At 70.7% G+C, this 56,074-nt stretch carries 52 protein-coding genes, 3 tRNA genes and 1 pseudogene (1 of these 56 running past the window's edge); 33 read left to right on the top strand and 23 right to left on the bottom strand.

Translation table 11 applies throughout. The annotated features are described in order from the left end of the window. The 7 genes from gyrB to OG607_RS22435 form a co-directional block, all read left to right on the top strand. Nucleotides 1-7, top strand: the 3' end of a protein-coding gene (gyrB, locus tag OG607_RS22465; RefSeq protein WP_405726229.1) for a DNA topoisomerase (ATP-hydrolyzing) subunit B. It extends 2,030 nt beyond the left edge of the window; 7 of the gene's 2,037 nt are visible here — the last part of the coding sequence; its start codon lies off the left edge, out of view; the stop codon is at nucleotides 5-7. Between the two features lie 56 nt (nucleotides 8-63). Next, nucleotides 64-2,688, top strand: coding sequence for a DNA gyrase subunit A (gyrA, locus tag OG607_RS22460; RefSeq protein ID WP_405726226.1), 2,625 nt, complete (start codon nucleotides 64-66; stop codon nucleotides 2,686-2,688). Between the two features lie 3 nt (nucleotides 2,689-2,691). After that, nucleotides 2,692-3,411, top strand: a complete 720-nt coding sequence (locus tag OG607_RS22455) for a DUF3566 domain-containing protein (protein WP_405726224.1) — start codon at nucleotides 2,692-2,694, stop codon at nucleotides 3,409-3,411. A gap of 48 nt (nucleotides 3,412-3,459) precedes the next feature. Next, nucleotides 3,460-3,533, top strand: a tRNA-Ile gene (locus OG607_RS22450). Between the two features lie 163 nt (nucleotides 3,534-3,696). Then, nucleotides 3,697-3,837: a DLW-39 family protein gene (locus OG607_RS22445; protein WP_329315454.1), complete on the top strand. Its 141-nt coding sequence runs from the start codon at nucleotides 3,697-3,699 to the stop codon at nucleotides 3,835-3,837. Between the two features lie 155 nt (nucleotides 3,838-3,992). Continuing rightward, nucleotides 3,993-5,870 carry a vWA domain-containing protein gene (locus OG607_RS22440; protein WP_405726222.1) on the top strand — a complete coding sequence of 626 codons (1,878 nt, stop codon included), beginning with the start codon at nucleotides 3,993-3,995 and terminating at the stop codon, nucleotides 5,868-5,870. Nucleotides 5,871-5,931: 61 nt separating this feature from the next. After that, nucleotides 5,932-7,158 carry a hypothetical protein gene (locus OG607_RS22435; RefSeq protein WP_405726219.1) on the top strand — a complete coding sequence of 409 codons (1,227 nt, stop codon included), beginning with the start codon at nucleotides 5,932-5,934 and terminating at the stop codon, nucleotides 7,156-7,158. Here OG607_RS22435 and OG607_RS22430 read toward each other — a convergent pair. Beyond that, complete coding sequence (locus OG607_RS22430; RefSeq protein WP_405726216.1) at nucleotides 7,151-8,356, bottom strand: serine/threonine-protein kinase; 1,206 nt, start codon at nucleotides 8,354-8,356, stop codon at nucleotides 7,151-7,153. The genes OG607_RS22435 and OG607_RS22430 overlap by 8 nt on opposite strands. 46 nt (nucleotides 8,357-8,402) lie before the next feature. Then, nucleotides 8,403-8,951, bottom strand: coding sequence for a helix-turn-helix domain-containing protein (locus OG607_RS22425; protein WP_405726213.1), 549 nt, complete (start codon nucleotides 8,949-8,951; stop codon nucleotides 8,403-8,405). A 110-nt stretch (nucleotides 8,952-9,061) separates the two neighbouring features. Here OG607_RS22425 and OG607_RS22420 point away from each other — a divergent pair. The 3 genes from OG607_RS22420 (at nucleotide 9,062) to OG607_RS22410 (ending at nucleotide 14,071) form a co-directional block, all read left to right on the top strand. Then, nucleotides 9,062-9,134, top strand: a tRNA-Ala gene (locus OG607_RS22420). Between the two features lie 82 nt (nucleotides 9,135-9,216). Then, nucleotides 9,217-12,435 carry a BTAD domain-containing putative transcriptional regulator gene (locus tag OG607_RS22415; RefSeq protein WP_405726210.1) on the top strand — a complete coding sequence of 1,073 codons (3,219 nt, stop codon included), beginning with the start codon at nucleotides 9,217-9,219 and terminating at the stop codon, nucleotides 12,433-12,435. 76 nt (nucleotides 12,436-12,511) lie between these two features. Then, entirely contained in the window at nucleotides 12,512-14,071 is a 1,560-nt protein-coding gene (locus OG607_RS22410) for an MFS transporter (RefSeq protein WP_405726207.1), read from the top strand. A gap of 89 nt (nucleotides 14,072-14,160) precedes the next feature. On the opposite strand, the gene OG607_RS22405 is transcribed toward OG607_RS22410, so the two are convergent. Continuing rightward, the gene (locus OG607_RS22405; protein ID WP_405726204.1) at nucleotides 14,161-14,931 is read right to left on the bottom strand and encodes a DUF5324 family protein; all 771 of its coding nucleotides are present in this window, start codon (nucleotides 14,929-14,931) and stop codon (nucleotides 14,161-14,163) included. Between the two features lie 251 nt (nucleotides 14,932-15,182). On the opposite strand from OG607_RS22405, the gene OG607_RS22400 reads away from it, so the two are divergent. Then, nucleotides 15,183-15,710, top strand: a complete 528-nt coding sequence (locus tag OG607_RS22400; RefSeq protein ID WP_405726201.1) for a peptidylprolyl isomerase — start codon at nucleotides 15,183-15,185, stop codon at nucleotides 15,708-15,710. Between the two features lie 84 nt (nucleotides 15,711-15,794). Further along, nucleotides 15,795-16,661, top strand: a complete 867-nt coding sequence (locus tag OG607_RS22395) for a rhomboid family intramembrane serine protease (RefSeq protein WP_405726198.1) — start codon at nucleotides 15,795-15,797, stop codon at nucleotides 16,659-16,661. 253 nt (nucleotides 16,662-16,914) lie between these two features. On the opposite strand, the gene crgA is transcribed toward OG607_RS22395, so the two are convergent. Next, nucleotides 16,915-17,169: a cell division protein CrgA gene (gene crgA, locus OG607_RS22390; protein WP_405726195.1), complete on the bottom strand. Its 255-nt coding sequence runs from the start codon at nucleotides 17,167-17,169 to the stop codon at nucleotides 16,915-16,917. 143 nt (nucleotides 17,170-17,312) lie between these two features. Between crgA and OG607_RS22385 the strand changes: the two genes are divergently transcribed. From OG607_RS22385 to OG607_RS22360, 6 genes are read left to right on the top strand one after another with little or no spacing between them, the layout of a single operon-like run. After that, on the top strand, nucleotides 17,313-18,080 hold the full coding sequence (locus tag OG607_RS22385; protein ID WP_405726192.1) for a DUF881 domain-containing protein: 768 nt from the start codon (nucleotides 17,313-17,315) through the stop codon (nucleotides 18,078-18,080). A gap of 28 nt (nucleotides 18,081-18,108) precedes the next feature. Then, nucleotides 18,109-18,801: a class E sortase gene (locus OG607_RS22380; RefSeq protein WP_405726189.1), complete on the top strand. Its 693-nt coding sequence runs from the start codon at nucleotides 18,109-18,111 to the stop codon at nucleotides 18,799-18,801. 60 nt (nucleotides 18,802-18,861) lie between these two features. Continuing rightward, the gene (locus OG607_RS22375; protein WP_405726186.1) at nucleotides 18,862-19,038 is read left to right on the top strand and encodes a hypothetical protein; all 177 of its coding nucleotides are present in this window, start codon (nucleotides 18,862-18,864) and stop codon (nucleotides 19,036-19,038) included. Further along, a complete protein-coding gene (locus tag OG607_RS22370) occupies nucleotides 19,035-19,682 on the top strand; it encodes an aminodeoxychorismate/anthranilate synthase component II (RefSeq protein ID WP_405726183.1) in 648 nt (215 codons plus the stop codon). Before OG607_RS22375 ends, OG607_RS22370 begins: the two co-directional genes overlap by 4 nt. A gap of 1 nt (nucleotide 19,683) precedes the next feature. Beyond that, nucleotides 19,684-21,024 (top strand): class E sortase, encoded by a 1,341-nt coding sequence (locus OG607_RS22365; protein WP_405726180.1) that lies wholly within the window; start codon nucleotides 19,684-19,686, stop codon nucleotides 21,022-21,024. Between the two features lie 41 nt (nucleotides 21,025-21,065). After that, a complete protein-coding gene (locus OG607_RS22360) occupies nucleotides 21,066-21,806 on the top strand; it encodes a class E sortase (protein ID WP_405726177.1) in 741 nt (246 codons plus the stop codon). Between the two features lie 95 nt (nucleotides 21,807-21,901). Here OG607_RS22360 and pknB read toward each other — a convergent pair whose 3' ends face one another. The 6 genes from pknB to OG607_RS22330 all read right to left on the bottom strand — a co-directional run bounded on the left by pknB (nucleotide 21,902) and on the right by OG607_RS22330 (nucleotide 29,982). Further along, nucleotides 21,902-23,902, bottom strand: a complete 2,001-nt coding sequence (gene pknB, locus OG607_RS22355) for a Stk1 family PASTA domain-containing Ser/Thr kinase (protein WP_405726174.1) — start codon at nucleotides 23,900-23,902, stop codon at nucleotides 21,902-21,904. A gap of 176 nt (nucleotides 23,903-24,078) precedes the next feature. Further along, nucleotides 24,079-25,533: a peptidoglycan D,D-transpeptidase FtsI family protein gene (locus tag OG607_RS22350; protein ID WP_405726171.1), complete on the bottom strand. Its 1,455-nt coding sequence runs from the start codon at nucleotides 25,531-25,533 to the stop codon at nucleotides 24,079-24,081. Then, nucleotides 25,530-26,915: an FtsW/RodA/SpoVE family cell cycle protein gene (locus OG607_RS22345; RefSeq protein ID WP_405726168.1), complete on the bottom strand. Its 1,386-nt coding sequence runs from the start codon at nucleotides 26,913-26,915 to the stop codon at nucleotides 25,530-25,532. Before OG607_RS22345 ends, OG607_RS22350 begins: the two co-directional genes overlap by 4 nt. A gap of 28 nt (nucleotides 26,916-26,943) precedes the next feature. Further along, on the bottom strand, nucleotides 26,944-28,515 hold the full coding sequence (locus OG607_RS22340; RefSeq protein WP_405736973.1) for a PP2C family protein-serine/threonine phosphatase: 1,572 nt from the start codon (nucleotides 28,513-28,515) through the stop codon (nucleotides 26,944-26,946). Nucleotides 28,516-28,565: 50 nt separating this feature from the next. After that, nucleotides 28,566-29,093 (bottom strand): FHA domain-containing protein, encoded by a 528-nt coding sequence (locus OG607_RS22335; RefSeq protein WP_405726165.1) that lies wholly within the window; start codon nucleotides 29,091-29,093, stop codon nucleotides 28,566-28,568. 10 nt (nucleotides 29,094-29,103) lie between these two features. After that, nucleotides 29,104-29,982 (bottom strand): FhaA domain-containing protein, encoded by an 879-nt coding sequence (locus OG607_RS22330; protein ID WP_405726160.1) that lies wholly within the window; start codon nucleotides 29,980-29,982, stop codon nucleotides 29,104-29,106. Between the two features lie 357 nt (nucleotides 29,983-30,339). Between OG607_RS22330 and OG607_RS22325 the strand changes: the two genes are divergently transcribed. From OG607_RS22325 to OG607_RS22300, 6 genes are all read left to right on the top strand, one after another. Beyond that, nucleotides 30,340-30,423 (top strand) — tRNA-Leu (locus OG607_RS22325). Between the two features lie 293 nt (nucleotides 30,424-30,716). Next, nucleotides 30,717-30,839, top strand: a complete 123-nt coding sequence (locus OG607_RS22320; protein ID WP_405726157.1) for a hypothetical protein — start codon at nucleotides 30,717-30,719, stop codon at nucleotides 30,837-30,839. Nucleotides 30,840-31,125: 286 nt separating this feature from the next. Further along, a complete protein-coding gene (locus OG607_RS22315) occupies nucleotides 31,126-31,683 on the top strand; it encodes a dCTP deaminase domain-containing protein (protein ID WP_405726154.1) in 558 nt (185 codons plus the stop codon). Then, nucleotides 31,611-32,339, top strand: a complete 729-nt coding sequence (locus tag OG607_RS22310; protein ID WP_405726151.1) for a hypothetical protein — start codon at nucleotides 31,611-31,613, stop codon at nucleotides 32,337-32,339. Before OG607_RS22315 ends, OG607_RS22310 begins: the two co-directional genes overlap by 73 nt. A gap of 60 nt (nucleotides 32,340-32,399) precedes the next feature. Beyond that, on the top strand, nucleotides 32,400-33,032 hold the full coding sequence (locus OG607_RS22305) for a hypothetical protein (protein ID WP_405726148.1): 633 nt from the start codon (nucleotides 32,400-32,402) through the stop codon (nucleotides 33,030-33,032). A 131-nt stretch (nucleotides 33,033-33,163) separates the two neighbouring features. Continuing rightward, nucleotides 33,164-33,739, top strand: coding sequence for a TerD family protein (locus tag OG607_RS22300; protein ID WP_329315365.1), 576 nt, complete (start codon nucleotides 33,164-33,166; stop codon nucleotides 33,737-33,739). On the opposite strand, the gene OG607_RS22295 is transcribed toward OG607_RS22300, so the two are convergent. Together OG607_RS22295 and OG607_RS22290 are read right to left on the bottom strand one after the other, a co-directional pair. Then, nucleotides 33,695-35,191, bottom strand: coding sequence for an MFS transporter (locus OG607_RS22295; RefSeq protein ID WP_405726143.1), 1,497 nt, complete (start codon nucleotides 35,189-35,191; stop codon nucleotides 33,695-33,697). The two genes, OG607_RS22300 and OG607_RS22295, sit on opposite strands and share 45 nt — an antisense overlap. Before the next feature lie 155 nt (nucleotides 35,192-35,346). Then, complete coding sequence (locus tag OG607_RS22290; protein WP_405726140.1) at nucleotides 35,347-35,958, bottom strand: FMN-dependent NADH-azoreductase; 612 nt, start codon at nucleotides 35,956-35,958, stop codon at nucleotides 35,347-35,349. A gap of 102 nt (nucleotides 35,959-36,060) precedes the next feature. Here OG607_RS22290 and OG607_RS22285 point away from each other — a divergent pair, with 102 nt between their 5' ends. After that, a complete protein-coding gene (locus OG607_RS22285; RefSeq protein ID WP_405726137.1) occupies nucleotides 36,061-36,468 on the top strand; it encodes a winged helix-turn-helix transcriptional regulator in 408 nt (135 codons plus the stop codon). A gap of 12 nt (nucleotides 36,469-36,480) precedes the next feature. Here OG607_RS22285 and OG607_RS22280 read toward each other — a convergent pair whose 3' ends face one another. Beyond that, nucleotides 36,481-38,997: a SpoIIE family protein phosphatase gene (locus OG607_RS22280; protein ID WP_405736971.1), complete on the bottom strand. Its 2,517-nt coding sequence runs from the start codon at nucleotides 38,995-38,997 to the stop codon at nucleotides 36,481-36,483. A 189-nt stretch (nucleotides 38,998-39,186) separates the two neighbouring features. Between OG607_RS22280 and OG607_RS22275 the strand changes: the two genes are divergently transcribed. Next, nucleotides 39,187-40,566 carry a DUF2252 domain-containing protein gene (locus OG607_RS22275; protein ID WP_405726134.1) on the top strand — a complete coding sequence of 460 codons (1,380 nt, stop codon included), beginning with the start codon at nucleotides 39,187-39,189 and terminating at the stop codon, nucleotides 40,564-40,566. 38 nt (nucleotides 40,567-40,604) lie between these two features. Here the strand turns inward: OG607_RS22275 and OG607_RS22270 are convergent, their stop codons facing one another. Both OG607_RS22270 and OG607_RS22265 read right to left on the bottom strand, forming a co-directional pair. After that, nucleotides 40,605-40,913, bottom strand: a complete 309-nt coding sequence (locus OG607_RS22270) for a hypothetical protein (protein ID WP_329321541.1) — start codon at nucleotides 40,911-40,913, stop codon at nucleotides 40,605-40,607. A gap of 50 nt (nucleotides 40,914-40,963) precedes the next feature. Next, nucleotides 40,964-42,201 (bottom strand): annotated as a pseudogene (locus OG607_RS22265) (IS110 family transposase). 481 nt (nucleotides 42,202-42,682) lie between these two features. Here OG607_RS22265 and OG607_RS22260 point away from each other — a divergent pair. Then, nucleotides 42,683-43,543 (top strand): hypothetical protein, encoded by an 861-nt coding sequence (locus tag OG607_RS22260; RefSeq protein ID WP_405726130.1) that lies wholly within the window; start codon nucleotides 42,683-42,685, stop codon nucleotides 43,541-43,543. A gap of 56 nt (nucleotides 43,544-43,599) precedes the next feature. After that, on the top strand, nucleotides 43,600-43,935 hold the full coding sequence (locus OG607_RS22255) for a rhodanese-like domain-containing protein (RefSeq protein WP_405726127.1): 336 nt from the start codon (nucleotides 43,600-43,602) through the stop codon (nucleotides 43,933-43,935). Between the two features lie 33 nt (nucleotides 43,936-43,968). Here the strand turns inward: OG607_RS22255 and OG607_RS22250 are convergent, their stop codons facing one another. Genes OG607_RS22250 through paaA form a run of 6 tightly spaced genes read right to left on the bottom strand, consistent with a single transcriptional unit; the run spans nucleotide 43,969 to nucleotide 48,652 of the window. Continuing rightward, on the bottom strand, nucleotides 43,969-45,069 hold the full coding sequence (locus OG607_RS22250; protein WP_405726124.1) for an acyl-CoA dehydrogenase family protein: 1,101 nt from the start codon (nucleotides 45,067-45,069) through the stop codon (nucleotides 43,969-43,971). A gap of 46 nt (nucleotides 45,070-45,115) precedes the next feature. After that, entirely contained in the window at nucleotides 45,116-46,165 is a 1,050-nt protein-coding gene (locus OG607_RS22245) for a 2Fe-2S iron-sulfur cluster-binding protein (RefSeq protein WP_405726121.1), read from the bottom strand. After that, complete coding sequence (gene paaD / locus OG607_RS22240; RefSeq protein WP_405726118.1) at nucleotides 46,166-46,660, bottom strand: 1,2-phenylacetyl-CoA epoxidase subunit PaaD; 495 nt, start codon at nucleotides 46,658-46,660, stop codon at nucleotides 46,166-46,168. Further along, nucleotides 46,654-47,355 carry a 1,2-phenylacetyl-CoA epoxidase subunit PaaC gene (paaC, locus tag OG607_RS22235; RefSeq protein WP_405736969.1) on the bottom strand — a complete coding sequence of 234 codons (702 nt, stop codon included), beginning with the start codon at nucleotides 47,353-47,355 and terminating at the stop codon, nucleotides 46,654-46,656. Before paaC ends, paaD begins: the two co-directional genes overlap by 7 nt. 38 nt (nucleotides 47,356-47,393) lie before the next feature. Then, a complete protein-coding gene (gene paaB, locus OG607_RS22230) occupies nucleotides 47,394-47,681 on the bottom strand; it encodes a 1,2-phenylacetyl-CoA epoxidase subunit PaaB (RefSeq protein WP_405726115.1) in 288 nt (95 codons plus the stop codon). Then, nucleotides 47,678-48,652: a 1,2-phenylacetyl-CoA epoxidase subunit PaaA gene (gene paaA / locus OG607_RS22225; RefSeq protein ID WP_405726112.1), complete on the bottom strand. Its 975-nt coding sequence runs from the start codon at nucleotides 48,650-48,652 to the stop codon at nucleotides 47,678-47,680. Before paaA ends, paaB begins: the two co-directional genes overlap by 4 nt. Before the next feature lie 211 nt (nucleotides 48,653-48,863). Here paaA and OG607_RS22220 point away from each other — a divergent pair, with 211 nt between their 5' ends. Genes OG607_RS22220 through OG607_RS22210 form a run of 3 tightly spaced genes read left to right on the top strand, consistent with a single transcriptional unit; the run spans nucleotide 48,864 to nucleotide 51,588 of the window. Next, nucleotides 48,864-49,583 (top strand): DUF5819 family protein, encoded by a 720-nt coding sequence (locus OG607_RS22220; protein WP_405726109.1) that lies wholly within the window; start codon nucleotides 48,864-48,866, stop codon nucleotides 49,581-49,583. After that, nucleotides 49,580-50,824, top strand: coding sequence for an HTTM domain-containing protein (locus OG607_RS22215; RefSeq protein WP_405726106.1), 1,245 nt, complete (start codon nucleotides 49,580-49,582; stop codon nucleotides 50,822-50,824). Before OG607_RS22220 ends, OG607_RS22215 begins: the two co-directional genes overlap by 4 nt. Beyond that, on the top strand, nucleotides 50,821-51,588 hold the full coding sequence (locus tag OG607_RS22210; protein ID WP_405726103.1) for a TrmH family RNA methyltransferase: 768 nt from the start codon (nucleotides 50,821-50,823) through the stop codon (nucleotides 51,586-51,588). The genes OG607_RS22215 and OG607_RS22210 overlap by 4 nt, the downstream gene beginning before the upstream one ends. Here the strand turns inward: OG607_RS22210 and paaN are convergent. Beyond that, entirely contained in the window at nucleotides 51,545-53,224 is a 1,680-nt protein-coding gene (gene paaN / locus OG607_RS22205; RefSeq protein ID WP_405726100.1) for a phenylacetic acid degradation protein PaaN, read from the bottom strand. The genes OG607_RS22210 and paaN overlap by 44 nt on opposite strands. A 150-nt stretch (nucleotides 53,225-53,374) precedes the next feature. Between paaN and OG607_RS22200 the strand changes: the two genes are divergently transcribed. Further along, nucleotides 53,375-54,895 carry a 3-hydroxyacyl-CoA dehydrogenase gene (locus OG607_RS22200; RefSeq protein ID WP_405726097.1) on the top strand — a complete coding sequence of 507 codons (1,521 nt, stop codon included), beginning with the start codon at nucleotides 53,375-53,377 and terminating at the stop codon, nucleotides 54,893-54,895. Nucleotides 54,896-54,897: 2 nt separating this feature from the next. Next, nucleotides 54,898-55,488 carry a TetR/AcrR family transcriptional regulator gene (locus OG607_RS22195; RefSeq protein ID WP_405726094.1) on the top strand — a complete coding sequence of 197 codons (591 nt, stop codon included), beginning with the start codon at nucleotides 54,898-54,900 and terminating at the stop codon, nucleotides 55,486-55,488. Nucleotides 55,489-55,513: 25 nt separating this feature from the next. Here OG607_RS22195 and OG607_RS22190 read toward each other — a convergent pair whose 3' ends face one another. Further along, on the bottom strand, nucleotides 55,514-55,981 hold the full coding sequence (locus tag OG607_RS22190) for an Lrp/AsnC family transcriptional regulator (protein ID WP_405736967.1): 468 nt from the start codon (nucleotides 55,979-55,981) through the stop codon (nucleotides 55,514-55,516). Between the last annotated feature and the right edge of the window lie 93 nt (nucleotides 55,982-56,074).

The following is a 56,074-nucleotide window of genomic DNA, read 5'->3' as shown; positions in this document are numbered from 1 at the left end:
CATCTAGTCGGCCCACGCCTCATCAGCAGCCGAAGCTGCAGCTCGAAAGGACTTTGACCAGTAATGGCCGACGAGACCACGCCTGGCACCCCAGCAATTCCCGAAGGTTCCGCCGCCGAGGGCGAGACCGTCCTGCGCATCGAGCCGGTCGGCCTCGAGACCGAGATGCAGCGCAGCTATCTCGACTACGCGATGTCCGTCATCGTGTCGCGCGCGCTGCCCGATGTCCGTGACGGCCTCAAGCCCGTGCACCGCCGCGTCCTGTACGCGATGTACGACGGCGGCTACCGGCCCGAGAAGGGCTTCTACAAGTGCGCCCGCGTCGTCGGCGACGTCATGGGCACGTACCACCCGCACGGCGACTCCTCGATCTACGACGCTCTCGTACGCCTCGCCCAGCCGTGGTCCATGCGCATGCCGCTCGTGGACTCCAACGGCAACTTCGGCTCCCCGGGCAACGACCCGGCCGCCGCGATGCGCTACACCGAGTGCAAGATGATGCCGCTGTCCATGGAGATGGTCCGCGACATCGACGAGGAGACCGTCGACTTCACGGACAACTACGACGGCCGCAACCAGGAGCCGACGGTCCTGCCGGCGCGCTTCCCCAACCTGCTGATCAACGGCTCCGCCGGTATCGCGGTCGGTATGGCGACCAACATCCCGCCGCACAACCTGCGCGAGGTCGCCGACGGCGCCCAGTGGTGCCTGGCGAACCCCGAGGCCACCCCCGAGGAGCTGCTCGACGCGCTCCTGGAGCGCATCAAGGGCCCGGACTTCCCCTCCGGCGCCCTGGTGGTGGGCCGTAAGGGCATCGAGGAGGCGTACCGCACCGGGCGCGGCTCGATCACCATGCGGGCGGTCGTCGCGGTCGAGGAGATCCAGGGCCGGCAGTGCCTGGTGGTCACCGAGCTGCCGTACCAGACCAACCCCGACAACCTCGCGCAGAAGATCGCCGACCTGGTGAAGGACGGCCGTGTCGGCGGTATCGCCGACGTGCGCGACGAGACCTCGTCGCGGACCGGCCAGCGCCTGGTGATCGTCCTCAAGCGCGACGCGGTCGCCAAGGTCGTGCTGAACAACCTCTACAAGCACACCGACCTGCAGTCCAACTTCGGCGCCAACATGCTGGCCCTGGTCGACGGCGTGCCGCGCACGCTGTCCCTCGACCAGTTCATCCGCCACTGGGTGACCCACCAGGTCGAGGTAATCGTCCGGCGGACCCGCTTCCGCCTGCGCAAGGCCGAGGAGCGCGCGCACATCCTGCGCGGCCTGCTCAAGGCGCTGGACGCGATCGACGAGGTCATCGCCCTCATCCGGCGCAGCGACACCGTCGACATCGCGCGCACCGGCCTGATGGGCCTGCTCACGATCGACGAGATCCAGGCGAACGCGATCCTGGAGATGCAGCTGCGCCGGCTGGCCGCCCTGGAGCGCCAGAAGATCGTCGCCGAGCACGACGAGCTGCAGCAGAAGATCAACGAGTACAACGCGATCCTGGCCTCGCCGGAGCGGCAGCGCTCCATCATCAGCGAGGAGCTGGCCGCGATCGTCGAGAAGTTCGGCGACGACCGGCGCAGCAAGCTGGTGCCCTTCGACGGTGACATGTCCATCGAGGACCTGATCGCCGAGGAGGACATCGTCGTCACGATCTCCCGCGGCGGCTATGTCAAGCGTACGAAGACCGAGGACTACCGCTCGCAGAAGCGCGGCGGCAAGGGCGTACGCGGCACGAAGCTGAAGCAGGACGACATCGTCGACCACTTCTTCGTCTCCACCACGCACCACTGGCTGCTGTTCTTCACCAACAAGGGCCGGGTCTACCGCGCCAAGGCGTACGAGCTCCCCGACGCGGGCCGTGAGGCGCGCGGGCAGCATGTCGCGAACCTGCTGGCCTTCCAGCCGGACGAGTCCATCGCGCAGATCCTGGCGATCCGCGACTACGACGCGGCGCCCTACCTGGTGCTGGCCACCAAGTCCGGCCTGGTGAAGAAGACCTCGCTGAAGGACTACGACTCCCCTCGCTCGGGCGGTGTCATCGCGATCAACCTGCGCGAGACGGATTCCGGCGCGGACGGCTCCTCCGACGAGCTGATCGGCGCGGAGCTGGTCTCGGCGGACGACGATCTGCTGCTGGTGTCGCGCAAGGCGCAGTGCATCCGGTTCACAGCTACGGATGAGAGCCTTCGGCCCATGGGACGTGCGACATCGGGGGTGAAGGGGATGTCCTTCCGAGAAGGTGACGAACTTCTCTCGATGAATGTCGTCCGGCCAGGTACTTTCGTCTTCACTGCCACAGATGGCGGGTATGCGAAGCGAACCAATGTGGACGAGTATCGCGTCCAGGGTCGTGGAGGCCTCGGTATCAAGGCGGCGAAGATCGTTGAGGACCGTGGCTCGCTGGTCGGGGCGCTGGTGGTGGAGGAGACCGATGAGATCCTCGCCATCACCCTCAGCGGCGGCGTGATCCGTACGCGGGTCAACGAGGTCAGGGAGACGGGCCGTGACACCATGGGCGTCCAACTGATCAACCTCGGCAAGCGGGATGCCGTTGTGGGCATCGCGCGCAACGCCGAAGCGGGGGCGGAGGCCGATGAGGTCGACGCAGCCGATGAAGAAGTTGAAGCGGTCGAAGGGGCCGAGGGCGTCGCGCAGGCGCAGCCCACGGCCGCCGAAACAGAGGAGTAAGCCGTGAGTGCAGCCACGGGCGCCGCGGGCGGGACGGGCGCGGACGGAGGGAAGCCGTTTCCGGCTGCCCCTCCGGTCGCACCCGGCGGTGCCCCTGGCGCACCCACGGGCAACGGCCCGCATCAGGGGGGAAACATAGTGACCGACACCCGTCACCCGCAGTCGCCGCAGCACCAGCACGCGGTGCGGCAGCAGCAGACCTACGGGGGCGGGATCCCGGTCGCGCCGGACCAGCCCCCGCAGCCGCCGGTACCTCCGGTGCAGCCCCCGCAGGCCTACGTGCCGCCCGTGGGCTCCCCGGACGCGGCCGGCGTGCGCAAGCCGCGCCCCGCCGCCGCCCGCACCGCCCCGCGCACGCGCAAGGCGCGTCTGCGGGTCGCCAAGGCCGACCCCTGGTCGGTGATGAAGGTCAGCTTCCTGCTCTCCATCGCCCTGGGCGTCTGCACCGTCGTCGCCGTCGCCGCCCTGTGGATGGTCCTGGACACCCTCGGCGTCTTCTCCACCGTCGGCGGCACCATAAGCGAGGCGACGGACTCCGGCACTGGCGGCGGCTTCGACCTGGAGTCGTTCCTGTCGCTGTCGCGGGTGCTGACCTTCACCTCGGTCATCGCGGTCATCGATGTGGTGCTCGCCACGGCCCTGGCCACGCTGGGTTCGTTCATCTACAACCTGTCCGCAGGCATGGTGGGCGGCATCGAGCTGACCCTGGCGGAGGACGAGTAACCGATTTTGGGACATGGCCCCGGGTGCGCTAATCTTTCAACGCAGCGCGGGGCTATAGCTCAGACGGTTAGAGCGCTTCCCTGATAAGGAAGAGGCCACAGGTTCAAGTCCTGTTAGCCCCACCGCGTGGAAGGAACGGCCCGTACGGATCAAGATCCGTGCGGGCCGTTTCCTTATGGCCGCTGCGGAAGTTGGGGCGGTAGCAGGTCACCGTTCGATATCGGCCGGTGTGTATAGTCGGGCCCGTCGGAGGACCCCCAAACGCAAGAAGGACGAGGTCGCGCGGTGAAGAAGATTCTCCTGGTCGCACTGGCCGCCATCGGCGGTCTCCTCGTGTACCGCCAGATCCAGGCGGACCGCGCCGAGCAGGACCTGTGGACGGAGGCGACGGACTCCGTTCCGGCGGGTTCCGGCGCGAGCGTCTGAGACGCCAGGTTTCCTGGAAGCCCCGACCGCACGGCGGTCGGGGCTTCGCTGTTCTGTGCGGGCTGTTGCGGGACCGTGACGGACAGCCGCTTGAATTTGCTGTCGCAAATCAATACCTTCGCGACAGCGAACGCGACGCGAGGGGGAAGCGGCACATGCGACGACGTTGGGCCCTGGTCGGAGGGCTGCTGCTGGCGGTGATCGCCGGTGCGGCCCCTCCTGCGCATGCGGCCGGAACTTCGCAGGACAGCCTCATCATGGTGCTGGATTCCTCCGGGTCGATGGCCGGCGCGCGCATGACGGCCGCCAGGAAGGCCGTCAACGACGTGGTGGACACGCTGCCGGACGGCTATCCGACGGGGCTGCGGGTGTACGGAGCCGGGAAGACGCACGGCTGTGACGACACCTCGCTGGTGGAACCCGTACACGCGCTGGACCGGGCCGCGATGAAGGCGGCGGTGGCGGCGGTCGAGCCCAAGGGGGACACCCCCATCGGGCTCTCGCTGCGCAAGGCGGCCGCAGATCTGCCGGAGGGCGGCCGGGGGACGGTGCTGCTGGTGTCGGACGGCGAGGACAACTGCGGCGACCCCGAGCCGTGCGAGGTCGCGAAGGAGCTCGCGGGCGACGGGATCGACCTGCGCATCGACACGGTCGGCTTCCAGGTGCGCGGCAAGGCCCGTACGCAGCTGGAGTGCATCGCGGGAGCCGGCCACGGCGCCTACTACGACGCACCTGACGCGGCTGCCCTGGCGCGGCAGTTGGAGCGGGCCTCGCGGCTGAGCGCGGACGCGTACCGGGTCGAGGGCGAAGCTGTGCGGGGCGGCGCCAGCGCGAAGCAGGCGGCCGGGCTGGGCGCGGGACAGTACGTGGACAGCATCGGACCCGGGGAGACCCGGTGGTACGCGCCGGGGCTGGACAGTGGGTCGGCGGCCGATCTGGCGGTGACGGCGGTGCCGTCGGCGGGGGCCGGGGTGGCCTACCGGGACGGGATCGAGCTGAAGCTGCAGACGGCGGCCGGCTCGGGCGGCTATGCGTACACCTGCGACAGCTCGTACGACCACTTCGGGCAGGACGAGGGCGCGATGGTGCTCAGCACGGCCGTGAGCCGGGTGCCCAGCGCCAAGGGCAGCGGGACGTGCGACAAGGCGGGGCGCTATCTGCTGTCCGTCCACCGCACGAGTGACGCAGGCTCGGACCGGGGCCGCTGGACGCTGGAGCTGCGGTACGGAGCCGAGCCGGTGCTGGCGGCCGGGGCGACCCCGGCGCCGGCCGAGACGGTCTACGGGCAGGCCCCGGCGGCTGTTGTGGGCGAGCCGGCGGATGTGGAGGGCGGCACGGGCTTCAACGACGCCCGCAGGGTCGCCAAGGGCGTGTGGCGGGACAGGCTGCTGCCCGCGCAGACCCTCTTCTACAAAGTGCGGGTGGGCTGGGGGCAGCGGCTGAGCTACACCGCCGAGTTCGCCAACGAGCCGGTGGTGGCGGGGACTTCGACGGCTGACTGGTCGTTCGTACGGACCCGGGCCTACGCGCCGCAGCGGCTGCCGGTGCGCGACGCCTCGGGCTCCTCCGAGCAGCGGAGCTACTTCGGGAAGCCGTTGTCAGTGGGGCTCGGTACGGTTGCTGTGACGTGGACAAACCGCTGGGTCGTCGCGGGCGCGGCCCCGGCGGTGCACAGCGCGGGCGACTACTACATCGCCGTGTCGCTGGGCCCGGGGGCGGCGCGGCTCGCGGAGAACGCGGCGGTGGGGGTGGTGCTGCGGGTGAATGTGACGGGGACGGAGCTGGCCGGGCCGCAGTACAGGGCGGCGCCGGCGGCGAGCGGGAGTGCCGGCAGCGGCAGCAGCGCCTCCGCGGTGGGCGATTCGGTGAAGACGGGGGACACGGCGGTGGGCGACGGGGGAGGATTCGTGACCGGAAGCGACATGATCGCGGCAGGTGCGGGCGGGGCGGTGGCCCTCGTGGGCGTGGCCGTGACGGCGGCGGTGCGGCGCAGGACGGCCGGAGGACGAGGGGCGGCGGGGCGTGATGCGTGAGGAACCGGGTGCTGCCCGGACAGGATTCGGCGCCCGGGCCCTACGGCCTGCCTTGGTGGTGATGGCGGCCGCTCTGGCAGCGTTCGCCGGGCCGGCGGGCGCCGCGCTCGCGGACACCTCGGGCATCCCGTCGTACAAGACCGCCGGCACGGCGGTGACGGGCACGGCGGGCAGCACCGACGCCCCGACCGTCAAACCGGGCATCTACACCGACACCATCGGCGTGGGCGACCGGAAGTACTACGGCGTGGACCTGGACGACAGCTCCAGCGCCTTCATCTCGGCGGTGGCCGCGCCCAGAGCAGACACCACGGTCGGATACTCCGACGGCATCTCGGTGTCGCTGCAGGACACCGACGGCAACTCCTGCAGCCTGGGCGGCGACGCCTCCTTCGGGTCCGCCGAGGCCGCCCGGCCGATCGCGGCCTACGCCTCCCGCCGGATCGTCAATGACAGGTCCTGCCAGAAGGCCGGGCACTATCTCTTTCTGGTGGAACGGGACAGCGCCGCGACCTCCGACCCGGGCGACTGGCCGATAGAGATCCGCTTCGTCCTGGAGCCGGGGGTCGAGCACGGGGCCACCACAGCGCCCTCGCCCAGCAGTTGGAGCTCGGGCACCCCTGTGCCGCCCAGCGGCTCGGCCAAGACCGTCACCGGCGGCACGGGCTTCAACGACGCCACCGAGCTGGGGGCCGGTGTCTACACGGACCGGATCCTCCCCGGGCAGACGCTGTTCTACGAGGTGCCGGTCGACTGGGGGCAGCAGCTCTTCACCACGGCCGAGTTCGGCAACACCGAGCCGAAGGAAGGCGCGACCGGCACCTTCGCCTCCAGCGGCATACAGCTGGACCTCTACAACCCCGCGCGCGGGGCCGTCACCGACGACTCGGCCTCCTACGACGGCGACCCGGCCGAGGTCGCGCTGGGCACCGCCCCGGCGCTGTACGCCAACCGCTTCAACACCACCGACTCGATCAGCGCGATGCGCTTCTCCGGCAGGTACTACCTGGAGATAACGCTCAGCCCCGCCGTGGCCGGCTTCATCGACGGCAAGGTGAGCTTCACGCTGCGGATCGGCGTCAAGGGCAGCGCGGTGGCGGGTCCGGCGTACATAGGCGGCGCGGACAGCCCCCTGAGCGCGGGCGATGGCGACGGCGGTGTCGCGGGGGGCGGATCCGCGCTGCGGCTGGCGGGCTTCGCGGCGCTGGGGGCCGGCACGGTGCTGGTGCTGTCGCTGGCCGTGTGGACGGTGTCCGCCCGGCGGCGGTCGGTGGACGCGGTCAGGTAGCTCCGCCGGTCAGCGCCCAGATGCCGAAGGCGAAGCACAGCGCGGCGATGGTCAGGATCGGCACGACCAGCTTGACGGGAGGGCCGGGGCGTCGTGCGGGCAGGGCTGCCGCACGCGCATGCGCATGCGCGGGCACCGGCTGCGGCTGCGGCACCGGCACCTGCGTCGGCAGCGGTTGCGGGGTGTAGGGGCGGGTGCCCGGCGGGGTGGCGGGCGCCTGGGTCGGCGGAGTGGTCGGCCGCTCGGGGACGGGCAGCGGCGGGGCGAGGCGGAAACCGCTGGTCTCCCCGGCGGAGGGCACAGGAGCCGGGTCGGCCGGCCCCGCTGGCCCCGTCGGCCCGAAGCCCTCGGGCAGCGGGCCGATCTGGTCGAAGACCTCGACCGGCTCCTCGTCGATGCCCGGCTCGGGCAGCAGCTCCAGGGCCGCGGCGAGGGCCTTGCGTGCGCCTGTCGCCGTACGGAAGCGGGCGTCCGGGTCCGGCTGCAGCAGCGTGCCGATCACCTGCCACAAAGGCTCGGGCACGCCCACCGGGGCGCGGGGGGTGCCGTGCTCGTACATCGCGAAGATGCCCTGCTGGTCGGGCTTCTTGCCGCTGAGCAGATACAGGGCGACCAGCCCGCCGGCGTACAGGTCGGCGGGGAAGTCCGGCTCCGCGCCGAGCATCTGCTCCGGGGCGAAGTAACCGGGCGTGCCGACCACGTAGTTGGTGTCGGTGAGCCGCGGCTCGCCCTTGCGCATGGCGATGCCGAAGTCCGACAGGCGCAGGTGCGGCTGTCCGGCGCCGGTGGCCTCCAGGAGGATGTTGGCGGGCTTGATGTCCCGGTGCACCACCCCCTCGGCGTGCACGGCGGTCAGCCCGGACAGCAACTGGTCCAGGAGCACGCACACATAGCGCGGCGGAAGCGGGCCGTAGTCCCCGATGACGTGCGACAGCGAGCCGCCGCGCACCAGTTCCATGGTGAAGAGCACCTTGTCGTCGTCGGCCGCCCAGCTGGCGGGCGCCAGGACATGGGGGTGGTCGATGCGCAGCGCCTGCTCGCGCACGAAGCGCAGCAGGGAGTGGGCGTCGCTCTGCAGCAGCACCTTGGCCGCGACATAGCGTCCGCGACGCCGGTCCCAGGCGCGCCACACCGCGCCCGCGCCGCCCCGCCCGATCGGGTCCACCAGCTCGTACCGGCCCGCGAAGACCTCGCCCATGGTCTGCGTCCCGCCCCCTGTTCCGTGCCTCGGCCGTACTGAAGTCTCAGTCCTGGTGCGCTTCGAAGTGGGTCACCGCGTCATCGGTGCGCCCGGCGCCGTACACACGGAGGAACTCTGCCAGTTGGGGGTGGCCCGGGGCGAGGGTGGCGGCGGCTTCGGTGATCTCCTCGGCGGAGGCGACCGAGCGCAGCAGCGACTGGATCTCCCGTACGACCCGCCGCGCGGGCGGCAGCCGCTCGCCCGAGGAGGTGCTCTGCGTGGTGTTGAGCAGCGAGGATCCCTCCGAGTGCCGGATCTCCTCCATACGGGCCGCCGCCTGCGCATGCGTGGTGACCCCCTCGGCGACGTGCGCGGCCAGTTCCTGCAGCGCCTGCACCCGCTGCGCCACCGCCGGGTTGCCGATCTTTGCCCGCTGCCCGCTCATCAGCTGCGACAGCATCGGCGCCGACAGCCCCAGTACGCCGGCCAGCCGCGACTGATTGAGCCCCAGATCGCCGATCAGCCGCCGGAACAGATCCCCCAGCGGCTCCCCGTACCAGCCGCGCTGCAGTTCCTGCGCACGGGCGGTGGCGTCCTGCGGCGATGTGTCCATACGCGCTCCCGGCGGCTCTGCTTTGCGGCTGCGAATGTTGCAAACCATCCTACGGACCCGGATACTCGGTCGGTGTCCACCTCCGCAACCGGTACCCTGGTCTGCGGCACGGGGCCTTAGCTCAGTTGGTAGAGCGCTGTCTTTGCATGGCAGATGTCAGGGGTTCGACTCCCCTAGGCTCCACAACCCCGATCAGCGCGGGCCGCACCAGCGGCCCGCGCTGATCTGCGTACGGGGCCGGCGGGGGTGGGACACAATCAACGACGTGCGGTTCGGCATCCTGGGGGAGACGCGGGCGCGGCTGGCTGACGGGAGCCCGGCTGCCGTGGGCGGGCCGGCGCGGCGTGCGCTGCTGGCCATGCTGCTGCTGGAGGCCGGGCGGATCATCACCGTCGAGCGGCTGATCGACGGGCTGTACGGCGAGGACCCGCCGGCCGGGGTCGCCAACGCGCTGCAGTCGCAGGTGTCGCGGCTGCGATCGGCGCTGCGGGTGCCCATCGAGAACCACCCCGCCGGTTACCGGCTCGCGATCGATGCCGGCGATGTCGACGTGCACCGCTTCGAGCGGCTTGCCGCGCAGGGCCGGGACGCGCTTGCGGGCGGCGAACCGGCGCGTGCGGCCGGGATGTTGAGGGAAGCCCTCGCGCTGTGGCGGGGCTCGGCGCTGGCCGATGTGGGCTATGCGCCGTTCGCGGAGCCGCAGGTGACCCGGCTGGAGGAGCTGCGGATCGCGGCGGTGGAGGACCGGATCGCGGCGGAGCTGGCTCTGGACGCGCACCGGCACCTGGAACTGGTCGCGGAGCTGCGCGAGCTGGTGGTGGCCTATCCGCTGCGGGAGCGGCTGCGGGCGCAGCTGATGCGGGCGCTGTACAGCTGCGGGCGGCAGTCCGAGGCGCTGCAGGTGTACGAGGAGGCGCGGCGGGAGCTGGCCGAGGCGCTCGGTGCGGATCCGGGGCGGGAGCTGGCCGAGGCGCATCTGGCGGTGCTGCGCGGGGATCCGGGGCCGGTGGTTTCACGTGAAACGGCTGCTTCAACGGATGTTTCACGTGAAACATCACCTGGCTGGCATCCGCTGCCCGCCCAGCTGACCAGCTTCGTCGGCCGCGACGGGGAACTGGCACGGATCGGATCGCTGCTCGGCCGGGTCCGGCTGGTCACGCTGCTCGGCCCCGGTGGCGCCGGGAAGACCCGCACCGCCGTCGAGGCGGGCGCCCGGCACCCGGGGGAGGTGTGCTTCGTCGATCTGTCCGCGCTGACCGACGGCGGGGACGTGCCACAGGCGGTGGCCTGGGCGCTGGGGCTGCGCGAGTCGGGACTGCGCCCGGCACCTGGGGCGAGCGGCCATGACGCTGCCGCGCCCGATCCCCTGGCCCGGCTGCTGGCCGCGCTCGCCGACCGTGAACTGCTGCTGGTGCTGGACAACTGCGAGCATCTGGTCTCCGACGCCGCCCGGCTCGCGGCCGGGCTGCTCGCGGGGTGTGCGCGGGTCCGGATCCTCGCCACCAGCCGCGAGGCGCTGGGCATCACCGGCGAGACCCTCTGCCCGCTGGAGCCGCTGCCCGGGGTCACCGCCGCCCAGCTCTTCGCCGAGCGCGCGGCGGCCGTGAGCCCGGACTTCGACCCGGCGGCGGAGAGCGAGGCGGTACGGGTCATCTGCGCGGCCCTCGACGGGATGCCACTGGCGATCGAGCTGGCCGCCGCCCGGCTGCGCTCGCTGACCGCGACCGAGATCGCCGCCCGGATCAGCGCCGACGACCGCTTCCGGCTGCTGTCACGCGGAAGCCGCACCGCCCAGCCCCGGCAGCAGACACTGCGCGGAGTCGTGGACTGGAGCTGGGACCTCCTGGCGGACAGCGAGCGGACCGTGCTGCGCCGGGCCTCGGTCTTCGCGGGCGGCTGGACGCTCGCGGCCGCGGAGGCGGTCTGCGCCGACGGTGACGCGGTCGAGGCCGACGAGGTACTCGACCTCATCGACTCCCTCGTGGAGAAGTCCCTGGTCGTTGCCTACCGCCCGGACGGCCCGGCCGGCGGCGGCCCGCTTCGCTACCGGCTGCTGGAGACCATCCGGGCCTACGGCGGCGAACGGCTCGGCGAGGCCGCTGAGACCGAGGCGCTGCGCCGCGCGCACGCCGAGTACTTCATCGGGCTGGCCCGGTCGGCGGAGCGGTACATGTGGCGGGCCGAACAGGTGCACTGGCTGCGGGTGCTCGCGGCCGACCACGACAACCTGCACGCGGTGCTGCGCCGCGCCGCGGCCGCAGGCGACACCGGCACAGCCCTACAGGTGATCGCGGCCCTGTCCTCGTACTGGCTGCTGCGCGGCCTGCGCTACGAAGGCGCGGCCTCGGCCCGGCAGGTGCTGGCCGCGCTCGGTGCGAAGGCGCCGGAGGGGCTGGAGGAGGAGTACGTCCTCGGCGTACTGGCGGGGGTGTCCGACCTGCCGGACTCGGCGATGCTGGCCGAGCATGTCGCGGCGGCCGAGGTGATCGTCAACGGGATAGGCCGGATCTCGCGCAGGTACCCGGCCCTGACGGTCATCTGGGCGCCCTTCGCGGGCGTCCCGGAGGACACGGAGGGGGCGTACGCGCTGCTGGACGCCTTCCTGGCCGAGGAGGACGATCCGTGGCTTCGGGCCCTGGCCCGGATCGGCGCCTGCTTCCAGATGTGGATGGTGGAGCTCGACGTCGACGCCGCCGAGCGCGAGTGCGGGGAGGCGCTCACGGCGTTCCGGCGGCTCGGTGACCGCTGGGGGATGATCACGTCCCTGAGCGTGCTGTCCGAGGCCGCCGACCACCGCGGCGACGCCGAGCGGGCCATCGCCATCACCGACGAGGCGCTGGCCCTCGCCGATGAGATGGACGCCGTCCAGGACACCGCCGAACTGCTCAGCCAGCGAGCCGCGTTCCTCATACGGGCCGGCCGGCACGAGGAGGCCCGCGCCGACTGCCTTCGGGCCGCAGAACTCGCCCGCCGGGCCGGGGCCCCGGAGTTCGCGGCCCGCGCCCACATGGTGCTCGCGGAGTCCGCCCGGCTGCGCGGCGACCTGCCCGAGGCGTGGCGGCTGGGCGAACGGGCGCTCGCCGACTGCCCGGCCGGCTACTTCTCCAGCAACGGCACCCGCGTGGCCGTGTTCGGGGCCCTCATCCGCACGGCCGTCGCCCGGGGCGACGCGGTGGCGGCCCGCGCGTACTACCGCGAGGCGGTCGTCCTCGACCACGCCCGCCATCTGCCGCTGCCCGGTGCCGTCGCCGCCGAGACCTTCGCCGGGCTGGCCCTGCTCGAAGGCGGCCCCGAACGGGCCGCCGAGCTGCTGGGCATGTGCCGGACGCTGCGTGGCAGCGACCGGCTCTCCGACTCCGGCGCGGAGCGTACGGCGGCCGGGGCGCTCGCCGCCCTCGGCACGGCGGCGTACGAGGCGGCCTTCGAGCGCGGCTCGCAGCTGAGCCGGGAACAGGCGCTGAGGGCGCTGACCGACCCGCTGTAGACGCCGGTGAGCGCCGGTGGACGCCGGTCAGTGGGCGGTACGCGGCCGGTCAGCGCCCGCGCGCACCGTGAGCGGCATGACGAAGACGACCGATGAGACCGCGAATGAAACCGCGAATGAAACTGCGAACCTGACCCCCCGCCGCTGGGCGGCGCTGGTGGTGTGCTGCCTGGCCGGAATGCTGCTCGGCATCGACAACAGCGTCCTGAACTACGCCATCCCCTCGCTGGTGAAGGACCTGCAGCCGTCCAGCACCGAGATCCTGTGGATCTCCGATGTCTACGGCTTCGTGATGGGCGCCCTGCTCGTGGTCATGGGCAACCTGGGCGACCGCTTCGGCGGCAAGCGGATGGCGATGATCGGGGCCGCGGCCTTCGGGACGGCCTCGCTGCTCACCTCGTACGCCGGCAGCCCGGAGACGCTGATCGCCGGGCGGGCGCTGCTCGGCCTGGCCGGGGCGATGATCATGCCGTCCACGATGTCGATCGTGCGGCACGCCTTCACCGACCCCAGGGAGCGCACCACCGCCATGGGCCTCAGCGGAGGCCTCGGAGCCGCCAGCTTCGCGCTGGGCCCGGTGGTCGGCGGGCTGCTGCTGGACCACTTCTGGTGGGGCTCGGTCTTCCTGATCAACGTCCCGGTGATGGTGGTCGTGCTGGTCGCGGGCGCTGTGGTGCTGCCCGAGTGGCGCAACCCGAAGCCGGGACGGCTGGACTGGGCGAGCGTGCCGCTGTCGGTCGTGGGCCTGCTCGGTGTGATCTACGCGATCAAGACCGGCGCCCGGGACGGCTTCGACGAGGGCCAGGTGTGGGCCGCCGCGGCCGTCGGCGTGGCCGCGCTGCTGCTCTTCGGCCGCCGCCAGACCCGGGTGGCACAGCCGCTGCTCGACCTGCGACTGTTCCGCAACCCGGCCTTCAGCGGGGCGGTGGGCTCCAACCTGGTGATGATCTTCGCCTCCTCCACCCTGTCGCTGGCCTTCTCGCTCTACTTCCAGGTCGTACGCGGCTGGTCGCCGTTGATGGCGGGCCTGGCCCTGCTCCCCGGCCCGCTGGCGGCGGCCTTCGCGGCCCCGCTGGCCTCGGTGCTGATTCCCCGGATCGGCCGCGCGAAGGTGGTCGCCCTCGGGCTGGCGCTGCTGTCGGTCAGCACGGCCGTTCTGGGCCAGGTGAGCACGCCGGACTCCGGCTACTGGACGGAGATCCTCGCGCCGCTGGTCGTCAACGGCATGGGCATCATCCTGATCATGGCGGTCACCTCGGACACGATCCTGGCCAGCGCGCCCAAGGAGCGCACGGGCGCCGCCGCGGCGATCTCCGAGACCGCGATGGAGCTCGGCGGGGCGCTCGGTATCGCGGTGCTCGGATCCGTGCTCACGGCGGTCTACCGGGGCGCGCTGCACCTGCCTGCGGGGACTGCGGCCGGGGCGGCCCACGGGGCCCGGGAGTCGGTGAGCGGGGCGGCTGCCGGCGGGCTGGGGGTGGCGGATGCGGCGTACGCGGCCTTCTGCCACGCCGTTGAGGTGACGACGATGGTGGGCGCGGGCCTGATCGCGGTCGGTGCGGTGGTAGCGCTCTTCACGCTGCGGTCGGTTCCGGCGGTCATCGAGGTGCCGGAGCCGGAGCCGGTGGCGGCCTGACCGCACGGAGGTACGAGAGCTGCCCCGCGCTGTGAGGCGCGGGGCAGCTCTCTGCACTCTCGCTATGGACTCCATGGACTCCACGGACTCTATGGATACGTCTCGCCGCCGTTGCGGCCGCTCCCGTTGCGGCGTTCCGCCGCCGCGTCGGCCTCGGCCTGTTTGGCCTGGACCTCGGGGTCGAGGGCGTCGACGGGGGAGCCGTCGACCTGGGTGAGGGAGCGGTCGGCGTCGGAGACCTCGGTGGCGGGGGCGGGCTCGACCAGCCAGTCGGGGTTGGTCTGCCTGCTCCACCAGCGCCAGGCGGCGAAGCCGGCGCCGCCGATGATGCCGAGCACGGCGATCCGCTTGGCGATGCGGCCGTTGCGGGCCCGGCGGGCGAGCCGGCGGTCGAGTTTCTCGATGTCGCCGGCCGTGACATGGCTGCGCAGCGCAGCAACCGCGGCCGCGCTCCTGGTGACCGCCTCGTCCTTGGCCGGGCCCGCGGCGGCGCGGACCTGGGCCACGGCCTGTTCGACCCGCGGAGCGGCGTAGTCGGCGGCCTGCCGGGCGGTCTCACGGGTGCGCTGGGCCGCTGTGCCCACGGCATCCTGAACCCCGGGCGGGACCGCGGCGACGGCCTGGGCCCGGGCCTGGTCGACGCGCGCTGCCAGGTGCGCGTCGTACTGTGTGCGGGCGGTCGCCCTGGCCTGCTGGGCGGCGGAGGACACCTTGGGTGCCAGCCGCTGCCGGGCCTCGTCCGCGTAGTGCACGGCGCTGTCCTTGGCCGTGCTCGCGTATGGCGCCACCACGTCCGCGGCGTGCCGCACGCTGTCCTTCGTCCTGTCGGCTGCGTGGCGCACGCTTTCGATGCGGGTCACGAGAACCTCCTCCTCGGTGGCGTACGGTTAATCGCCTTTCCACCCGGTTTGAAATCATGCCTGCAGGCGGCACATCCGGCATTCGCGCGCGGGCATACGGGTCAAGGCGGGGCAAGTACGTGGCAATGCGGGGCAAGGGGGCCTTCTGTCGACGATGCCACGTAAGTGGCCTTCCGCGCGATGGTTACTCCTGGGAAGGCGGGCCGTGCGAGGATTTGCCCCTGTCAGTGCGGGCTTAAGGAAGGTAGATAGTGGCCGAGCAGCTCTACGCCACCCTGAGGACCAGCCATGGGGACATCGTGATCCGGCTCTTCAAGGATCACGCCCCCAGGACGGTCAAGAACTTCGTCGAGCTCGCCGAGGGCACCCGCGAGTGGACCGATCCCAGGACCGGGAAGCCCTCCCACGAGAAGCTGTACGACGGCACGGTCTTCCACCGGGTGCTCTCCGGCTTCATGATCCAGGGCGGCGACCCGCTGGGAAACGGCACCGGAGACCCGGGGTACAAGTTCGCCGACGAGTTCCACCCGGACCTCAGCTTCAACAAGCCGTACCTGCTGGCCATGGCCAACGCCGGCCCGGGCACCAACGGCTCGCAGTTCTTCATCACGGTCTCCCCCACCACCTGGCTGACCCGCAAGCACACCATCTTCGGCGAGGTCGCCGACCCGGCCAGCCAGAAGGTCGTGGACGCCATCATCAGCACCCCGATCAACCCCCGGACCGAGCGTCCGCTGGAGGACGTGGTCATCGAGTCCGTGGTGGTCGAGCGCCGCTAGAACCTCTCCCGCCGCTCGACGGGAACCGAACAGCCCCGCCCGCGCGTATGACGGGCGGGGCGAGTCTTTGTGAAAGGCCAGGACATGATGGATCAGACGGTCTGCTGCTACCGCCACCCGGACCGGGAGACCGGCATCCGGTGCACGCGCTGCGAGCGGCCGATCTGCCCTGACTGCATGGTCAGCGCCTCGGTGGGCTTCCAGTGCCCGGAGTGCGTGCGGGAGGCCGGCCGTACGGCTCCTCAGCCGCGTACGGTCGCGGGCGGCACCATCGCGGGTGACCAGCGGCTGGTCACCAAGATCCTCATCGGGCTGAATCTCGCGATCTTCCTGGCCGTGCTCGCGAACAAGGACCTCGTGAACGACCTGGGGCTGTTCGGGCCCTGCTTCCGCTTCGACAACGGGACCGCCCAGGGGGTCGTGCACTGCGGTGTCGGGGCCAACCACCCCGGCCAGTGGTACCGGATGATCACCTCGGTCTTCCTGCACGAGGAGTTCGCGCACATCGGCTTCAACATGCTCGCCCTGTGGTGGATCGGGGCGCCGCTGGAGGCCGTGCTCGGGCGGGCCCGCTATCTCGCGCTCTATCTGCTCTCCGGCCTCGGCGGCAGTGCGCTGGTGCTGCTGCTGGCGCCCAACGCGCTGACGCTGGGTGCCTCCGGTGCGATCTTCGGCCTCTTCGGGGCGACCGCGGTGTTCGTGAAGCGGCTGCGGCAGGACATGCGGCCCGTGCTGATGCTGCTCGGGCTGAACCTGCTCTTCACCTTCACCTGGTCCAACATCAGCTGGCAGGGCCACATCGGCGGCCTGGTGACCGGCGTCCTGGTGGCCATAGGGATGGCGTACGCACCCCGTGAGCGGCGGCGTCAGGTGCAGTGGGGGACCTGCGTGGCGGTGCTGGTGGCGGTGATCGCGGTGTCGGCGGTCGCGGTGTCCCGGATCAGCGGCTGAGACCCGTAACCGGTGGCGTTGATCTGACGTTATCCACAGAGAACAAGCTGCCCTGTGCATGATGTGCACAGGGCGTCCGGACCTTGGTGTCCACGGGTGTCTACCTGCAAGATCAACCGATAACCGGTGGCCCGTACAACGGACCACCGGTCACACCGGCGTCAACCCGGTACTGGTTATCCACAGATCTTCCGACCTTTTCAACAGTGTGGATGAGCCTGTGGATAACCCGGCCGCATCCCACCGCTTCCGGCTACTTCCACTGCGTCGAGACGACGAACCCGCCCGCGATGAAGCCGAAGCCGACGACGATGTTCCAGTTGCCCAGCGTCTCGATCGGCAGCTTGGTGGCCGACACGTAGAAGACGACGATCCAGGCCAGGCCGACGAGGAAGAGCGCCAGCATCAGCGGCGCGACATAGCCGCGGCCGGACTTCAGCTTTATGGCGGTCGTCTTCGACGGTGGCGGGGTGAAGTCGGCCTTCTTGCGGATCCGTGACTTCGGCACGAGGGACTCTCCTGTCGATGCGCTGCGTAACCGCGCGGGTGATGTTGATCTTGGGGCCGGGCGGGGGGAAGAAACGATAGCCACTACCGCTGCCGGTGTCCGTTAGCGTAGTGCTTCCTCGGGTTGGAAGGAGATAAGGCTAGGTGAGCGAATCAGGCGACGTCTCCCCCGCCCGACTTTCTGTCCGTTCTGTGACACTTCGCACGCTCAGCGCGGGCATCTTCGCGCTCGCCGGACTGATCTTCTGGATGAGCTTCGACACCGCGAAGGGCGTGGACATCCGCACCGACGCCCCGCTGCTGCGGCTCTCGGACCGGATCCAGGAGAAGAGCGAGCAGAACGCGCAGCTGGAGAGCGAGCTGTCGGGTGTACGCGGCGACGTGGACCAGCTCGCCCACGCCGACAGCGGCGTCAGCGACGCGACCCGCAAGCGGCTGGACGCGCTCGGTGAGGCGGCCGGCACCAAGAAGCTCACCGGTCCCTCGGTCAGCGTCACCCTCAACGACGCCCCGGCCGATGCCACCCCGCTGGTCCCCGGGGTGCCCGACCCGCAGCCCAATGACCTGGTCATCCACCAGCAGGACCTGCAGGCCGTGGTCAACGCGCTGTGGGCGGGCGGCGCGACCGGCATCCAGGTCATGGACCAGCGGCTTATCTCCACCAGCGCGGTGCGCTGTGTCGGCAACACCCTGATCCTCCAGGGCCGCGTCTACTCGCCGCCCTACAGGATCACCGCTGTGGGTGACCCGGACAAGCTCCACAAGGCCCTGGACGCCAGCCCCGCCATCCAGAACTACCTCCAGTACGTCAACGCCTACGGCCTCGGCTGGAAAGTCGAGGACGACAGGCGGGTGACTCTGCCCGGCTACTCCGGCACAGTGGATCTGCATTACGCCAAAGCCGTGGGGTGACGGGGTGACGAGCGGGGGGCGATGACCGGTGCGCCTGCTGGTGCGGACGCTCAGCGAGCTGTTCATTACCGTCGGCGCGGTCATCGTGCTGTTCGTCGTCTACGTCCTGTACTGGACCGGCGTACGGGCCGACAGCTCCATGGACCACGAGGTGGCCCGCCTCCAGAACCAGTGGACGTCCCGGCCCGTGGCGACCGCCTCCCCGGCCGCGTCACCTTCCAGGGCCGCCGCGCCCGCGCCGCCCGCCTACCGCGACGGCACCGCCTTCGCCGTCATGTACATCCCCCGCCTTGGCCACGGCTGGCACAAGCCCGTCCTCCAGGGCACCGCGACCGGCACTCTCAAGCGCGGCCTCGGCCACTACGCTGGCACCACCCGCCTCGGCGCGACGGGCAACTTCGCGGTCGCCGGCCACCGCCGCACCTACGGCGACCCCTTCAAGGACTTTCCCGACCTGCGCAAGGGCGACAAGGTCTTCCTGACCGACGGCACCACCTGGTACACGTACGTGATCGACCGAGGGCCCTACCGGACCGTCCCGACCGACGTGGCCGTCATCGACCCGGTGCCGGAGAAGTCCGGCTTCCGCACGGCCGGGCGGTATCTGACGCTGACCACCTGTGACCCCGAGTGGGGCCACAGCCACCGGCTGATCGTCTGGGGGCACCTGAAGGCCACCCGGCCCGTTGAGGACGGTATGCCGGCCGGCTTGTCCGGCTAATCTTGGGCCGGGAACCCGTGACGGCGGGACAAGGGCGGGACGAGAAGGGCAGCACATCGCATGTACGGCTGGATCTGGCGGCATCTGCCGGGCAACGCCTGGGTGAGGTCGTTGCTTTCGCTTGTGCTCGTTCTGGCCGTCATATACGTGCTCTTCCAGTACGTTTTCCCGTGGGCGGAGCCACTGCTTCCGTTCAACGACGTGACGGTCGACGAGGGGATGGCAGCCGTCTCATGACCGCACGCACCGCACGCATTCTCGTGGTGGACAACTACGACAGCTTCGTCTTCAACCTGGTCCAGTACCTCTACCAGCTCGGCGCCGAGTGCGAGGTGCTGCGCAACGACCGGGTGGAACTGGCGCATGCGCAGGACGGATTTGACGGCGTCCTGCTCTCTCCCGGCCCGGGCACGCCCGAGGAGGCCGGGATCTGCGTCGACATGGTCCGGCACTGCGCGGCGACCGATGTCCCGGTCTTCGGCGTCTGCCTCGGCCTGCAGTCCATGGCGGTCGCCTACGGCGGCGTGGTGGACCGGGCGCCGGAGCTGCTGCACGGCAAGACCTCGCTGGTCACGCATGAGGGCGCCGGGGTCTTCGCCGGGCTGCCCTCGCCCTTCACCGCGACCCGCTATCACTCGCTGGCCGTCGAGCGGGACACGGTGCCCGAGGAGCTGCTGGTGACCGCCTGGACGGACAGCGGCATCATCATGGGCCTGCGGCACCGCACGGCCCGCGTCGAGGGCGTCCAGTTCCATCCCGAGTCAGTGCTCACCGAATGGGGCCATCGCATGCTCGCCAACTGGCTCGCGGAATGCGGTGATCCGGACGCGGTCGGGCGCTCTGCGGGCCTCGCGCCCGTGGTCGGCAAGGCCGGGGTGTGACGTGACGGCGGACGGCCGTCACGTCGGCGAAACCACCGCCGAATTCGCCGCCGCGGTCGAGCAGTTGGCCGACCCGCTGAGCGATCCCCTGCCGGGGCAGGGAGCGGCGCCCCGGACGCCGTCTGCGCCGCATGCGCAGGACGCGCAAGCCCCGCAGAGCCCAGAGGACCCGCAGGAGGGTTCGCCCTGGTTCCGCCCGCAGCACGAGACGCCGCAGCACGAGACGCCGCCACCCGCGCAGCCGCCTGCGCAGCCCGCGTACGACCCGTCCCAGCCCCCGGCGGGCGCGCGGGCCATGCCCCGTCACCCGATATCGGAAGCCGACCGGGCCGCTGCCCGGCGCCGGGCGTCCGGTGCGCCCGGTGACACCGCCGCGATGCCGGTTCTGGACGTGGAGGCGGATCCGGGCCCAGCCTCGGTGCAGCCGTACGAAGCCCCGGCCGTCCCGCCCGAGGGCGGCCGCGCTGCGCGCCGTAAAGCCGCCCAGGAGGCCGCTCGCAGGGGCGGCAGGTCCCGACGGGGCCCGGAGGCCCCGGAGGCCGCCACGGAGCCGTCAGGGCCCGCCGGGGAGGCCGCGGGAGAGGCCGTAGGCGGGCTCGCAGGCGAGGCCGCCGGGCGGCCGCTCTCCCGGGTGGAGGCGCGCAGGGCGGCGAAGGCGGCCAAGGAGAGCCCGGCGGTCGTCGCGAGCCGGATCATGGGTGAGATGTTCATCACCGTCGGCGTGCTGATGCTGCTCTTCGTCACCTACCAGCTGTGGTGGACCAATGTGCTCGCCCACCAGGAGGCCGGCGGCGCCACCAAGAACCTTGAGAAGCAGTGGGACGGCGCCACGGACTCCGACCGCGACCCCGGCACCTTCTCCGCCGGCCAGGGCTTCGCGATCATCTATCTCCCGAAGCTCGACGTGAAGGCCCCCATCGCCGAGGGCGTCAGCAAGAGCAAGGTCCTCGACAAGGGCATGGTCGGCCACTACTCCGGCGCGCAGGAAACGGCCATGCCCTGGGACACGACGGGCAACTTCGCGCTCGCCGCCCACCGCAACACCCATGGCGAACCGTTCCGCTACATCAACAAGCTGGTCAAGGGCGACAAGATCGTCGTCGAGACCGAGAGCGAGTACTACACATACGAGGTCACCAGCTCGCTCGCCTCCACCCCGCCCTCCAACACCTCGGTCATCAAGCCGATCCCGACCGGCTCCGGCTTCACCACCGCCGGCCGTTACATCACCCTCACCACCTGTACGCCGGAGTTCACCAGCAAGTACCGGCTGATCGTGTGGGGCAAGATGGTCGACGAACGGCCGCGCAGCAAGGGCAAGCCCGACGCGCTGCTCGAATGACGCTGGTCGAATGACCCACGCACACTGATCGGGGCAGAGCGGTGACGACGACGGAGCACGGTCACGGTCCGGACAGCGGGATCGCGCCCCCGCCGCGGCGCCGCCCGCGCGGCCGGATCGCCACGGTGGTCAGTGTCATCGGCGAACTCCTCATCACCGCCGGGCTCGTCCTCGGCCTCTTCGTCGTCTACTCCCTGTGGTGGACCAATGTCATAGCGGACCGCCATGCCAGGAAGGCCGAGGCGACCGTCCGCGACCACTGGGCCGCCGCCCCCGAAACCCCCGGCAAGCTCGACACCAAGGACGGCATCGGCTTCCTCCACGTCCCCGCCATGGGCAAGGACTACGAGGTCCTGGTGAAGAAGGGCACCTCCACCGAGGTGCTCAACGAGGGCGTCGCCGGCTACTACACCGACCCGGTCGAGTCCGCCATGCCCTGGGCGAAGAGCGGCAACTTCACCATCGCCGCCCACCGCGACGGCCACGGCGCCAAGTTCCACAACATCGACAAGATCAGGAACGGCGACCCGGTCGTCTTCGAGGACCGCGACCACTGGTACGTCTACAAGGTCTACAAGATCCTTCCCGAGACCTCGAAGTACAACGTCAAGGTCATCGACCAGATCCCCCAGGAGAGCGGCAGGACCAAGGCCGGCCGCTACATAACCCTGACCACCTGCACGCCGGTCTACACGTCCCGCTACCGCTACATCGTCTGGGCCGAGCTGGTCCGTACGCAGAAGGTCGACGCGGACCGTACGCCGCCCAAGGAACTGGGCTGAGGCACCCGCGCAGCCGAGGCCCCGCAGCCGTAGGCACACGCAAGGGGGGCCGCGGACGATGTCCGCGGCCCCCTTCACGTTGTCACCGGGTGGCACTAGCCGTTGTTGCCGCCGATGAAGTTGTTGCCGCCGTTGTTGTTGCTGTCCACGGTGGTGAGGGTGATCGGGACACTGCCGGGGTCGGTCTCCGGGGTGTTGGCCGCCGGGTCCTGGCTGGTCACGATGGCGTTGTCGTCGGAGGAGCTGCCGTTGGCGAACTGGATGTTGTTGAAGCCGCTGGCCGAGAGGATCGCCCTGGCCTGCGACACCGTCTTGCCGAAGACATTGGGCACCGCGGTCTGCTGCTGGCCGCTGGATACGGTCAGGGTGATCTGGGTGTCCGGGCTGTAGTCGGCGTTGCCGTCGGGGGTCTGGCCGATCACGGTGCCCTGGGCTGAGGTGGAGGACTGCTCCTGCGTCTGGACGTTGGTGAAGCCCTTGCCGGAGAGCAGCTTCTTGGCGTCGTCGACGTTGGTGTTGATGACGTTCGGGAGCGTGATCTTCGAGGGCTCGGCGGCGACGGTGATGGTGATGGTCGCACCCTTGTCCGCCTGCGTGCCGCCCTTCGGGTCCTGGGACAGAACCGTGCCGGCGTCGGCGGTCGTGCTCTCCTTGGTCTTCGGCTCGACCTTGAAGCCCTTGCCCTCCAACTCGCTGGTGGCCTCGTCCTGCGTCTTGTTGGTCACGTCGGGGACGTTGACCTGCGGCAGACCCTTGGAGAGGTGGAGGGTGACCGTGTCCGTCTTGGCGATGGTGCCGCCGGAGGCGAACGCCGGGTCCTGGGTGCAGACCTGGTTCACCTTGACGTTCGTGTCCTCGCAGGAGACCGTGTCGCCCCAGGCGATCGTGATGCTGGCGTTGGTGGCCTGGGAGGTGGCATCGGCCTTGCTCAGGCCGACGAAGTTGACCATCGGGATCTTGTCGTCGCCCGAGTTGTTGCCCGAGAACAGCGCCTTGCCCATGAAGATCGCGCCGACCAGGACCAGGATGCCCGCGACGACGAGCAGGATGGTCGAGGTGTGGTTCTTCTTCGGCTGCCGGCGCCGGTCCGGGCGCTCGTCGTAGCCGTAGCCGCCGTCGTCATCGCGCATCGGCGGGAGCATGGCGGTGCCGGGGTCCTGCTGGGGCGGCAGGGCGGTGGTGGGGGCGTCGGCGCCGTAGCCGCCGTATCCGCCGCCGTAGCCGACGGCGCCCATCGAGGCGGTGGCGGCGACGGGCTGGCCGTCGAGGCAGGCCTCGATGTCGAGGCGCATCTCGTCGGCCGACTGGTAGCGGTAGTCGGGGTCCTTGGTCAGGGCCTTGAGGACGATGGCGTCCATCTCGGGGGTGACCTCGGGGTCGTACACGCTGGGCGGCTGCGGCTCCTCGCGTACGTGCTGGTACGCAACCGCGACCGGGGAGTCGCCGACGAAGGGCGGCCGGACGGTCAGCAGCTCGTACAGCAGGCAGCCGGTCGAGTAGAGGTCGCTGCGCGCGTCCACCTGCTCGCCCTTGGCCTGCTCGGGAGAGAGGTACTGGGCGGTCCCTATGACGGCGGCGGTCTGGGTCATGGTCATGCCGGAGTCGCCCATGGCGCGGGCGATGCCGAAGTCCATGACCTTGACCTGGCCGGTGCGCGTCAGCATGACGTTCGCCGGCTTGATGTCACGGTGGACGATCCCGGAGCGGTGCGAGTACTCCAGGGCCGCCAGGATGCCGCTGGTCATCTCCAGGGAGCGCTCGGCGAGCAGCTTGCGCCCGCTGTGCAGCAGCTCGCGCAGGGTGGAGCCGTCGACGTACTCCATGACGATGTACGGGATGGAGACCCCGTCGACGTAGTCCTCGCCGGTGTCGTAGACCGCGACGATCGACGGGTGGTTCAGGGATGCGGCAGATTGGGCTTCACGGCGGAACCTGGCCTGGAAGGACGGGTCGCGGGCGAGATCCACCCGGAGCGTCTTCACGGCGACCGTGCGGCCGAGCCGGGTGTCATGCGCGATATAGACCTCGGCCATGCCACCACGGCCGAGCACCGAGCCCAGCTCGTACCGGCCGCCGAGGCGACGCGGCTCATCCATAGCTCTTGCCCTTCCTTAACCGTCAACCGTCAACCGTCTGTGTAACTCCGTGTGGCTGCTCGGGGCTACCGTACCCGTCGCGCTGCGCCGATCCTGGCCCTGACCGGCAGCCGATATCCGACCGGTATCGCGACGTCCGCGGGACGCCTCTCCACCTCAGTACGGAGTGACCGGCGTCACTTGTTCAGAACGGCCTCCATGACCTTCTTCGCGATGGGGGCGGCCAGACCGCCACCGGTGATGTCGCCGCGGTTGGCGAGGCCGTCCTCGACCACGACGGCCACCGCCACCGGGGAGCCGCTGTCGGTCTTGGCGTAGGAGATGAACCACGCGTACGGGCTCTTGTCGTTGTTCACGCCGTTCTGCGCGGTGCCGGTCTTGCCGCCGACCGTGACCCCGTCGATCTGGCCCTTCTTGCCGGTGCCGGAGGTGACGACCGTCTCCATCATCTGCTGGAGCTTCGCCGCGTTCTCCGAGCTGACCGGCTGGCTGTACTGCTGGGGGGAGGCCTGCTCGATGGCCTTGCCGTTGGAGTCCAGCAGCTCCTTGACCATGTACGGCTTCATGAGCTTGCCGTCGTTGGCGATCGCCGAGGCGACCATCGCCATCTGCAGCGGGGTGGCGGCGGTCTCGAACTGGCCGATGGACGACAGAGCCGTCTGGGGCTGGTCCATGGTGGTGGAGAAGTTGCTGGTGGCGGTGCGGATCGGGACGAAGAGCTCGTCGTTGAAGCCGAACTTCTTCGCCTCCGCCAGCATCGTGTCGCGGCCGAGCTGGGCGCCGATGTGGCCGAAGACCGTGTTGCAGGAGTACTGGAGGGCCACCCGCAGCGTGGCGTTCTTGCAGGGGATGTTGCCCTCGTTCGGAAGCTTGGTCGAGGTCGTCGGCAGCGTGTACGGGTCCGGGGAGTCGGTCTTCTCGTCGATGCTGCTGTAGAGGCCGTTCTCCAGGGCGGCGGCCGCGGTGACGACCTTGAAGGCGGAGCCCGGCGGGTAGGTCTGGCGGAGCGCCCGGTTGAGCATGGGCTGGTCCTTGTCGTTCTTGAGAGCGACCCAGTTCTTCTCGTCGGTCTTGGAGTTGCCGGCGAAGGTCGAGGGGTCGTACGAGGGCGTGCTGGCCAGCGCGAGGATGGCGCCGGTCTGCGGGTCGATCGCGGCGACCGCGCCCTTCTTGTCGCCGAGGCCTTCGAAGGCGGCCTTCTGGGCGGCACTGTTCAGGGTGGTGACGACGTCGCCGCCCTGCTTCTCCTTGCCGGACAGGATGTCGATGGTGCGGCGGAAGAAGAGCCGGTCGTCGTCGCCGGTGAGGATCTTGTCATTGACGCCTTCCAGCATGCTGGTGCCGAAGGCCTGGGAGGCGTAGCCGGTGACCGGGGCCCACATGGCGCCGTTCTTGAAGGTCGCCTTGAACTTGAAGTCGCTGCCGGTGGTCTCGGTGTGCCCGGTGATGGCCTTGTCGCCGACGATGATGTCGCCGCGTGGGGAGGCGTACTGGTTGATCGTGACGCGGCGGTTGTGGGCGTCGTTCTTCAGTTCGTCGGCCTGGACGAACTGCACGTAGTTGACCCTGATGAGAAGGGCCAGGACGAGGAGGCCGCAGAAGACGGCGACCCGGCGCAGGGGCTTGTTCACTGGACTCGGACCACCTGGGTCGGTTCGGCGTCGGGGGACGGGGCGGGGCTGGGCGCGGGCCTTCTGGCGGTGTCGCTGATCCGCAGCAGGATGGCGACCAGGGCCCAGTTGGCGATGACGGACGAGCCGCCCTGCGCCAGGAAGGGCATGGTCATACCGGTCAGCGGGATCAGGCCGGTGACGCCGCCGGCGACGACGAAGACCTGGAGGGCGAAGGCGCCCGACAGGCCGATCGCGAGCAGCTTGCCGAAGGGGTCGCGGGCGGCCAGCGCCGTGCGTACGCCGCGCTCGATGAGCAGGCCGTACAGCAGCAGGACGGCCATCAGCCCGGTGAGGCCGAGCTCCTCGCCGACGGTGGCGAGGATGTAGTCGCTCTTGGGCGCGATGCCGCCGATCAGCCGTGAGTACCCCTGGCCCAGGCCCGATCCGAAGAGGCCGCCGGAGCCGAAGGCGTACATCGTCTGGGCGGTCTCGGTGACGCCGCCGTTCACGAGGGCGAGGGGGTGGAGCCAGTTCTGGACGCGGTCCTGGACGTGGGCCTCGAAGGTGGAGACGAAGACCGCGCCGCCGGCGCTCAGCAGCAGGCCGAAGACGATCCAGCTGGTGCGCTCGGTGGCCACGTACAGCATGATCACGAAGAGGCCGAAGAAGAGCAGCGAGGTGCCCAGGTCGGTTTCGAAGACCAGGATCAGCAGGCTGATGGCCCAGATGACGAGGATCGGGCCCAGGTCGCGCCCGCGGGGCAGGTAGAGCCCCATGAAGCGGCGGCTGGCGAGGGCGAGGGCGTCCCGCTTGACCATCAGGTAGCCGGCGAAGAAGACGGTGATGATGATCTTCGCGAACTCGCCGGGCTGGAGTGAGCCGACGCCCGGGATGGTGATCCAGATCTTGGCGCCGTTGATGCCCGGGAAGAAGACCGGGAGGACCAGCAGTACCAGCGCCAACACCATGGAGATGTAGGTGTAGCGCTGCAGGATCCGGTGGTCCTTGAGGAAGACCAGCACACCGACGAACAGCGCCACACCGAGCGTGGACCACAGCAGCTGGCTCGGCGCCATGGCGGCGCCCAGCGACGGCTCCTGGTCGAGCCGCCAGATCAGGACCAGCCCCATGCCGTTGAGCAGCGTCGCGATCGGCAGCATCAGCGGGTCGGCGTACTTGGCGAACTTGCGCACCAGCAGGTGCGCGACACCCGCCAGGGTGCCCAGCCCGGCGCCGTACGCGAGCAGCCCGGCCGGCAGCGAGCCGTCCTTGGCCAGGCCCACGTTCGCGTACGCGAAGACCGGGATGAGCACCGCGAAGACCAGCAGCGCCAGCTCGGTGTTGCGGCGGCTCGGCGCGCCTACGGATGTGATGGTCGTGGTGTTGCTGATGACGGACATGGCTGCGTACCGCCCCCTCCTGTGACTGCTACTGGCCGCTGGGGCACTGCTGGGCCAGCGTCTGGTCCTCCGGGGAGAGGGTGGTGCTGGACGACGGGGTTGCGGAGGGGCTCGGGGTAGCGCTGGCGGTTGCCGAGCCGGAGGCCGTACCGCTGCCCGCGTTCGCGGAGGCGGAGGCTGATGCCGAGGCGTTGGGCTTCTTGACCGTGCCGGACGCGGCCTTGGCCGTCTTGGAGGCCTTGGCGGCCTTGTCGATGGCCTCCTTGGTCCGGCAGACGTCGGCCTGCTTCTCCAGCGAGTCGGCGGTGTCGCGGGCGTCGGCGAGGCTGCCGGCCGCGATGGTGTCCTCGACGTTCTTGCGCTGGTAGTCGGGCAGGTACTTGAGTTCGATAGTGGGGCGGTCCTCGTGGACCTTCGACAGGCTGAGCCAGGCCACCTTCTGCTCGATGCCCCGGTAGATCGCCGCGTGGTCGCCCTGGACACCGACGTAGTACTGCGTCTGCGTCCAGCGGTACGCGCCGTACAGGCCGCCGCCGATGAGGCCGAGCACGACGACCAGGATCGCCGAGCGCTTGAGCCACTTGCGCGGCTTTCTCGGCTTGTCCCAGTCCTCGACGTCGTCGCCCTCGAAGGCGCCGAAGCTGCCGGTCGGCACCCCGGCCATCGTCAGGTCGCCGGGCGGGCCGAAGGTGCCCTCGGGGGCCGGCGGGCGGCCCAGCTCGGAGGCGCGGCCGGCCGGGGTCTGCAGGTGCCGGGGGTCGTGGTGCTGCAGCTGGCTGTCGGCCACGGCGCCCACGACGACGGGGGTGTCGTGCAGGCGGCCGGCGCCGGCCAGCGAGTCGTTGTCGTCGATGTCCAGGACGTCGGCGACGATGCAGGTGATGTTGTCGGGGCCGCCGCCGCGCAGCGCGAGCTGGATCAGCTCCTGGATCGTCTGGCCCGGATCCTGGTAACCCGCGAGGGTGTCCTCCAGGGTCTGGTGGCTGACGACACCGGACAAACCGTCCGAACAGATCAGATACCGGTCACCGGCCCGGACCTCGCGGATCGACAGGTCGGGCTCGACCTGGCCGCGGCCGTCCAGCGCGCGCATCAGCAGCGAGCGCTGCGGGTGCGTACCGGCCTCCTCCTCGGTGATCCGGCCCTCGTCCACCAGACGCTGCACCCAGGTGTGGTCCTGGGTGATCTGGGTGAGGATGCCGTCCCGCAGCAGGTAGGCGCGCGAGTCGCCGACGTGTACGAGACCGAGCCGCTGGCCCGTCCACAGCAGGGCGGTCAGGGTGGTGCCCATGCCCTCCAGCTGCGGGTCCTCCTCGACCATGACGCGCAACTGGTCGTTGGCACGCTGCACGGCCGTGCTGAGCGAGGTGAGGATGTCGGAGCCGGGGATGTCGTCGTCCAGCGTCACGAGGGTGGAGATCACCTCGGACGACGCGACCTCTCCGGCCGCCTGGCCGCCCATGCCGTCGGCGATCGCGAGCAGGCGGGGACCGGCGTAGCCGGAGTCCTCGTTGCCCTCCCGGATCATGCCCTTGTGCGAACCGGCGGCGAATCGCAAGCTCAGAGACATGCGCACCTCGCCCGTCGGCTCCGGGTACATCCGCACGCTGCCCACCCTCTCGCTTGCTGGCTCCGCTCGCCCATTTGCGACTACTTCCGCAGCTCGATGACGGTCTTGCCGATGCGGATCGGGGCACCGAGCGGGATCGGGGTCGGCGTGGTGAGCCGGTTCCGGTCCATGTAGGTGCCATTGGTGGATCCGAGGTCCTCGACGATCCACTGGCCGTCACGGTCCGGGTAGATCCTGGCATGCCGACTGCTCGCGTAGTCGTCGTCCAGAACAATCGTTGAATCGTGCGCCCGGCCGAGCGTGATGGTCTGCCCCTGGAGAGCCACCGTGGTGCCCGTGAGCGAGCCCTCGGAGACCACCAGTTTCGTCGGGGCGCCGCGGCGGGCCCGGTTGTTCTGCGGCGGTTGCTGTGCTTGCTGCTGCCGCTGCGCAGGCTGCTGCTGGCGCTGCTGCGGCGGCCGGCCGCCGGCTTCCGCGCGCCGCGAAGCGCGCTGGGTCACCCGCGTCCCGAACAGATCGCTGCGGATGACCTGTACGGCCACGATGACGAACAGCCACAACACGGCGAGAAAACCCAACCGCATGACCGTCAGGGTCAGCTCTGACATTGCCCCCGCTTCACCCTTCGGCTTGCCGGTACACGATGGTGGTACTGCCCACGACGATCCGGGAGCCGTCGCGGAGCGTAGCGCGCAGCGTGTGCTGCCCGTCCACCACGATTCCGTTTGTCGATCCGAGGTCCTGGACCACGGAAGGCGTGCCGACCCGGATCTCGCAGTGCTTGCGCGAGACCCCGGGGTCGTCGACCCGTACATCCGCCTCGGTGCTGCGTCCCAGCACCAGCGTCGGCCGGGAGAACTGGTGCCGGGTGCCGTTGATCTCGATCCAGCGGCGCACCGAGCCGGGCGCCTCCGACGGACCTGCCCCTGTTCCCGGCAGCCGGGTCACCGGGGCCGGACCGGCCGGCATCGCGGGCCTGGGCGGCATCGGCGGCGATCCCGCGGGCGGCCGCGAGGGGGCCAGATACGGGGCCTGGCCGGCCGGCCCGGGGGCGGCGGCCTGGCGGTTCGGCGGGTATCCGGCCTGCGGCGCCTGCGCCTGCGGCTGCTGGAACTGGGACTCGCTGGACGCGAGCGTGCGGCTGCGCACCCGGTACAGGCCGGTGTCGAGGTCCTCGGCCTTCTCCAGGTGCACCTTGATGTCGCCCATGAAGGTGTACCGCTGCTGCTTCGCGTAGTCGCGCACCATGCCGGCCAGCTCGTCGCCGAGCTGGATCGCGTACGGGCTGAGCCGCTCGTAGTCCGAGCCGCTGAGCTCCACGATGAAGTCATTGGGGACCACGGTGCGGTCCCGGTTCCAGATGGTGGCGTTGTTGTCGCACTCCCGTTGGAGCGCGCCCGCGATCTCCACGGGCTGGACCTCGGACTTGAACACCTTGGCGAAGGTGCCGTTCACGAAGCCCTCGAGACGCTGCTCGAACTTCTTGAGTACTCCCACGGTGCACCTCCCTCCTTGAGGTCCTGCGGCCGGTCGCTGCGATCCTTCGCCGCGATCCTTCCGGTACTGCTTACTGATCGTATCCACGCGCCGGGAAATCCCGTGGTTCCCCACTCCTGCCCAGTGGGCCAGTGTCAACGCTCACACGGCTCCACTGCAGCTCCCCCACAGGGATGGTAGAGGTGCCTCCTGTCAGTGTCCCGCAACAGCGGGCGGTTCCCCGCGCCCGGGGGCGGTCCGAAACGGATGTGATTCCACCCTGGGCAGCGTGCTAATCTTCTGCATGTCGGGAGGCGCTCCCGCACCGCCCGGACCGAGAGTCCGGACAGTGCGCGGGAATCGAACGGCAGCACCCATGCGCGGGTGGCGGAATAGGCAGACGCGCTGGATTCAGGTTCCAGTGCCCGAAAGGGCGTGGGGGTTCAACTCCCCCCTCGCGCACAGAGAAGCACCCAGGAAAAGGTGCCTCCTGCCGGTGACGAAAGTCACCGGTCGGGGGCACCTTTTCGCGTGGGGCTGGTGGGGCGGTCGCCGTCCCGCGCCCTTGTCGCCGGTGCCGTCCGGCTGGGTTCCCGGCGCCGAGCTGTCCTCCGAGGGCGCGGCTGATGCCCCTCTCGCTGGGGTTTGCCCCCTTGTGCGGGGGCGTCATCATGCTGCCCTGCAGCATGCTGGGCGGCTGTGTGCCCTCGATACCCGTGCAGGTCATGGCAGCGTGATTCGTCTCGTCGCCATTGATGCGGGGAGTCCGGCGGACGGACGAAGGCGGGCTCATGAAGCTGTTGCACGGGGCGGTTCTCGTCGGGTTCGTCGGGCTGGTCGGGCTCGTCGGGCGGGACTTCGACACCGGCGGGGACTGACCGGGACTCCTGTCCGCCATCGCCGGAATGTTCTGCCTCCTGGCCGTCCGCCCCCTCCGCGACCGTGCGCCACTCGGGCGCCCTCGCCGGGGCCGGCCCTTCCGAGGCCCTTCACATCTTCCTTCGGGAACGAGCGAACAGGCCGACCCATGATTCTGACGGGCACCGAAATCGAGCGAGAACGCATGAACGGTCGTATAACGATCGAGCCCCTTCACTCCGGAGCAGGTCAATCCCAACAGCTACAAACTTCCGCCTCGGCAGGACCCTGCGGGTCTACCAGGACATGCCGCTGGACGCCCGGCGCACGAACGGCTTCGAAGAGATCGAGATCCCGGACGGCGGCTATGTCCTGGAGCCCGGCCGGCTCTACCTCGCGCACACCGTCGAGGTGCTGGGCAGCGAGCACTACGCCCCGACCTTCGCTGCGCGCTCCTCGGTGGCACGGCTCGGCCTGTTCATCAACCTCTCGGCCAGCCTGGGCGACATCGGCTACACCGGCCAGTGGACGCTGCAGCTGTACAGCATGAACCGGGTCCGGGTGTACCCCGGCATCAACATCGGCCAGATGATGTGGTGGCGTCCGCAGGGGGAGATCGTCCTGTACGACGGCAAGTACCAGGGCTCGCTGGGCCCCGGTCCAGCGACCTCCACATCGACTTCGACAAGCAGTTCGCGCGGCAGCGTTTCCCCGGGCTGGGGGCGACCTGCGAGCCGAGCGAGGTGGGGCCCAAGTTCGCGCAGCTGGCGGCGGCCAGCCATGACTTCCGCGTGCCCACTGCCTTCTGTGTGCCGGCCGGTGAGTTCGTCGACGCCCTCCCCGACGGGCAGAACGCCGCTTTAGCCGACGCCTTCGCCGACACGAAGGCCACCGTCGGCGCCTTCTTCGCGGACACCGTGGCGAAGATCCAGAAGGCCGGCGCCGAGATCCGTGTCCCGGAGCAGGCCCGCAGGCTGCTCACCGCCCGGCTGAACGAGGTCTTCGGCGACACCGGCGCCGGGCAGCCCGAGCTCGCTGTCCGTTCCTCGGGGCTCGACGAGGACACCGAGGGGTCCAGCCTCGCCGGGATCCACCACCGTCCTGGGTGTCCGAGGCGCCGAGGCTGTCATCGACGCCGTCGAGCGGTGCTGGCGTTCGTACTACGAGGCCCCGGCTGTCGCCGCCCGCATCAGGGCCGGCGACTCCGAGGGCGTCCACCTGGTGCAGGTACGCCCGCTCACCGCGGCCCGCGAGGTCTCCCACAGCTGCGCCGAACCGGTAACCGAGGCACACCGGCTGTACGTCGACGAGCTCCCCGCCGGCTTCGACCTGGGTGCGGTGGCCGCCGTCCACAGCGGCCACAGCGCCAAGCGCGGCCCGGCCCACCGGCGCCGGCTGGGTCGTCCGGTTCAACGGCCGCGGACTGCACGGGGCGCGGGGCAGTGCCTGGCTGCGCGACACGCTCTCCGGCGGCGCCGACGAATGCGTACTGGACTTCGGCGACACCCTGCGCCAGATAGTGGTGCCCAAGGAGGAGGTCCTGAGCCGGCTAGCCGTGACCACGCCCGACCATCACCATCGTGCTCGGCTTCAAGCTCCGTCCCGGGACGAAGGCGCTCCCGCTGGAGCTGGTCGCGGCGGGCGCGATGCTGGCCGCCAGGGGCTTTCTGGTGGCCATGGCCTCCAGCGGCGAATCGGCCATCGGGGACCTGCCCAGGGGCAAGCTGGTCTTCGGGGTCGTGGCGTGCGTCCTGACCTCCACCTCGCTGTCCGGCATCACCTACTACACGAAGCGGCTCGGTGACGCGGGTATGTCGGTGCGGCAGATGATGGGCTCCCGCTTCGCGGCCCTGATCGTCGCGACCCTGGCCATCCCGGTCGTCCGGGGCGGCTTCGGGCCGTACTCCCCCGGCAACGTCGGCGCGATCCTGGCGATCAGGGTCGTCGGCGTGATCATCTCGCTGTACCTGCTCCAGCAGGGCATCGTACGGAGCGAGCCGATCACGGTCTCCATGCTCTTCGGGACGAACCTGCTGATCACCTACGTGACCCAGTTCCTCGACCCGCGGCTGGACCGGTCGCAGGACACCCTCTACGGGCTCCGCGTCATCTCCCTGGCCATGTGCCTGGGCACCTGGACCCGCTGGCACACGGGCCGGCGGGAGGCCGCCGGCGCCGAGAAGGAAGCCCCCGGCGTCGAGGTCAGGGCCTGATGTGCGGCACGCGGGTGAGCGGGGGCATGGCCGGGAACCGGGGCGGGTACGTGCGCGTTGGGTCAATTGGGCAAGGTCAGTAAAGGAATCGTCAAGGGGCGCGGCCCGCGCCGGATTGAGCAGGGAGATCCATGGGAGTCAGCCTTTCCAAGGGCGGCAATGTCTCGCTGACCAAGGAGGCCCCGGGACTGACCGCGGTCACCGTCGGTCTGGGCTGGGACGTGCGTACGACCACGGGCACGGACTTCGACCTGGACGCGAGCGCGCTGCTGGTCGACGAGAGCGGCAAGGTCGTCTCGGACAAGCACTTCGTCTTCTTCAACAACCTCAAGAGCCCTGAGGGCTCGGTCGAGCACACCGGCGACAACATCACGGGTGAGGGCGAGGGCGACGACGAGCAGGTCAAGGTCAGCCTGACGACGGTCCCGGCCGAGGTCGCCAAGATCGTCTTCCCGGTGTCGATCTACGACGGCGAGGGCCGGTCGCAGAGCTTCGGCCAGGTCCGCAACGCCTTCATCCGCGTGGTGAACCAGGCCGACAACAACGAGCTCGCCCGCTACGACCTCACCGAGGACGCCTCGACCGAGACCGCGATGGTCTTCGGCGAGCTGTACCGCAACGGCGCGGAGTGGAAGTTCCGCGCCGTCGGGCAGGGCTACGCGTCAGGCCTGCGGGGCATCGCTCAGGACTTCGGCGTCAACCTCTGACGCCTCGGGTCCGGCAGCCTGGGGCCGTACGGCGGTCACCGCCGTACGGCCCTTCGTCTTGCCCGGGATGAAGGCGCCGATGGCCAGGGCGACCACACCGGCCGAGGCGGCGATGACGAAGGCGGTCCGGAAGCCGTTCAGGGAGGGGACGACGGCGGTGCCCAGGGGCTGCGTCATATGGGCCAGGACGACGCCGACGACCGCGCTGGAGGTCGAGGTGCCGATCGACCGCATGAGGGTGTTGAGGCCGTTGGCGGCGGCCGTCTCCGAGGGCGGGACCGCGCCCATGATGAGGGCGGGCATGGCCGCGTAGGCGAAGGCGACGCCGGCGCCGATGACCAGGCCGACGACGATCAGCTGCCAGACGGCGTTGAGCAGCGCGGTGCCCAGCGTGTAGCCGACGGTGGAGATGGCGATGCCGATCAGCAGGGAGACCTTGGGCCCCTTGGCGGCGGTGATGCGGGCCGAGACCGGCGAGATCAACATCATGATCAGACCGCCGGGGGCCAGGCACAGACCGGCGTTGACCATCGACAGGCCGAGGCCGTAGCCGGTCGCCTCGGGCAGTTCGAGGATCTGCGGCAGGGCCAGCATCTGGGCGTAGAGCACGAAGCCGACCATGACCGTGGCGAGGTTGGTGAGCAGCACCTGGCGGCGGGCGGTGGTGCGCAGGTCGACCAGCGGCTCGGCGGTGCGCAGCTCGAAGGCGCCCCAGCCGAGCAGGATCACTACGGCGGCGGCGAACAGCCCGAGGGTGGTGCCGCTGCCCCAGCCCCAGTCGGCGCCCTTGGTGATCGGGAGCAGCAGGCAGATCAGGCCCGCGCTGAGCCCGATCGCGCCCGCGACGTCGAAGCGGCCCGGCGTGCGCACGGGCGACTCGGGGACGAAGACGGCGATCGCCGCGATCGCGGCGATGCCGAGGCCGCCGGAGACCAGGAACAGGCTGTGCCAGTTCCAGTGCTGGGCGATGAGGGCCGCGCCGGGCAGGCCGAGCGCGCCGCCGATGCCGAGCGAGGAGCTCATCAGGGCCATCGCGGAGCCCATCCGCTCACGCGGCAGCTCGTCGCGCATGATGCTGATGCCCAGCGGGATGACGCCCATGGCGCCGCCCTGCAGGGCCCGGCCGATCACCATCGGTACGAGGGACGAGGTGAAGGCGCACAGCGCGGAGCCGGCCACCAGCAGGCCGAGGCTGACGAAGAGGATCCGCCGCTTGCCGTACATGTCGCCGAGGCGGCCCATGACGGGGGTGGCGACGGCGCCGGCCAGCAGGGTCGCGGTGATCACCCAGGAGGCGTCGGAGGCGGAGGAGTGCAGAAGGGCCGGCAGCTCGGATATGAGCGGTACGACGAGCGTCTGCATCACGGCGACGACGATGCCGGCGAGCGAGAGCACGGCGACGATGGCGCTGCCCTGTCGTCGGTCGTGCGCGGTGTCGGTGGAACTGGTCATGCGGAGGGTCCCCCCGGGAATTCGCCCAATTTAGTAATCCTAGGCAACTAGTTTGCCGCCTGTTTTTCTTCCCGGGGAACGCAAAGACTGGCTAAAGCCGCGCGCGAACGGCCCCGCTCCTGGGTCGGGGGCGGGGCCGTTTCGTGGAGCAGGGGTCAGGCGGCGACCTTCGCGGCGAAGTCCTTCGCCTTGGCGGCGGCCTCCTCGTGGGCCTTGGCCTTGGAGGCGTCGGCGATCTCGACCAGGTCGGCCATGGCGGGCACGACTCGGGCCAGGGTCAGCTCGGGGACGACGAAGTGGACGTCGAGGCCGAGGGCGCCCAGCGCCTTCGTCAGGTAGGTGATGACGAACTCGTGGTCCTCGCGCGGGGTGCCGGGGCCGTAGCCGCCACCGCGGGAGGCGACGACGACGGTCGGGGTACCGGCGGCGGAGGGGGTCTCACCGGCGGTGCGGCCGAGCAGGATGACCTGGTCCAGCCACGCCTTGAGGGTGGAGGGGATCGTGAAGTTGTACATCGGCGCGGAGATCAGGATCGCGTCGGCCTGCTCCAGTTCGGCGATCAGGGCACCGCGTACGGGGTGGTCGGCGGCGGCGGCGTAGGTCGCGGCGTCGATGTGCGGGACCGGCTCGGCGGTCAGGTCGCGGTGGATGACCGTGCCGGTCGGATGCTGGGCCTCCCACTCCTTGCGGAAGGTGGCGGCGACATCCTTGGAAGCGGAGCCCTCGGCGGGCCAGATGGAGGAGTCGATGTGCAGCAGCGTGGGCATGGGGGCTGTCTCCGATCCAGGTAAACATTCGTACGTAGCTATTGGTACCACAGGAGCTTACTTTTTTGCAGCCATGGAGGGCAAGGGCAGTACCCTTGGCGCATGGGACAGCAGCAGGAAGAAGCGGTGGAGCCGTGTACCGGGGTCGATGTGGCCCTGACACGGGTTTTCGAGCTGCTCGGCAAACGCTGGACCGGCCTGATCGTGGCGGTCCTCACACAGCGCGCGGTCTACTTCTCGGAGCTGCGCCGCGCCATTCCGAAGATCAGTGAACGCATGCTCTCGGACCGGCTCACCGAGCTGGCCGAGGCCGGACTGCTGACCCGGGAGGTCGAGGCCGGCCCGCCGCTGCGGGTCAGCTACCGGCTCACCGAGGCGGGGCGGGCGCTGGGCCCGGCGCTGGAGGCCCTGGGGCAGTGGGCGGAGGCGTATCTGCCGGGCGACTCGCCCTGCGCAGGGGTCCGGGAGGCCAAGGAAGCCATCGCGGGCGAGGCCGTCCAGCCCGGTTAGCCGGGCAGCCAGCTAGCCGGGCTGGCTTGACGGGCTCGGGAGCGGGAGCTCGAACCAGACGACTTTGCCCACCGCCTTGCGGCTGGTGCCCCAGCGGCGCGACAGGTGGCTGACGAGGGTTAGGCCGCGGCCCTCCTCGTCATTGGGGTCCGCGCGCCGTAGCTGCGGGAGGTTGTGGTCGTCGTCGGAGACCTCGACCAGCAGCTTTCCCACCCGCATCAGGCGCAGGCTCACCTCGTGGGACGCGGCCCGCAGCGCGTTCGTCACCAGCTCGCTGACCAGCAGCTCGGTGAGCTCGCTGATGTTGCCGGTCAGGCCCCATACGGCGAGCTGGTCGCGGGTCAGCTCGCGGGCCCGGCGCACCTCGGACAGGTCCATGTCCAGCTTCCACTCGGCGACATCGTCCGAGGGGATGCCCTGGAAGTTGGCGACCAGCAGCGCGACATCGTCGCCCCGGTCGTCGTAGTGCACCTTGCTGAGGATCTGTTCGCAGACGTCCTCGGGGGTCTGGTCCGGCTCGATGACATTGGAGCAGAGGGCGGCCAGCCCCGCGTCTATCCCCTGCCCGCGCACCTCGACCAGCCCGTCGGTGCACAGCACCAGCCAACTGCCGTCCGGCACCGGGATCTCGACCGTCTCGAACGGCACGCCGCCCACCCCGATCGGGGCGCCCTTGGGGATCTGCAGCAGCTCACTGCGGCCGTCGTGGCGGGCCAGGACGGGCGGGATGTGCCCGGCGTTGGCCAGGGTGAGGGACCGGTGGATCGGGTCGTAGACCGCGTAGACGCAGGTCGCGAGGTGCTCGGCGCCCAGGCGGTGGGCCAGGTTGTCCAGGTGGCGCAGCAGCTGGGCGGGCGGCAGGTCGAGGGCGGCCATCGTGATCACGGACGTACGGAACTGGCCCATCACGGCGGCCGAGAGCAGGCCGTGGCCCATGACATCGCCGACGATCAGCGCCACGCGCCCGCCGGGGAGCTGGATCGCGTCGAACCAGTCGCCGCCGACCTGCGCCTGCCGGTCGCCGGGGCGGTAGTGGTGCGCGATGCGCACGCCGGGGATCTTCGGCGGGCGGGTCGGCATCATGCTGCGCTGCAGGGTGGCGGCGGCGCGCGACTCCAGGCGGTGCAGGCGCGCGTTGTCGAGGTGGACGGCGCCGCGGGCGACGACCTCGCCGGCGGTCTCGGCGTCCTTGGCGTCGAAGGGGCGGCGGCCCGGGCGGCGCACCAGGCACATCCGGCCGAGCACGGTGCCGCGCGCGGTCAGCGGGACGACGACCATCGAGTGGTGCGGCAGCAGCGGGCCCAGCGCCGGTACGCCGAGGTCGGCGGCGATGTCCTCGGCGAGCGCGGGGTCTATCACCGGGATGAGGAACGGATCGCCGAGGCGCGGGGTGATCTCGTTGGCGGCGAGCGGGATCAGCTCGCCCTCGGGCAGCGAGGTGTCCCAGGGGCCGCCGGGCGGGCCGTTGTGCGCGACCGCGACCCGGCGGGCGGTGATCATGCCGGACGGCCGGTCGTCCTTGGGCGGCTCGGTGTCGGAGAACAGCTGGTCGACGATGAGGATCGCGGCGTAGTCGGCGAAGCGCGGGACGGTGACCGCGCACAGCTCCCGGGCGGTGGTGTCCAGGTCGAGGGTGGTGCCGACCTTGGTGCCGATCTCGCGGAGCAGGGCGAGCTGCTCGTCGAGGGTGTGGCCGGGGGCGGGGGCGGGGTGCGCACTCCGGGCGGCCTGCGCGTTCTGCGCGGCGTACGTGCCCTGCGCGCCGTACGAGCTCTGCGCGGGCAGCAGTTCCTTGCGGCCGGCCGATCCTGAGGCGCGGGCCGGGCGGCGGACGGCCGGGTTGCCGCCGGGCGGGCCCTGCTCGTACGGCAGCACCGGCAGCGGAACGGTCCCCTCCACTTCCAGTACGGGGTAGCCGTACGGCACGATCTGCCGCATGATCCGGTCCAGTCGCCCCGAGCTCACCCGGGGCAGCACGGCGCCCAGGCGGGCGCCCAGGTGCTCGGCATGTGCAGGGTCGGACACCGTGGCCAGCCGGGCCGCGATGCGCACGCCGTTTTCGGGCGTTCCGTCGCTCACGCCGTCGGCGGCCGTGTACGGCAGCATGCGGTCGCCCAGCGCTATGCGCAGCGCCCCGGCGCGCAGCGGCTTGGCGTTGGCCGCGATCACCAGGAGGCTGCGCCCGGCCGGCTCCATGATCCGGTACGACCACCACAGGGCGTCCCGTACCGCGCCGTCGCGGTCGGTGGCGGCCATTACCCCGGCCCAGGCGGGGCGGGTGAGGTCGTCGAGCAGGTCGAGGGTGTCCTGGCGCTCACCGGCCGGATCGGCGGGATGGGGCAGCAGGCCGGAGGCGCGCTGGCCGAAGACGCCCTCCCAGCGGTGGCCGAACAGCTCCTCGGCGCCCCGGTTCCAGTACGAGATGTTGCCGTCCGGATCGACGCACAGGACTGCGAGGCGGAGCAGGGCGGACAGGCCCGTGGTCGCGATCGGGCTCGTCGTGGCGGCGGTGGCGGGCAGCCGGGTCATCTCGTCCAACGATGTGCACCTGCGGTTCGGGCCGGGCCGGCGCTGAGGGAGTATCAGTGTCGTATTGGGTTGCGGTCCAGGCAAGCATGAATCATCGGGCGTGGTCCGGTAAATGGCGCGATTGGCCCCAGATATGACCAACCGGGCACTTCAGTTCGACGCGCGGGTTTTCGGGGCAGGGAGGGACTCATGATGGAGCAGAGAATTCCGCTTGTGTCGGGATTTGCGCGGTGGCCGCACCCCGGCTCACCGAAGGCCGACGGCCGGGCCCTGCGCGAGCGCGTTCCGCGCGAGGCGCACGGGATTTTCGAGGCGGCGGCCGGCCGGCCGGGCGCGGTGGAGTCGGTGCGGGCCTCCAACGAGGACCGGATCCCCGGCCTCATCGCCCTGCGGGTCGGGCGGATGGCGGCGAGCCCCTTTTCCTTCCTGCGCGGGTCGGCCGGGCTGATGGCCGCCGACCTGGCGGGTACGGCCGCCTCCGGGATCGGCGCGCAGCTGTGCGGGGATGCGCATGCGGCGAATTTCGGTCTCTACGGTGACGCGCGCGGCGGCCTCGTCATGGACATCAACGACTTCGACGAGACCGCCCACGGTCCGTGGGAGTGGGATCTCAAGCGCCTCGCGGCCTCGCTGGTGCTCGCGGGCCGGGAGGCCGGCGCGGACGAGGACATCTGCCGGTCGGCGGCTTTCGACGCGGTGGGCGCGTACCGGCGGACCATGCGGCTGCTGGCCAAACTGCCGGTGGCGGAGGCCTGGAACGCCATCGCCGACGAGCGACTGGTCGCGCATGCGCATGCCGGGGATCTGCGCGACACCCTGGGGCGGGTCTCGGAGAAGGCGCGCAAGAACACCAGCGCCAAGTTCGCGGCGCGCGCCACCGAGCCCGTGCCGGACGGCGGCCGGCGCTTCGTCGACGCCCCGCCGGTGCTGCGCCGGGTACCGGACAAGGAGGCCGCGGCGGTCGCGCTGTCCCTCGCGGACTATCTGCGCACCCTGGGTGAGGACCGGCTGCCGCTGCTCGCGCGCTACGCCGTCCATGACGTGGCCTTCCGGGTGGTCGGGACGGGCAGCGTCGGCCTGCGGTCGTATGTGGTGCTGCTCCTGGACCACCTGGGCGAGCCGCTGGTGCTCCAGGTCAAGGAGGCGCGGGCCTCGGCCCTGGCCCCGTACCTGCCGGAGGTGCCCGACGTGGAGCACCAGGGCCGGCGGGTCGTGCTCGGGCAGAAGCGGATGCAGGTCGTCAGCGACACCCTGCTGGGCTGGACGACGGTCGAGGGCCGTCCGTACCAGGTGCGGCAGTTCCGCAACCGCAAGGGCAGCGTCGACCCGGCGTCCCTGCAGGCCGGGCTCATCGACGACTACGCGCGCATGACGGGCGCCCTGCTGGCCCGCGCGCACGCGCACAGCGCCGACCCGCGGCTGATCACCGGCTACTGCGGCAAGGGCGAGGAGCTCGACGAGGCCGTGGCCGCCTTCGCGGTGACGTACGCGGACCGTACCGAAGCGGACCACGCGGAGCTGGTGGAAGCGGTGCGGAGCGGGCGGATCCCGGCCGAGCTTGGAATATGACCGGTGGCTCCTCGTAGACACCTCACGGTGCTAAGCCGTCAAGTTTTCGGGATGAGCCCTCCGTTCACGGCGCGGTTGTAGAGGCGCCGGTGCCACTCGTTGGCGTGGGGTCCGGGGTCGGTGGTCAGGACGGGGTTTGGGCCGGTCTCGATGAGGTGCAGCAGGGTCCCGGCGACGCCGTAGCAGTCGTCTGGGCCGAAGCAGGAGACCAGCGCTCGGGCTTCCTCGCCCGTGACCGGCTTTGGAATCGCTTCGAGTTGCTCGACACGCCTGTCGATCTCCTCTTCGCTCGCGTCCCAGTCGGGGAGCGGGCCGTCGGCGACGAACGCCTGCACTTCGGGTCTCATGGGTGAATGATCAGCCTCCATCGCCAGCGTGAGCAAGGTGTCTTCGCTGTTCAGGCTGCCGCCTCCTCTGCCTGCGACGGTGCTGGGAACGCAGATTGCTCGTCGAAGAGTTTCCGATTCTGGAGGCAGTGGTAGAGCTGGCCGATCATGCGGTTGAAGAGGTTGCGTTGGGCGGCAGCGTGCCAGTCGCCGTGGTCGTCGCGGCGCCGTCGGTAGTGGGTCTTGGCTCCGGGTGAGGCGGTGATCGCGGAGAAGGCCCAGAGGTAGCCGGCGTGGTTGAGCCGGTCGTTCTTCACCCAGCGGCGGGTGACGTTCGACTTCTTGCCGGACGCCCGGGTGATCGGTGAGGACCCGGCGTAGGCCTTCAGGCCGCGGGCGTCGGCGAAGCGTGCGTGGTCGTCCCCGATCTCGGCCAGCACCCGGGCACCGAGCTGGAGGCCGAGGCCGGGGAAACTGAGGATGATCTCAGCGTCCGGGTGCCGAGGGACGCCTCGGCCACCGCCTCGGCGAGGTCGTCGGCGGCGGTGCATGCGGCCTCCAGCTGCATCAGGAGGGCGAGCATCTGCTTGCCCAGGGCCTGCTCGACCAGGGGCGGCTGGTGAGCGAACTCGCCGCGAAAGACTTCGCGCAGCCGCTCGGCCTCGGTTTCGATGCCGCGTCGGCGGCCGGCCCGCTTGAGGGCGGCGGCGATCCGGGGGCGGGTCAGCTTCGCGGCGGCGGCCGGGGTGGAGGCGAGTTTGAGGAGCTCGCGGGCCTCGGGACGGCAGAGGCCGTTGGTCCAGGTGGCGAAGGCGTCCAGGGCGGCGGGGTAGTACTCGCGCAGCAGGGAGCGCAGCTGGTTGGCGATCTGCTGGCGGTTCCAGGTGGCGTCCTGCTGGGCGCGGGCCAGGACGGCGATGGCGCGGGCGAGGTCGCTGTCGGCTGGCAGTGGGCGGTGGGCGTGCATGTCGGTGCGCAGGATGTTGGCCAGGACGAGGGCGTCGCCGGGGTCGGACTTCTTGCGGGAGACGCTGTGGCGGTCGCGGTAGCGGGCGGCGGCCATCGGGTTGATCGCGAAGACCTGCCGTTTGCCGGTCCGCAGCACCGCCACGAGCAGGCCTCTGGAGGTTTCGATGGCCACCGGGATCGGGGCCTGTTCGGTGTCGCCGTGCTCTGCGAGCAGGTCCAGCAGGAGTTGGTAGCCGGCCGCGTCGTCGGTGATGTGGCGCTTGGCGAGCAGTTGGCCGGTGTCGTCGACGAGGGCGACGTCGTGGGTTTTCTCGGCCCAGTCGATTCCGCAGTAGATCACGTTTCCCTCCCAAGGTGCGGGGTGTTTGCGCTGGTCACGAGCGCATGCGGGGCCACGCAGCGACCTAATCCCAGGACTCGGCACTTGGGCCGGTCCGCCACCTCACTAGCCGTTCGTGGCACCAGCGCACCGCGCGGGCCTCGGTCTATGCGGGAGCTCGGGCGGCTCGGGCGTTGCGAGAGGTCACCGTGCAGTGGGCTCGCACCACGAACACCAACGAGCGAGCACAGCAACGGGTGGTGGCGGCCGCGAAGGCGCCGAACGCCGCCGATCTGCACTGAGGCATCCAGGCCCGGTCAGGGAAAGGCATCCGTCCGGCGCCCACGCGACCGCCATCACGAGCGCCAGGACCGCCCACCGATCTACGAGCAGGCGTCACCTCGGCCAGGCTGTCCACAGATGTCACGGACCTGGGGCTCGAACAGCCGGAGGAACGCTGTGTCTCTCCGAACCGCTGCCAATACCGGATTAGGCTGTCCAGGTGACGAACGCGCCGACGGACCCGCCGACGATCCCCTCCGCTGACCCATCGACCTCCTCGAACCCCTCGAACGCCTCGTCGAGCCCCTCGAACGCCGGCAAGCCCGAGGACCGGTTGGCCAGGGCGGTGCGCGCGGCTGAGCAGGCGTTGATCGAGTTCGAGATCGCGGTGGAGACCTACCGGGTCGAGGTGGACAACTTCTCCCGGCTGCACCACCAGAAGCTCGGCCCGATGTACGCGCGGCTCGACGAGCTCGACGCGCTGATCGCGGAGGCGGTCGCCGCCAACAGCGGCGACCGCGAGGACATCCAGCGCGCCTGGGAGGCGCGCGCCCTGGTGATGCCCATGCCCGGGGTCGAGGAGCTCTTCGGCGGCATGCTCGGCTCCGACGGCGTCCGCCCGGTCGAGGACCCCAACCCGCCCCGCCGGGTCCGCCCCGGCAAGGAGGCCCAGCGGCTCTACCGCGAGCTGGCCCGGGCCGCCCACCCCGACCTCGCGCAGGAGGAGGGCGAGAAGAAGCGCCGCAGCGAGTTCATCGCCCGGGTGAACGAGGCCTACGCCCACGCCGACGAGGCGCTGCTGCGCGAGCTGTCGGAGGAGTGGGCGGCGGGGCCGGTGACCGAGGAGGAGCTGCCGACCGAGGCCGAGGTCCTCTACGCCCGGCTGGAATGGCTCGCCGAGCGCAAGGAGACGCTCGCGGCGATCGCCGCCGAACTGGAGGGCAGCGCCATCGGGCAGATGATGAAGCTCGCCCCGGACGACCCGGACGGCCTGCTCAACGAGATCGCCGAGTCCCTCCTCAACCAGGTCGCCCATCGCGAGGCCCGGCTCTCGGAGCTTGTTCGCCCCGCGAAGGGCTGAGCCGGTACGTTCGCTGTCGTCGGTTTGTTTCGAGGAGGCCGAGGAGGCCGTTTCCCATGTTCCACGCCCAGCTGCCCCAGGTGGATGCCGCCGCCGTCCCGGCCGACGCGTTCCTGCTGGACGTCCGCGAGCACGACGAATGGGCCGCCGGACACGCCGACGGCGCGCTCCACATCCCCATGGGCGAGGTCGTCGCCCGCTGGTCCGCCGAGGTCCCGGCCGACCAGCGCGTCCACGTCATGTGCCGGGTCGGCGGCCGCTCCGCCCAGGTCACCCAGTACCTCATCGCCCAGGGCGTCGACGCGATCAATATCGACGGCGGCATGCTCGGCTGGGAGGCCGCGGGTCGCCCCGTGGTGGCGGACGGCGGCGCGGACGCGTACGTGCTCTGACCACCGGATCGGTTTGCCCACCGGTTCGGCGCGTCACGCCTCCGCCGCGAGGAGGTCCCCCAGGGCCTCCTCGTGCATGGCGGCCGGCCCGAGCGACAGCTCGAGCTGCTTCGCCCAGGCGTGGTACCGGTGCAGGACGTAGTCCGTGTCCGCGCCGAAGCCGCCGTGGAGGTGCTGCGCGGTCTGGACGACCCTGCGTACGCCCTCCGAGGCCCAGATCTTGGCGACGGCGACGGCGACCGGGTCGAGCCGCCAGTCCGAGGCGGCCTGCCAGAGGGTGGCTTCCATGGCGCGCAGGTCGATGTAGCGGTCGGCCACCTGCATGGAGACGGCCTGGAAGGTGGCTATCGGGTGCCCGAACTGCTCGCGCTTGCCGGTGTATTCGCCGGTGAGGCGCAGGACGGTCGAGCCGAGGCCGAGGGCCAGGGCGCAGGTGCCGGTGGCGAGGAGGCGGCGGAGCCAGTCCCAGGCGCCGTCGGTGGTGATGACGTCCTCGGTGGGGACGCGGACGCCGTCGAGACGGACTTCGGCGAAGAGCTCGCCGCTCGTGGAGACCTGGTCGGCGAGGTCGGCTGAATCGCGGGGCACCAGGGCGAGGACGGGGTGGCCGTCGGGGGTGACGGCGGGGACCAGGATGCGGTCGGCGTGCTGGGCCCAGGGGACGGCGGTGTGGGTGCCGTCGAGCACCCAGGCGGAGCCGTCCCGGCGGGCGGTGACGGCGAGCTCGGCCGGGTCGTGGCCGGTGCGGCCGTGGGCGGCGACGGTGAGGACGAGGGTGCCTCGGACGACGCCGGGGAGCAGCCGGTCTCGCAGCTCGGGAGGGCCGTAGCGCTGGACGGCGAGCGCGGCGGCGCAGGTTTCCAGGAGGGGAACGCGGGCGAGTACGGCCCCGGCCTCGCGCAGCACGAGGCACAGGGCGACGGGGTCGAGCCCGGCGCCGCCGTGGGCCTCGTCCAGGACGAGGCCGAGCAGGTCGGCCTCGGCGAGCTTGCGCCAGAGCGGGCGGTCGAAGTCCTCGGCCACCGCACCGGGGACGAGGGCCGGACTGGGCACCGCGTCGGCTGCCACCCCGGAGAAGACGGCCTGCGCCGCCTCGACGGCTGCGAGCTGCTCCTCGCTGAAGCTGAAGTCCATTGCTAGGGCCTCCCCTTTGATCTGACGGTGTGTCAGATTAGGTGCCTCAGGCGTCGAAGTCCACCTCCACGGCATCCGTGACCGGATGCGACTGGCAGGCCAGCACATAGCCCGCGTCCAGCTCCTCCGCCTCCAGCGCGAAATTGCGGTCCATCCGCACCTCGCCCGAGACCAGCCGCGCCCGGCAGGTCCCGCACACCCCGCCCTTGCACGCGTACGGCGCGTCCGGCCGGTTGCGCAGCACCGTCTCCAGGACCGACTCGCCACCGGCCGAAGCCCAGCTGCCGCCCCGGCCGTCCAGCGTGGCCCGGACCACGGCGCCCACGGGAGTCCGGACGGCTGCCACCGGCGCCGGGTCCACATGGAAGATCTCCTCGTGGATCCGGCCGCGCGGCACCCCCAGCGCGCGCAGCGCCCGTTCGGCGCCCTGCACCAGTCCGTACGGCCCGCACAGGAACCAGCCGTCCACCGTCTCCAGCTGCAGCAGCCCGGGGAGCATCCCGGTCAGCCGCTCCTGGTCCAGGCGGCCCGACGGCATACCGGCCTGCTGCTCCTCACGGGAAAGCACGGTCACCAGCTGCAGCCGGTCCGGCCAGCGGTCCTTGAGGTCGGCGATCTCCTCCAGGAACATCGTCGAGGCGGCCGTACGGTCGCTGCGTATCAGGCAGAAGCGGGCCTCGGCCTCCCGCTCCAGCAGGGTGCGGACCTGGGAGAGCACCGGGGTGATGCCGCTGCCGCCCACGATCGCGGCGAAGTGGCCCGGGCGCGGCTCCAGGATGAAGCGCCCGGCCGGGGTCAGCACCTCCAGCTCCTCGCCGGCCTGCAGCTCCTTGTGCGCGTACGTCGAGAACTCACCGGCCTCCACCAGCCGCACCGCAACCCGCAGGGTGCTCGGGGCTTCCTCGTACGGCACCGGGTCGCAGATCGAGTACGTACGTCGGATCTCCTGGCCGCCGTCGGTGAACCGGCGGATCGCGAGGTGCTGGCCGGCCGAGAAGCGGTACTCCTCGCGCAGTGGCGGCGGCACCTCGAAGGTGACGGCCACCGAGTCGTCCGTGAGCCGTTCGACCTCGGCGACCCGGAGTGCGTGGAACATCTACAGCTCCTTGAAGTGGTCGAAGGGTTCGCGGCAGCTCTCGCAGCGGCGCAGCGACTTGCAGGCGGTGGACGAGAAACGGTTCAGGAGAGTGGTGTCGAGCGAGCCGCAGTGCGGGCACCGCACCGACAGCCCCACCGGCACCGGACCGCCGCCGGCCACGGTCGGCCGGGGCGGGGCGATGCCGTACTCGGCCAGCTTGCGGCGGCCCTCGGCGCTGATCGCCTCGGTGGACCACGGGGGCGACAGGACGGTACGCACCGACACCTCCGCCATGCCGTGCTCGCGCAGCACCCGGGTCACATCGGCGGCCATGGTGTCGATGGCGGGGCAGCCGGTGTAGGTCGGAGTGAGCTCGACCTCGACCCGGCCCGGGCCGACGAGGCGGACGCCGCGCACGATGCCCAGCTCTTCCAGGGTCACCACCGGCAGCTCGGGGTCCGGGACGGCGCCGACCGCCTGTCGCAGCTCGTCCTCCAGCACGGTGGTCACCATGACGCCCCCGGGTGGGAGCGGTGCAGGTGCTGCATCTCCGCGAGCATCCGCCCGAAGGGCTCGGTGTGGACGCCCTGCCGCCCCGCTCCCGCTGACCACGGCGTGCGGTCGGGGCCCTCCGGCAGGGTCAGCGTGGCGCGGGCCGCGACCTCGCCGACCGTCTCCAGCCAGGGCCCGCGCAGGGCCGGCAGGTCGACGGGCAGCCCCTCGACCGGCTGGAACAGCTCTCCGGTGTACCGCCACAGGGCATCCAGGGCGCGCTGCATCCGCTCATGGCTCTCCGGTGTGCCGTCGCCGAGCCGGAGCGTCCACTGCACGGCGTGGTCCCGGTGATAGGCGACCTCCTTCACCGCCTTGGCCGCGAGCGCCGCCAGGTCACCCGGGCCTGTGGCCAGCTCGCCGTACATCAGCTCCTGGTACACGGAGAAGTACAGCTGGCGGGCGATGGTGTTGGCGAAGTCGCCGTTGGGCTGCTCCACGAGCTGGACGTTGCGGAACTCGCGCTCCTCCCGCAGATAGGCCAGCTCGTCCTCGTCGCCGGCCAGCGAGAGCAGCACCCGGGCCTGGCCGAGCAGGTCCAGGGCGATGTTGGCGAGGGCGACATCCTCTTCCAGCACCGGTGCGTGGCCGGCCCACTCGCCGAGCCGCTGCGCCAGGACGAGGGCGTCGTCGCCCAGGGCGATCGGAGCGATCAGGGCGTCCGGGGTGTCCGGGGCGCGCATGGATACGTGGTTCACAGGTGCCGCACCCCTTCCGGGATCTCGTAGAAGGTCGGGTGCCGGTAGGGCTTGTCGGCTGCGGGCTCGAAGAAGGAGTCCTTCTCGTCCGGGGAGGAGGCGGTGATCTGCGAGGACGGCACGACCCAGATCGACACGCCCTCGCCGCGCCGGGTGTACAGGTCGCGTGCCTGGCGCAGGGCCATCGTCGCGTCCGGTGCGTGCAGGCTGCCCGCGTGGCTGTGGCTGAGCCCGCGCCGGCTGCGGACGAAGACCTCCCACAGCGGCCAGTCGTTGCCGGTCATTTCCGTACCCCCTCGTGCTTGGCCGCGTAGGCCGTGGCGGCCTCCCGCACCCACTCGCCCTCTTCGTGCGCCCTGCGGCGCTGGGTGATCCGCTGCTCGTTGCACGGCCCGTTGCCGCGCAGGACCTGCTGGAACTCCGTCCAGTCGATGGGCCCGTGGTCGTACGAACCGCGCTCCTCGTTCCACCGCAGGGCGGGGTCGGGGAGGGTGAGGCCGAGGATCTCGGCCTGCGGGACGCAGATGTCGACGAAGCGCTGGCGCAGCTCGTCATTGGAATGCCGCTTGATCTTCCAGGCCATGGACTGGGCGGAGTGGGCGGACTCGTCATCGGGCGGGCCGAACATCATCAGCGAGGGCCACCACCAGCGGTCCACCGCGTCCTGCGCCATCGCGTGCTGGGCGGGGGTGCCACGGCTGAGGGCGAGCAGCAGCTCGTACCCCTGCCGCTGGTGGAAGGACTCCTCCTTGCAGATCCGCACCATCGCCCGGGCGTAGGGGCCGTACGAGCAGCGGCACAGCGGCACCTGGTTGGTGATCGCCGCGCCGTCCACCAGCCAGCCGATGGCGCCGACATCGGCCCAGGTCAGGGTGGGGTAGTTGAAGATCGACGAGTACCGCTGGCGGCCGGAGTGCAGCTTGTCGAGGAGTTCGTCGCGGGCGGCGCCCAGGGTTTCGGTGGCGCTGTAGAGATACAGGCCGTGGCCGGCCTCGTCCTGCACCTTGGCCATGAGGATGGCCTTGCGGCGCAGTGAGGGCGCGCGCGTTATCCAGTTGGCCTCGGGCTGCATGCCGATGATCTCGGAGTGGGCGTGCTGCGCCATCTGCCGGATGAGCGTCGCGCGATAGGCGTCCGGCATCCAGTCGCGCGGCTCGATCCGCGAGTCCGCTGCGACCGCGGCGTCGAATGCGGCGAGACGCTGGTCCGTGTCCGCGGTGTCCGTGGCGTTGCCCACCGCCGGTGCTGTCGTCATGCAGAGCCCCCTTGCTCCTGGCCGCCGGCTCCCGACCGACCGATCGTTCGGTTCCATGGTGGGCCGGGCCCAGAGCAGTGTCAAGGTGGGGCGGCGGCCTGTGGATAACGTGGACGACACGGAGAGAATCGGGGATGGCTGTACCCCTGCTGTGCGGCATGAGTACCGTTCCGTGCGGAACGGTACGTGGGGAACGAGGAGCGCGAGCGACATGGAGCCACCCGAGGCATCCGAGGACACGCGGCCCCGACCGGGTGGCGACATCGGGCGGACAGGCGCACTGTCGCTCCCCTCCCGGATAGCGGTGGCGCTGGGCATCGCCGTCGTGGCGGTCGGCACCTGCGTCCACCTGCTCGCGGTGTTTCTGCACGTCGCCCCGGAGAACACCGCAACCGAGCAGCACGGCGACCTGGTCGCCGAGTACATCTACCCCGAGTTCGAGCAGAACTGGAAGCTGTTCGCCCCCAACCCGGTGCAGCAGAACACCCACATCTGGGCCCGCGCCGAGGTGCGCAAGAACGATGGCGACACCACGACCACCGGCTGGACCGACCTCACGGCCATGGACATCGCCAAGATCCTTCACAACCCGGCCCCCAGCCACGCCAACCAGAACGAGCTGCGCCGCGCCTGGTCCTTCTACACCAGTACGCACGGTGACCAGAACCGGCCGATCGGCATGCGCGGTGAGCTCAGCAGGGCATATGTCCAGCGCATCGTGGAGGACCGTTTCGGCACCCACCTGGACGGCGGCACGGTCGAGCGGGTCCAGGTCCGGGCGGCCACCACGCCGGTCGCCGCGCCGCCGTGGAGCGACGAGCGGATCGACACGAAGACGACCTACCAGGTACTGCCGTGGTGGCCCGTGACCCAGGAGCAGGGCCAGGACCAGGGCCAGGGCCAGGGCCAGGACCAGGAGGACGGCTCGTGAGCGGGCAGCAGCAGAGTGTCCCGTCCCCCTTCACCGGCCTGGCGGCCGCCACCGGCGACGCGATCGCCCGGGGCCTGACCCGCCTCACCGGCACCGCCATCGGCCGGTACCAGACGGCGGTCGTCCGGATCGGCTTCTCGCTGACCTGGCTGCTGTACCTGCTGCGCGAGTGGCCGTACCGCCAGGAGATCTACGGGCCCGACGGCGTCTGGAGCTGGGACATGGCCCACCAGCTCATCGCCGACAACCACGCCTTCTCGGCGTTGATGTGGACGCGCAGCGGGCTGTGGTTCGAGCTCGTCTACGCCGCCGCCATCCTCGCGTCCGTGATGCTGCTGCTCGGCTGGCGGACCCGCACCGCGTCACTGCTGTTCATGATCGGCGTCCTGTCCCTGCAGAACCGCAGCGTCTTCATCGGGGACGGCGGCGACAACGTCATCCACCTCATGGCGATCTATCTCGTACTGACCCGCTGCGGCCAGGTCTGGTCCCTGGACTCCCGGCGCCGGGCGCGCAGCACCGAGGAGGACCTCGACGACCGCACCGGGGTGCTGCTCTGGGCGGTGCTGGGCGCCGCGCTGCTCCCGGTCACCGGGCTCGGACTGCTGAGCTGGGGCTGGGCGGTCGTCTTCTGGGGTTTCTGGCTCTGCCAGGCCGCCTGGTGGGCAGCGAAGCGGTACGCGCCCGGTGAGCCCCGGACCGTGCTGGACATCTTCGCCAACCTCGCGCACAACGGCGCCCTGCTGGTGATCATCGTCGAGGTGTGCCTGATCTACGCCACCGCCGGCTGGTACAAGATCCAGGGCAGCCGGTGGCAGGACGGCACCGCGCTCTACTACCCGCTCCACCTGGACGACTTCACGCCCTGGCCCGCCCTTTCCCACGCCATGGCGAGCAGCGGGCTCATGGTCATGGCCATTGGCTACGGCACGGTGATCGTGCAGGTCGCGTTCCCCTTCACGCTGTTCAACCGCCGCCTGAAGAACGTGCTGCTCGCGGTGATGATGATCGAGCACGCCTCGATCGCGATCGTCCTCGGACTGCCCTTCTTCTCGCTCGCGATGATCACCGCCGACGCGGTCTTCCTGCCCACCGGCTTCCTGATGTGGGCCGGTGACCGGCTCGTGCGCCTTGTACGGCGACGGCGACGGCAGGAACCGACCGGGGAGCCGACCGAGAAGCCGGCGGTGGAGCTGCCCGGGCAGAGCAGCGAGCCGGAGCCCTCTAACCTCATGTTGTGACCACCAGGAACGACATCGCCGGGCAATGGCGCGAGCACGCCTCCGACGCCGTGCTGCTCGACGGCTTCCACGCGCTGAAGCACGCGCTGCGCTTCGGCGCCGATGTGCCGCTCGCGGTGGCCACCGACAAGAAGGCCATGTTCAGCCTCGCGGCCGACCTGGCGGAGGACCTCACCGCGGCCCTGGCCACCTCCGTGATCGAGGTCCCGGCGGCTGTCCTACGGGAACTGGTGCCCCGGATCCACCCGACGGGCGTGGCCGCGCTGGCGGTCCGTCCGAGCGAGCGGGGAAACCGGGAGAGGCTGTCCCGGCTTCCCCGGACCGCGCCGGTTGTCGTCCTCGACAACCCCCGCAACCTGGGCAATGTCGGGGCCGTGGTCCGGCTCGCCGCCGGATTCGGCGCGACGGGCGTGGTCACCACCGGAGACCTGGACCCCTGGCACTCCAACGCCGTACGGGCCGGAGCCGGGCTGCACTACGCCACGGCCGTGGAACGGCTGGAACAGTCCCAGGGCCGCACCGAGCTGCCGCCCGGCCCGCTGTTCGCCCTTGACCCCGAGGGCGAGGACATCCGGGGCCTCGCCATTCCCGACGACGCGCTCATCGTCTTCGGCTCCGAGCGGCACGGCATCTCGGCGGAGCTGCGCGGCCGGGCCGACCGGCTGGTCGCGCTGCCCATGCGGCCCCTGGTCTCCAGCTACAACCTCGCCACCAGCGTGGCTATGACGCTGTTCCGCTGGGACTCGCAGAACTGGGACGCCTGACCTCGATGACCCGGAAGCGGCTTGCCACGAAGGCGCCGTCGCACAGTGCCGCGTTCGCCGCCGGATTCCCACCGGAGCCGTGGAGGTCGGAGAAGGCGGCGGTCTGGTTGACGTAGACCCCGCCCGTCAGGTTCAGCGACAACTGGGCGGACTCCTCCAGGCAGACCTCCTCGACGAGCTGCTCGACCTCGGGCGAGGTCGTGTACGCGCCGACCGTCATGGCGCCCTTCTCCCGCACCGTGCGGCGCAGCAGGTCCACCGCCGCCTGCGAGGAGTCCATGGCGACCGCGAAGGACACCGGGCCGAAGCACTCCGACAGATAGGCCGCCTCGTCGTCCGGCTTGGCGCCGTCCAGCTTCACGATCACCGGGGTGCGGACCACGGCGTCGGGGAAGTCCGGGTTGGGCACGGTCCGGGAGGCGAGGGCGACTTCGCCGAGCGAGGAGGCGGCCTCCAGACGGGACTTCACATCGGGGTTGACCAGGGCGCCGAGCAGGCCGTTGGCCCGGGCGTCGTCGCCGAGCAGCCCGCTGACGGCGGACGAGAGGTCGGCGACGACCTCGTCGTAGGACTTGTGCCCGGCGTCGGTGTCGATGCCGTCCCGGGGGATCAGCAGGTTCTGCGGGGTGGTGCACATCTGGCCGCTGTAGAGGGACAGGGAGAAGGCGAGGTTGGACAGCAGTCCCCGGTAGTCGTCGGTGGAGTCGATGACGACGGTGTTCACCCCGGCCTTCTCGGTGAAGACCTGCGCCTGGCGGGCGTTGGCCTCCAGCCAGTCGCCGAAGGCGGTGGATCCGGTGTAGTCGATGACGCGGATCTCGGGGCGCACGGCAAGGGACTTGGCGAGGCCCTCGCCGGGCCGCTCGGCGGCCAGGGCCACCAGATCCGGGTCGAAGCCGGCCTCGGCGAGCACCTCGCGGGCGGCCTGGACGGTGAGCGCGAGCGGGAGCACCGCCCGGGGGTGCGGCTTGACCAGCACGGCGTTGCCGGTGGCGAGGGAGGCGAAGAAGCCCGGATAGCCGTTCCAGGTGGGGAAGGTGTTGCAGCCGATCACCAGCGCGACGCCGCGCGGGACGGACTTGAACTCCTTGCGCAGGCTCAGCGGATCCCGCTTGCCCTGCGGCTTGACCCACTCCGCCGACCCGGGCATGCGGACCTGCTCCGCGTAGGCGTACGCGACCGCCTCAAGACCCCGGTCCTGCGCATGCGGGCCGCCCGCCTGGAACGCCATCATGAAGGCCTGGCCCGAGGTGTGCATCACCGCGTGCGCGAACTCATTGGTCCGCTCGTTGATCCGGGCGAGGATCTCCAGGCAGACCGCCGCCCGCAGTTCGGGGCCCGCGTCCCGCCAGACGGGGATGCCGGCGCGCATGGCCGGGAGCAGGATGTCCGGATCGGGGTGCGGATACTCCACGCCCAGCTCGATGCCGTACGGGGACACCTCGCCGCCGGTCCAGCCGTCCGTGCCGGGCTGGTCCAGGTCCAGGCGTGTGTGCAGCAGGGCGTCGAAGGCGGCCTTGCCGGTCTCGCCGTCGCCGTAGGCCTTGGGGTGTTCGGGGTACGGCGACCAGTACTCGCGAGTGCGGATCGCTTCGAGGGCCTTGTCGAGCGTCGCGCGATGCCGTTCGATCAACATGTGCCAACTCCTCGTCGAGCTGGTGTGGGCGGATGGGACGGGCGGTGTGCCGCCAACAACGCTAGATTAACCGAATGTTCGGTCGGGACAAGAGGGGACCGGCCGCGCCTGTGGACAACTTGTGGACAACTCGCCGAGGAGCAGTTATTCATGACCGCACTTGAGCGCAGCAGCACCATCGCTGTCGTCGGCACCGGCACCATGGGCCAGGGCATCGCCCAGGTCGTCCTCGCCGCCGGGCACCACGTGCGGCTCTACGATGCCGCTCCGGGCCGGGCCGAGCAGGCCGAGCGGGAGACGAACCAGCGCTTCGACCGGCTGGTCGAGAAGGGCCGCCTCGACGCTGCCGAACGGGATGCCGCGCGCGCCCGCCTCGCCCCCGCCGGGCGGCTGGAGGAGCTGGCCGACGCGTCGCTCGTCATCGAGGCGATCCTGGAGGACCTCGGCGCCAAGCAGCAGCTCTTCAGCGCCCTGGAGACCGTCGTGCGCGACGACTGCCTGCTCGCCACGAACACCTCCTCCCTGTCCGTCACCGCCGTGGCCGGCGCCCTGCGCCTCCCCGGCCGCTTCCTCGGCCTGCACTTCTTCAACCCCGCTCCCCTGATGCCGCTGGTCGAGGTCGTCTCCGGCCACGCCACGGACGAGGCGGCGGCCACAGCCGCGTACGAGACGGCTGCCGCCTGGGGCAAGACGCCGGTTCGCTGCACCGACACCCCGGGCTTCATCGTCAATCGCATCGCCCGGCCCTTCTACGCGGAGGCGTTCCGCCTCTATGAAGAGGGCGCGGCGGATCCCGCCACCATCGACGCCGTGCTGCGCGAGTGCGGCGGCTTCCGGATGGGGCCCTTCGAGCTGACGGATCTGATCGGCCAGGACGTCAACGAGGCCGTCACCCGCTCTGTGTGGGAGTCGTTCTTCCACGACCCGAAGTTCACGCCCTCGCTTGCGCAGCGGCGGCTTGTGGAGTCGGGACGGCTGGGACGCAAGTCGGGGCGCGGCTGGTACGACCACGCGCAGGGCGCGCAGCGCCCCGAGCCGCGTACGGCTGCGCCGCAGGACGCGCCGGGCGAGGTCACCGTGTCGGTGGGCGAGGGCAGCCCGGCGGCTGCGCTGCTCGAACTGATCACCGAGGCCGGGATCAAGGTCCATGAGGGAGATTCGGCCGGGGCGTACGAGACCCGCATCGAACTGCCGGGCGACGGGCTGCTGTATCTGGCCAACGGCAGTGTCGCGACCTGGGGGAATGATTCCGACACCGTGCAGTTCGACCTGGCTCTCGACTACCGCTCGGCGACCAGGATCGCGCTGGCGCCGGCCGACAGCGCCCGCCCCGGGACGGTCAGGGCCGCGACCGGCCTGTTCCAGGCGCTCGGCAAGCAGGTCAGCGTGATCGACGACGTCCCTGGCCTGATCGTCGCCCGTACGGTCGCCATGCTGGTGGATTTCGCCGTGGACGCCCTGGCCAGGGGCGTCGCCTCGGCCGCCGACATCGACACCGCCATGCGGCTCGGGGTGAACTATCCGCGTGGCCCTCTTGACTGGGGCGACGCTCTCGGCCCGGGCTGGGTGTACAACCTGCTGGAAGAACTGCGTGAGAACTACCCCGGCGGGCGCTACGCGTCCTCAGGGCTGCTGTACCGGCGCTGGGTCACCGAGCGGAAGCTGCTGTAATCATGACCATGGCACAGCGCGACACGTACACCCCCGAGACCCTACTCGCCGTCGCCGTCGAGGTGTTCATCGAGCGCGGCTACGACGGCACCTCCATGGAGCACCTGTCGCGCGCCGCCGGGATCTCCAAGTCCTCGATCTACCACCACGTGCGCGGCAAGGAGGAACTGCTGCAGCGCGCGGTCGGCCGGGCGCTGGACGGGCTGTTCGGCATCCTGGAGGAGCCCGGTGCGCAGGCCGGGCGGGCGGTGGAGCGGCTGGAACACGTCACGCGCAGAACGGCCGAGGTGCTGATGGGGGAGCTGCCGTACGTCACGCTCCTGCTGCGCGTGCGCGGGAACACGGAGACCGAGCGGTGGGCCATGGAGCGGCGCCGGGAGTTCGATCACCGGGTGACGGATCTGCTGAAGGCGGCGGCGGCCGAGGGGGATCTGCGCGATGACGTGGATCTGCGGCTCGCGACCCGGCTGCTCTTCGGGATGATCAACTCCATAGTCGAGTGGTACCGGCCCGCTCACGCGGACAGCGGGCTCCACCGCGACGAGGTCGCGGACGCCGTGGTGCGGCTCGCCTTCGACGGGCTGCGGCGGTAGGGCCTCTCCGGGGGGACGTCAGCTGTCAGCTGTCGAGCACCTGGTCGGTCTCCTCGAAGACCAGCAGCGTGCGGCTGCTCAGCACCTCGGGCACCGCCTGGATGCGGGTGAGGACCAGCTCGCGCAGGCTGCGGTTGTCGGGGGTGTGCACCAGCAGCAGGACGTCGAAGTCGCCGCTGACCAGCGCGATGTGGGCGACTCCGGGGAGGGCGAGGAGCTTTTCCCGGACGGTGCGCCAGGAGTTCTGCACGATCTTGAGGGTGATGTATGCAGAGGCGCCGTGACCTGCGCGTTCGTGGTCGACGCGGGCGGTGAAACCACGGATGACGCCGTCCTCGATGAGCCGGTTGATGCGGGCGTAGGCATTGGCACGCGACACGTGGACGCGCTCGGCGACGGAACGTATCGAGGCACGTCCGTCCTCCTGCAGATAGCGCAGGATCGCGCGGTCGATCGAGTCGAGGGGGCGCCCGGCGGGCGCGGAATCGGCCATTTGTTCATCTGTCACGCCCCGGTGCCTCCTTACCATGGACGTACTGGCTCCATCACAGGCTGTGCAGAACCGTTTGTCCACAGGCGGAACCGA

The organism is Streptomyces sp. NBC_01537 (assembly GCF_045040445.1).
Taxonomy (GTDB): Bacteria; Actinomycetota; Actinomycetes; order Streptomycetales; family Streptomycetaceae; genus Actinacidiphila.
Note: the sequence above shows the minus strand (reverse complement) of the source record. Positions and strands in the feature narration are given on the sequence as shown.

What these genes read in the sequence shown, in the direction of transcription:
- gyrA (WP_405726226.1), top strand. Translation starts at nt 64, where the DNA reads ATGGCCGACGAGACCACGCCTGGCACCCCAGCAATTCCCGAAGGTTCC.
- OG607_RS22440 (WP_405726222.1), top strand. Translation starts at nt 3,993, where the DNA reads ATGCGACGACGTTGGGCCCTGGTCGGAGGGCTGCTGCTGGCGGTGATC.
- OG607_RS22435 (WP_405726219.1), top strand. Translation starts at nt 5,932, where the DNA reads ATGGCGGCCGCTCTGGCAGCGTTCGCCGGGCCGGCGGGCGCCGCGCTC.
- OG607_RS22430 (WP_405726216.1), bottom strand. Translation starts at nt 8,356, where the DNA reads ATGGGCGAGGTCTTCGCGGGCCGGTACGAGCTGGTGGACCCGATCGGG.
- OG607_RS22425 (WP_405726213.1), bottom strand. Translation starts at nt 8,951, where the DNA reads ATGGACACATCGCCGCAGGACGCCACCGCCCGTGCGCAGGAACTGCAG.
- OG607_RS22410 (WP_405726207.1), top strand. Translation starts at nt 12,512, where the DNA reads ATGACGAAGACGACCGATGAGACCGCGAATGAAACCGCGAATGAAACT.
- OG607_RS22395 (WP_405726198.1), top strand. Translation starts at nt 15,795, where the DNA reads ATGATGGATCAGACGGTCTGCTGCTACCGCCACCCGGACCGGGAGACC.
- OG607_RS22375 (WP_405726186.1), top strand. Translation starts at nt 18,862, where the DNA reads ATGTACGGCTGGATCTGGCGGCATCTGCCGGGCAACGCCTGGGTGAGG.
- OG607_RS22370 (WP_405726183.1), top strand. Translation starts at nt 19,035, where the DNA reads ATGACCGCACGCACCGCACGCATTCTCGTGGTGGACAACTACGACAGC.
- pknB (WP_405726174.1), bottom strand. Translation starts at nt 23,902, where the DNA reads ATGGATGAGCCGCGTCGCCTCGGCGGCCGGTACGAGCTGGGCTCGGTG.
- OG607_RS22345 (WP_405726168.1), bottom strand. Translation starts at nt 26,915, where the DNA reads ATGTCCGTCATCAGCAACACCACGACCATCACATCCGTAGGCGCGCCG.
- OG607_RS22340 (WP_405736973.1), bottom strand. Translation starts at nt 28,515, where the DNA reads ATGTACCCGGAGCCGACGGGCGAGGTGCGCATGTCTCTGAGCTTGCGA.
- OG607_RS22335 (WP_405726165.1), bottom strand. Translation starts at nt 29,093, where the DNA reads ATGTCAGAGCTGACCCTGACGGTCATGCGGTTGGGTTTTCTCGCCGTG.
- OG607_RS22320 (WP_405726157.1), top strand. Translation starts at nt 30,717, where the DNA reads ATGCGGGGAGTCCGGCGGACGGACGAAGGCGGGCTCATGAAGCTGTTG.
- OG607_RS22315 (WP_405726154.1), top strand. Translation starts at nt 31,126, where the DNA reads ATGCCGCTGGACGCCCGGCGCACGAACGGCTTCGAAGAGATCGAGATC.
- OG607_RS22300 (WP_329315365.1), top strand. Translation starts at nt 33,164, where the DNA reads ATGGGAGTCAGCCTTTCCAAGGGCGGCAATGTCTCGCTGACCAAGGAG.
- OG607_RS22295 (WP_405726143.1), bottom strand. Translation starts at nt 35,191, where the DNA reads ATGACCAGTTCCACCGACACCGCGCACGACCGACGACAGGGCAGCGCC.
- OG607_RS22290 (WP_405726140.1), bottom strand. Translation starts at nt 35,958, where the DNA reads ATGCCCACGCTGCTGCACATCGACTCCTCCATCTGGCCCGCCGAGGGC.
- OG607_RS22285 (WP_405726137.1), top strand. Translation starts at nt 36,061, where the DNA reads ATGGGACAGCAGCAGGAAGAAGCGGTGGAGCCGTGTACCGGGGTCGAT.
- OG607_RS22280 (WP_405736971.1), bottom strand. Translation starts at nt 38,997, where the DNA reads ATGACCCGGCTGCCCGCCACCGCCGCCACGACGAGCCCGATCGCGACC.
- OG607_RS22275 (WP_405726134.1), top strand. Translation starts at nt 39,187, where the DNA reads ATGATGGAGCAGAGAATTCCGCTTGTGTCGGGATTTGCGCGGTGGCCG.
- OG607_RS22270 (WP_329321541.1), bottom strand. Translation starts at nt 40,913, where the DNA reads ATGAGACCCGAAGTGCAGGCGTTCGTCGCCGACGGCCCGCTCCCCGAC.
- OG607_RS22255 (WP_405726127.1), top strand. Translation starts at nt 43,600, where the DNA reads ATGTTCCACGCCCAGCTGCCCCAGGTGGATGCCGCCGCCGTCCCGGCC.
- OG607_RS22250 (WP_405726124.1), bottom strand. Translation starts at nt 45,069, where the DNA reads ATGGACTTCAGCTTCAGCGAGGAGCAGCTCGCAGCCGTCGAGGCGGCG.
- OG607_RS22245 (WP_405726121.1), bottom strand. Translation starts at nt 46,165, where the DNA reads ATGTTCCACGCACTCCGGGTCGCCGAGGTCGAACGGCTCACGGACGAC.
- paaD (WP_405726118.1), bottom strand. Translation starts at nt 46,660, where the DNA reads ATGGTGACCACCGTGCTGGAGGACGAGCTGCGACAGGCGGTCGGCGCC.
- paaB (WP_405726115.1), bottom strand. Translation starts at nt 47,681, where the DNA reads ATGACCGGCAACGACTGGCCGCTGTGGGAGGTCTTCGTCCGCAGCCGG.
- paaA (WP_405726112.1), bottom strand. Translation starts at nt 48,652, where the DNA reads ATGACGACAGCACCGGCGGTGGGCAACGCCACGGACACCGCGGACACG.
- OG607_RS22220 (WP_405726109.1), top strand. Translation starts at nt 48,864, where the DNA reads ATGGAGCCACCCGAGGCATCCGAGGACACGCGGCCCCGACCGGGTGGC.
- paaN (WP_405726100.1), bottom strand. Translation starts at nt 53,224, where the DNA reads ATGTTGATCGAACGGCATCGCGCGACGCTCGACAAGGCCCTCGAAGCG.
- OG607_RS22200 (WP_405726097.1), top strand. Translation starts at nt 53,375, where the DNA reads ATGACCGCACTTGAGCGCAGCAGCACCATCGCTGTCGTCGGCACCGGC.
- OG607_RS22195 (WP_405726094.1), top strand. Translation starts at nt 54,898, where the DNA reads ATGACCATGGCACAGCGCGACACGTACACCCCCGAGACCCTACTCGCC.
- OG607_RS22190 (WP_405736967.1), bottom strand. Translation starts at nt 55,981, where the DNA reads ATGGCCGATTCCGCGCCCGCCGGGCGCCCCCTCGACTCGATCGACCGC.